Annotated in this window: 51 protein-coding genes, 3 tRNA genes, 1 other RNA gene and 1 pseudogene (2 of these 56 cut by a window edge); 31 read left to right on the top strand and 25 right to left on the bottom strand. The window is 67.6% G+C overall.

Going from position 1 to position 56266, the window contains the following annotated elements; genetic code table 11:
- The 4 genes from ACSGC5_RS04225 to ACSGC5_RS04210 form a co-directional block, all read left to right on the top strand.
- Positions 1 to 263: the 3' end of an isoprenyl transferase gene (locus ACSGC5_RS04225; protein ID WP_434969357.1), read on the top strand. The gene continues 550 nt to the left of window position 1, outside the view; 263 of the gene's 813 nt are visible here — the last part of the coding sequence; the start codon falls outside the window, past its left edge; the stop codon is at positions 261 to 263.
- Between the two features lie 137 nt (positions 264 to 400).
- On the top strand, positions 401 to 1843 hold the full coding sequence (locus ACSGC5_RS04220) for an APC family permease (RefSeq protein WP_434969356.1): 1443 nt from the start codon (positions 401 to 403) through the stop codon (positions 1841 to 1843).
- 87 nt (positions 1844 to 1930) lie between these two features.
- Positions 1931 to 3322 carry a glutamate decarboxylase gene (locus ACSGC5_RS04215; protein WP_434969355.1) on the top strand — a complete coding sequence of 464 codons (1392 nt, stop codon included), beginning with the start codon at positions 1931 to 1933 and terminating at the stop codon, positions 3320 to 3322.
- Positions 3323 to 3551: 229 nt separating this feature from the next.
- On the top strand, positions 3552 to 4022 hold the full coding sequence (locus ACSGC5_RS04210; protein ID WP_434969354.1) for a hypothetical protein: 471 nt from the start codon (positions 3552 to 3554) through the stop codon (positions 4020 to 4022).
- Between the two features lie 18 nt (positions 4023 to 4040).
- On the opposite strand, the gene ACSGC5_RS04205 is transcribed toward ACSGC5_RS04210, so the two are convergent.
- Complete coding sequence (locus tag ACSGC5_RS04205; RefSeq protein ID WP_434969353.1) at positions 4041 to 4550, bottom strand: glutathione peroxidase; 510 nt, start codon at positions 4548 to 4550, stop codon at positions 4041 to 4043.
- A 71-nt stretch (positions 4551 to 4621) separates the two neighbouring features.
- Here ACSGC5_RS04205 and dusB point away from each other — a divergent pair, with 71 nt between their 5' ends.
- The 5 genes from dusB (at position 4622) to ACSGC5_RS04180 (ending at position 10012) form a co-directional block, all read left to right on the top strand.
- Positions 4622 to 5785: a tRNA dihydrouridine synthase DusB gene (gene dusB, locus ACSGC5_RS04200; RefSeq protein ID WP_434969352.1), complete on the top strand. Its 1164-nt coding sequence runs from the start codon at positions 4622 to 4624 to the stop codon at positions 5783 to 5785.
- Complete coding sequence (locus tag ACSGC5_RS04195) at positions 5778 to 7094, top strand: deoxyguanosinetriphosphate triphosphohydrolase (RefSeq protein ID WP_434969351.1); 1317 nt, start codon at positions 5778 to 5780, stop codon at positions 7092 to 7094. Before dusB ends, ACSGC5_RS04195 begins: the two co-directional genes overlap by 8 nt.
- A gap of 7 nt (positions 7095 to 7101) precedes the next feature.
- Positions 7102 to 9000: a DNA primase gene (gene dnaG / locus ACSGC5_RS04190; RefSeq protein ID WP_434969350.1), complete on the top strand. Its 1899-nt coding sequence runs from the start codon at positions 7102 to 7104 to the stop codon at positions 8998 to 9000.
- Between the two features lie 51 nt (positions 9001 to 9051).
- Complete coding sequence (locus ACSGC5_RS04185; RefSeq protein WP_434969348.1) at positions 9052 to 9840, top strand: ATP-binding cassette domain-containing protein; 789 nt, start codon at positions 9052 to 9054, stop codon at positions 9838 to 9840.
- 96 nt (positions 9841 to 9936) lie between these two features.
- A tRNA-Asn gene (locus ACSGC5_RS04180) sits at positions 9937 to 10012 on the top strand.
- Between the two features lie 22 nt (positions 10013 to 10034).
- Here ACSGC5_RS04180 and def read toward each other — a convergent pair.
- Positions 10035 to 10601: a peptide deformylase gene (gene def, locus ACSGC5_RS04175; RefSeq protein WP_434969346.1), complete on the bottom strand. Its 567-nt coding sequence runs from the start codon at positions 10599 to 10601 to the stop codon at positions 10035 to 10037.
- 56 nt (positions 10602 to 10657) lie between these two features.
- Here def and ACSGC5_RS04170 point away from each other — a divergent pair, with 56 nt between their 5' ends.
- Positions 10658 to 11665, top strand: coding sequence for a DMT family transporter (locus ACSGC5_RS04170; protein ID WP_434969345.1), 1008 nt, complete (start codon positions 10658 to 10660; stop codon positions 11663 to 11665).
- Between the two features lie 28 nt (positions 11666 to 11693).
- Positions 11694 to 11767 (top strand) — tRNA-Ile (locus tag ACSGC5_RS04165).
- 146 nt (positions 11768 to 11913) lie between these two features.
- Here the strand turns inward: ACSGC5_RS04165 and ACSGC5_RS04160 are convergent.
- Positions 11914 to 13506 (bottom strand): SPFH domain-containing protein, encoded by a 1593-nt coding sequence (locus ACSGC5_RS04160; protein ID WP_434969344.1) that lies wholly within the window; start codon positions 13504 to 13506, stop codon positions 11914 to 11916.
- Positions 13507 to 13763: 257 nt separating this feature from the next.
- On the opposite strand from ACSGC5_RS04160, the gene ACSGC5_RS04155 reads away from it, so the two are divergent.
- On the top strand, positions 13764 to 14267 hold the full coding sequence (locus ACSGC5_RS04155; protein WP_434969343.1) for a DUF3145 domain-containing protein: 504 nt from the start codon (positions 13764 to 13766) through the stop codon (positions 14265 to 14267).
- Positions 14268 to 14419: 152 nt separating this feature from the next.
- Here ACSGC5_RS04155 and ACSGC5_RS04150 read toward each other — a convergent pair whose 3' ends face one another.
- The 6 genes from ACSGC5_RS04150 to aceE all read right to left on the bottom strand — a co-directional run bounded on the left by ACSGC5_RS04150 (position 14420) and on the right by aceE (position 22026).
- A complete protein-coding gene (locus ACSGC5_RS04150) occupies positions 14420 to 15655 on the bottom strand; it encodes a beta-ketoacyl-[acyl-carrier-protein] synthase family protein (RefSeq protein WP_434969342.1) in 1236 nt (411 codons plus the stop codon).
- A gap of 52 nt (positions 15656 to 15707) precedes the next feature.
- Complete coding sequence (locus tag ACSGC5_RS04145) at positions 15708 to 15956, bottom strand: acyl carrier protein (RefSeq protein WP_195691493.1); 249 nt, start codon at positions 15954 to 15956, stop codon at positions 15708 to 15710.
- Positions 15957 to 16049: 93 nt separating this feature from the next.
- Positions 16050 to 17051, bottom strand: a complete 1002-nt coding sequence (locus ACSGC5_RS04140) for a beta-ketoacyl-ACP synthase III (RefSeq protein WP_434969341.1) — start codon at positions 17049 to 17051, stop codon at positions 16050 to 16052.
- Positions 17048 to 17983 carry an ACP S-malonyltransferase gene (locus tag ACSGC5_RS04135; RefSeq protein WP_434969415.1) on the bottom strand — a complete coding sequence of 312 codons (936 nt, stop codon included), beginning with the start codon at positions 17981 to 17983 and terminating at the stop codon, positions 17048 to 17050. The genes ACSGC5_RS04140 and ACSGC5_RS04135 overlap by 4 nt, the downstream gene beginning before the upstream one ends.
- An 85-nt stretch (positions 17984 to 18068) precedes the next feature.
- A complete protein-coding gene (locus ACSGC5_RS04130; RefSeq protein ID WP_434969340.1) occupies positions 18069 to 19286 on the bottom strand; it encodes a PucR family transcriptional regulator in 1218 nt (405 codons plus the stop codon).
- A gap of 10 nt (positions 19287 to 19296) precedes the next feature.
- On the bottom strand, positions 19297 to 22026 hold the full coding sequence (aceE, locus tag ACSGC5_RS04125; protein ID WP_434969339.1) for a pyruvate dehydrogenase (acetyl-transferring), homodimeric type: 2730 nt from the start codon (positions 22024 to 22026) through the stop codon (positions 19297 to 19299).
- Between the two features lie 208 nt (positions 22027 to 22234).
- Between aceE and ACSGC5_RS04120 the strand changes: the two genes are divergently transcribed.
- From ACSGC5_RS04120 to rnpB, 3 genes are all read left to right on the top strand, one after another.
- Positions 22235 to 22307 (top strand) — tRNA-Val (locus tag ACSGC5_RS04120).
- Position 22308: 1 nt separating this feature from the next.
- Entirely contained in the window at positions 22309 to 23040 is a 732-nt protein-coding gene (locus ACSGC5_RS04115; RefSeq protein WP_434969338.1) for a zinc ribbon domain-containing protein, read from the top strand.
- A 55-nt stretch (positions 23041 to 23095) separates the two neighbouring features.
- Positions 23096 to 23454: RNase P RNA component class A (gene rnpB, locus ACSGC5_RS04110), an RNA gene on the top strand.
- A gap of 35 nt (positions 23455 to 23489) precedes the next feature.
- Here rnpB and ppgK read toward each other — a convergent pair.
- Complete coding sequence (gene ppgK, locus ACSGC5_RS04105) at positions 23490 to 24287, bottom strand: polyphosphate--glucose phosphotransferase (RefSeq protein ID WP_434969337.1); 798 nt, start codon at positions 24285 to 24287, stop codon at positions 23490 to 23492.
- 72 nt (positions 24288 to 24359) lie between these two features.
- Between ppgK and ACSGC5_RS04100 the strand changes: the two genes are divergently transcribed.
- The 7 genes from ACSGC5_RS04100 to ACSGC5_RS04070 all read left to right on the top strand — a co-directional run bounded on the left by ACSGC5_RS04100 (position 24360) and on the right by ACSGC5_RS04070 (position 31850).
- A complete protein-coding gene (locus tag ACSGC5_RS04100) occupies positions 24360 to 24572 on the top strand; it encodes an SPOR domain-containing protein (protein ID WP_434969335.1) in 213 nt (70 codons plus the stop codon).
- Between the two features lie 21 nt (positions 24573 to 24593).
- Positions 24594 to 25931, top strand: coding sequence for a glutamine synthetase family protein (locus ACSGC5_RS04095; protein WP_434969334.1), 1338 nt, complete (start codon positions 24594 to 24596; stop codon positions 25929 to 25931).
- Between the two features lie 17 nt (positions 25932 to 25948).
- The gene (locus ACSGC5_RS04090; protein ID WP_434969333.1) at positions 25949 to 28942 is read left to right on the top strand and encodes a bifunctional [glutamine synthetase] adenylyltransferase/[glutamine synthetase]-adenylyl-L-tyrosine phosphorylase; all 2994 of its coding nucleotides are present in this window, start codon (positions 25949 to 25951) and stop codon (positions 28940 to 28942) included.
- 283 nt (positions 28943 to 29225) lie between these two features.
- Positions 29226 to 29450 carry a helix-turn-helix transcriptional regulator gene (locus tag ACSGC5_RS04085; RefSeq protein WP_434969332.1) on the top strand — a complete coding sequence of 75 codons (225 nt, stop codon included), beginning with the start codon at positions 29226 to 29228 and terminating at the stop codon, positions 29448 to 29450.
- Positions 29450 to 30772: a tyrosine-type recombinase/integrase gene (locus ACSGC5_RS04080; RefSeq protein ID WP_434969331.1), complete on the top strand. Its 1323-nt coding sequence runs from the start codon at positions 29450 to 29452 to the stop codon at positions 30770 to 30772. Before ACSGC5_RS04085 ends, ACSGC5_RS04080 begins: the two co-directional genes overlap by 1 nt.
- A 76-nt stretch (positions 30773 to 30848) precedes the next feature.
- The gene (locus ACSGC5_RS04075; protein ID WP_434969330.1) at positions 30849 to 31205 is read left to right on the top strand and encodes a helix-turn-helix domain-containing protein; all 357 of its coding nucleotides are present in this window, start codon (positions 30849 to 30851) and stop codon (positions 31203 to 31205) included.
- A gap of 126 nt (positions 31206 to 31331) precedes the next feature.
- Positions 31332 to 31850 (top strand): hypothetical protein, encoded by a 519-nt coding sequence (locus ACSGC5_RS04070; protein WP_434969329.1) that lies wholly within the window; start codon positions 31332 to 31334, stop codon positions 31848 to 31850.
- Position 31851: 1 nt separating this feature from the next.
- Here ACSGC5_RS04070 and ACSGC5_RS04065 read toward each other — a convergent pair whose 3' ends face one another.
- The 4 genes from ACSGC5_RS04065 to ACSGC5_RS04050 form a co-directional block, all read right to left on the bottom strand.
- Positions 31852 to 36786 carry a helicase gene (locus ACSGC5_RS04065; protein ID WP_434969328.1) on the bottom strand — a complete coding sequence of 1645 codons (4935 nt, stop codon included), beginning with the start codon at positions 36784 to 36786 and terminating at the stop codon, positions 31852 to 31854.
- 71 nt (positions 36787 to 36857) lie between these two features.
- A complete protein-coding gene (locus tag ACSGC5_RS04060) occupies positions 36858 to 37382 on the bottom strand; it encodes a hypothetical protein (protein WP_434969414.1) in 525 nt (174 codons plus the stop codon).
- A 138-nt stretch (positions 37383 to 37520) separates the two neighbouring features.
- The gene (locus tag ACSGC5_RS04055; protein ID WP_434969327.1) at positions 37521 to 38129 is read right to left on the bottom strand and encodes a hypothetical protein; all 609 of its coding nucleotides are present in this window, start codon (positions 38127 to 38129) and stop codon (positions 37521 to 37523) included.
- A 9-nt stretch (positions 38130 to 38138) separates the two neighbouring features.
- Positions 38139 to 38579, bottom strand: a complete 441-nt coding sequence (locus ACSGC5_RS04050; RefSeq protein ID WP_434969326.1) for a single-stranded DNA-binding protein — start codon at positions 38577 to 38579, stop codon at positions 38139 to 38141.
- Between the two features lie 207 nt (positions 38580 to 38786).
- Here ACSGC5_RS04050 and ACSGC5_RS04045 point away from each other — a divergent pair, with 207 nt between their 5' ends.
- Positions 38787 to 39083, top strand: a complete 297-nt coding sequence (locus ACSGC5_RS04045; RefSeq protein WP_434969325.1) for a hypothetical protein — start codon at positions 38787 to 38789, stop codon at positions 39081 to 39083.
- 41 nt (positions 39084 to 39124) lie between these two features.
- Here the strand turns inward: ACSGC5_RS04045 and ACSGC5_RS04040 are convergent, their stop codons facing one another.
- Positions 39125 to 40936 carry a type IV secretory system conjugative DNA transfer family protein gene (locus ACSGC5_RS04040; RefSeq protein ID WP_434969324.1) on the bottom strand — a complete coding sequence of 604 codons (1812 nt, stop codon included), beginning with the start codon at positions 40934 to 40936 and terminating at the stop codon, positions 39125 to 39127.
- On the bottom strand, positions 40933 to 41523 hold the full coding sequence (locus ACSGC5_RS04035; RefSeq protein ID WP_434969323.1) for a hypothetical protein: 591 nt from the start codon (positions 41521 to 41523) through the stop codon (positions 40933 to 40935). Before ACSGC5_RS04035 ends, ACSGC5_RS04040 begins: the two co-directional genes overlap by 4 nt.
- 338 nt (positions 41524 to 41861) lie before the next feature.
- On the opposite strand from ACSGC5_RS04035, the gene ACSGC5_RS04030 reads away from it, so the two are divergent.
- The 5 genes from ACSGC5_RS04030 to ACSGC5_RS04010 are packed head-to-tail and all read left to right on the top strand — an operon-like array spanning position 41862 to position 46294.
- A complete protein-coding gene (locus tag ACSGC5_RS04030) occupies positions 41862 to 42851 on the top strand; it encodes a bile acid:sodium symporter (RefSeq protein ID WP_434969322.1) in 990 nt (329 codons plus the stop codon).
- A 53-nt stretch (positions 42852 to 42904) separates the two neighbouring features.
- Positions 42905 to 43264 (top strand): Cd(II)/Pb(II)-sensing metalloregulatory transcriptional regulator CmtR, encoded by a 360-nt coding sequence (gene cmtR / locus ACSGC5_RS04025; protein WP_031289545.1) that lies wholly within the window; start codon positions 42905 to 42907, stop codon positions 43262 to 43264.
- The gene (locus ACSGC5_RS04020; RefSeq protein ID WP_434969321.1) at positions 43261 to 45171 is read left to right on the top strand and encodes a heavy metal translocating P-type ATPase; all 1911 of its coding nucleotides are present in this window, start codon (positions 43261 to 43263) and stop codon (positions 45169 to 45171) included. Before cmtR ends, ACSGC5_RS04020 begins: the two co-directional genes overlap by 4 nt.
- On the top strand, positions 45171 to 45773 hold the full coding sequence (locus ACSGC5_RS04015; RefSeq protein ID WP_434969320.1) for a cadmium resistance transporter: 603 nt from the start codon (positions 45171 to 45173) through the stop codon (positions 45771 to 45773). Before ACSGC5_RS04020 ends, ACSGC5_RS04015 begins: the two co-directional genes overlap by 1 nt.
- Positions 45770 to 46294 (top strand): signal peptidase II, encoded by a 525-nt coding sequence (locus tag ACSGC5_RS04010; RefSeq protein WP_434969319.1) that lies wholly within the window; start codon positions 45770 to 45772, stop codon positions 46292 to 46294. The genes ACSGC5_RS04015 and ACSGC5_RS04010 overlap by 4 nt, the downstream gene beginning before the upstream one ends.
- Positions 46295 to 46387: 93 nt before the next feature.
- Here ACSGC5_RS04010 and ACSGC5_RS04005 read toward each other — a convergent pair whose 3' ends face one another.
- Complete coding sequence (locus tag ACSGC5_RS04005; protein ID WP_434969318.1) at positions 46388 to 47065, bottom strand: helix-turn-helix domain-containing protein; 678 nt, start codon at positions 47063 to 47065, stop codon at positions 46388 to 46390.
- 37 nt (positions 47066 to 47102) lie between these two features.
- Between ACSGC5_RS04005 and ACSGC5_RS04000 the strand changes: the two genes are divergently transcribed.
- On the top strand, positions 47103 to 47807 hold the full coding sequence (locus ACSGC5_RS04000; RefSeq protein ID WP_434969317.1) for an aquaporin: 705 nt from the start codon (positions 47103 to 47105) through the stop codon (positions 47805 to 47807).
- Positions 47804 to 49192 (top strand): FAD-dependent oxidoreductase, encoded by a 1389-nt coding sequence (locus tag ACSGC5_RS03995; RefSeq protein WP_434969316.1) that lies wholly within the window; start codon positions 47804 to 47806, stop codon positions 49190 to 49192. The genes ACSGC5_RS04000 and ACSGC5_RS03995 overlap by 4 nt, the downstream gene beginning before the upstream one ends.
- Positions 49193 to 49254: 62 nt before the next feature.
- Here ACSGC5_RS03995 and ACSGC5_RS03990 read toward each other — a convergent pair whose 3' ends face one another.
- The 5 genes and pseudogenes from ACSGC5_RS03990 to ACSGC5_RS03970 form a co-directional block, all read right to left on the bottom strand.
- The gene (locus tag ACSGC5_RS03990) at positions 49255 to 50769 is read right to left on the bottom strand and encodes an ATP-binding protein (RefSeq protein ID WP_434969315.1); all 1515 of its coding nucleotides are present in this window, start codon (positions 50767 to 50769) and stop codon (positions 49255 to 49257) included.
- Positions 50766 to 51203 (bottom strand): hypothetical protein, encoded by a 438-nt coding sequence (locus tag ACSGC5_RS03985; RefSeq protein ID WP_434969314.1) that lies wholly within the window; start codon positions 51201 to 51203, stop codon positions 50766 to 50768. Before ACSGC5_RS03985 ends, ACSGC5_RS03990 begins: the two co-directional genes overlap by 4 nt.
- Positions 51204 to 51236: 33 nt before the next feature.
- The gene (locus ACSGC5_RS03980) at positions 51237 to 52703 is read right to left on the bottom strand and encodes an SCO6880 family protein (protein WP_434969313.1); all 1467 of its coding nucleotides are present in this window, start codon (positions 52701 to 52703) and stop codon (positions 51237 to 51239) included.
- Positions 52704 to 52706: 3 nt separating this feature from the next.
- Positions 52707 to 53861, bottom strand: a complete 1155-nt coding sequence (locus ACSGC5_RS03975) for a conjugal transfer protein TrbL (protein WP_434969312.1) — start codon at positions 53859 to 53861, stop codon at positions 52707 to 52709.
- Positions 53857 to 54042: pseudogene (locus tag ACSGC5_RS03970) on the bottom strand (DUF6112 family protein); the annotation flags it as partial. The gene ACSGC5_RS03975 and the pseudogene ACSGC5_RS03970, both read right to left, overlap by 5 nt.
- 562 nt (positions 54043 to 54604) lie before the next feature.
- Here ACSGC5_RS03970 and ACSGC5_RS03965 point away from each other — a divergent pair.
- Entirely contained in the window at positions 54605 to 55537 is a 933-nt protein-coding gene (locus tag ACSGC5_RS03965; RefSeq protein ID WP_434969311.1) for a hypothetical protein, read from the top strand.
- Here the strand turns inward: ACSGC5_RS03965 and ACSGC5_RS03960 are convergent.
- The 3 genes in view from ACSGC5_RS03960 to ACSGC5_RS03950 are tightly spaced (at most 55 nt apart) and all read right to left on the bottom strand, a layout consistent with a single transcriptional unit that may run on beyond the window.
- Complete coding sequence (locus ACSGC5_RS03960; RefSeq protein ID WP_434969309.1) at positions 55530 to 55760, bottom strand: hypothetical protein; 231 nt, start codon at positions 55758 to 55760, stop codon at positions 55530 to 55532. The genes ACSGC5_RS03965 and ACSGC5_RS03960 overlap by 8 nt on opposite strands.
- 55 nt (positions 55761 to 55815) lie before the next feature.
- Positions 55816 to 56082 carry a DUF6112 family protein gene (locus tag ACSGC5_RS03955; protein ID WP_434969308.1) on the bottom strand — a complete coding sequence of 89 codons (267 nt, stop codon included), beginning with the start codon at positions 56080 to 56082 and terminating at the stop codon, positions 55816 to 55818.
- A gap of 1 nt (position 56083) precedes the next feature.
- A protein-coding gene (locus tag ACSGC5_RS03950; protein WP_434969307.1) for a M23 family metallopeptidase crosses the window boundary here: on the bottom strand, positions 56084 to 56266 show its end. Its footprint extends 987 nt past the window's final position; only the last 183 of its 1170 coding nucleotides appear in the window; its start codon lies beyond the right edge, outside the window; the stop codon is at positions 56084 to 56086.

Genomic DNA, 56266 nt, shown 5'->3' with positions numbered 1-56266 from the left:
CGTCGGCGGTAAGCGAAAAGCTCATCGCCCGGCGGCTCTATCAGCCCGACATGCCGGATGTCGATCTCTTCGTTCGCTCCAGCGGCGAGCAGCGTACCTCCAACTTCCTGCTCTGGGAGTCGGCGTACGCCGAGTACGTCTTCCTCGACACCCTCTGGCCCGACTTCTCCCGGACAGACCTCTGGCGTGCCATCGATCTCTACCTCCGCCGTGACCGCCGCTTCGGTGGGGCGGTGGACACTCCGGGCGCGCCGACCGCCTGATCTCGTGCGACTGCGCCGTGAGCCGCCATCAGTTCCGGCGAGGCGCAGGACGAAGGTCCCTGGGGGCGTGGTGGCTGGCAGGAGTAGACCGGCATGTGCCCGGCATGGCGCCGGATGCACCGAGCGGGGGAGCCAGCGTGGGCGAGACGACGCGACAGGAACCGACGAAGATGGTCGTGGCCACCGGGATGACCTGGACGACCATGGCCATCCTGATCGCCACCGCGGTGGCGAGCGTGCGCGGTCTGCCGGCCATGGCTGTCTACGGATGGGCGTCGATCTTTCTCTACGTGCTGCCGGCGATCGTGTTCATGATCCCCGTTGCGTTGGTGGCCGCCGAACTTGCGAGCGGATGGAAGGGCGGCGTCTTCGTCTGGGTCAAGGAGGCCTTCGGAGACAGGATGGGCTTCAGCGCCGTCTGGCAGCAGTGGATCCAGAACGTCGTGTGGTACCCCGCGCAACTGGCTTTCTTCGCGACCGCGCTGGCCTACGTCTTCAACCCCGCTCTGGCCAACAACGGACTGTTCACCGGACTGGTGATTCTCGTCGTGTATTGGGCGTCGACGTTCATCGCGTTCCGGGGGGTCAAGGCCTTCGCGTCCGTCAGCACGGTCGGATTCCTCGCCGGAACCGTCGTGCCCTCGCTTGCCCTGGTCGTGTTCGCCGTGCTGTTCCTGTCGGGAGGTGGCGCCTCCAGCCTGGCGCCGGTAGCCGAGGCGCAGTGGTTTCCGACGTGGACCGGATTCGCGAGCATCGTGCTGATCGTCAGCAACTTCCTGGCTTACGCCGGAATGGAGATGAACGCGGTGCACGTCAACGAGATGGACAAGCCGCGCCGCAATTTCCCGCGTGCGATCGTGCTGGCCTCGATCATCATCCTCGTGGTGTTCATCCTCCCCACCTTGGCGATCTCGGTGGGAGTGCCGGCGGACAAGATCAATCTCACGCAGGGCGTGCTACAGGCCTTCGACGTCTTCTTCCAGCAACTCGGGGTTCCGTGGCTGACCCTCGTGATGTCCCTGCTGATCGTCTTCGGCATCCTCGCCTCTGTCGTCACCTGGATCCCCGGACCGAGCAAGGGGCTGCTTCTGGTGGGACGGCAGGGCTACCTGCCGCCCGCGCTGCAGGGAACCAACCGCTACGGGATGCAGGCGCCGATCATGCTGGTCCAGGGCGTGATCGTCACGATCCTGGCGATCGTGTTCGCCGTCGTCCCGTCTGTGCAGAGCGTCTTCTGGATCTTCTCCGCGATGGCCGTGCAGCTCTACCTGATCATGTACATGGTGATGTTCCTCGCGGCGATGAGGCTGCGCCGCACTCACGCCGACGTGCCGCGCGGATTCCGGGTTCCCTGGCTTCCCGTCGTCGGGTGGGTCGGATTCGCGGCCAGCGCCGCCGCGTTCCTCATCGGGTTCGTCGAGCCCTCGAGCAGTTCGGTCGGGCCCATCGGATACGTCGCCTTCCTGGTCGGCGGCATCGTGGTCCTGGGGATCTGGCCGTTCGTGCTCTACGCGATGCGCAAGCCCTCGTGGAAGGTGCATCCCGAGGTCTCGCACGTCCACGATCCCGAGGACGAGTGAGCGTGCGGACCCATCGCGCGTTCTGACCGATGCGAACCGCCACCGGTCACTGACAGACTCGACATAACGACCCGAGGGGACTGAGACATGCTGCACAGCCGCGACACCATTCGAGAAGAGCTGTTCGACGAGGTGTTCGCCTCGGGCGAGCTGGCGACGTCGTTGCCGAAGTACCGGATGCCCGACTCCGAGCAGCTGGCACGGCACGCGTATCAGGTCGTCTCGGACGAGCTCATGCTCGACGGGAACTCGCGCCAGAACCTCGCGACCTTCTGCCAGACCTGGCTCGAGCCCGAGGTCCGTCAACTCATGGTCGAGACCCTCGACAAGAACATGATCGACAAGGACGAGTACCCGCAGACGGCGGCGATCGAGGCCCGGTGCGTGCATATCCTGGCCGACCTGTGGAACTCACCGGAGGCAGCCGACACCCTGGGCACCTCGACGACAGGTTCCAGCGAGGCGGCGATGCTCGGCGGGATGGCGCTCCTGTGGAAGTGGCGCGAGCGTCGCCGCGCGGCAGGGCTGCCCACCGACCGGCCCAACCTGATCTGCGGTCCGGTTCAGGTGTGCTGGCATAAGTTCGCGCGGTACTGGGACGTCGAACTGCGTGAGATCCCCATGGCGGGGGAGCGGCTCATCATGACCGCCGACGAGGTGATCGCCCGCGTCGACGAGAACACGATCGGGGTCGTGCCCACCCTCGGGGTCACCTTCACGGGACAGTTCGAGCCGGTCCAAGCGGTGAGCGCCGCGCTCGACGACCTGCAGGAGCGCACCGGCCTCGACATCCCGATTCACGTCGACGGAGCCAGTGGTGGATTCCTCGCTCCGTTCACTGCTCCCGACATCGTGTGGGACTTCCGGCTACCCCGGGTGAAGTCGATCAACGCGTCGGGTCACAAGTTCGGCCTCGCACCGCTCGGCGTGGGCTGGATCGTCTGGCGCGATGCCGGCGATCTTCCGAAGGACCTCATCTTCGAGGTCAACTATCTCGGCGGCAACATGCCGACGTTCGCCCTGAACTTCTCACGCCCCGGTGGCCAGATCATCGCGCAGTACTACAACTTCGTCCGTCTGGGCCGAGAAGGCTACCGCCGCGTGCAGCAGTCCTGCTACGACACGGCGATGTACCTCGCCGACGAAATCGCGAAGCTCGGGCACTTCGAGATCATCAATGACGGCAGCCCCGAGAAGGGTATCCCGGCCGTCTCGTGGAAACTCGCAGAGGGCGACCACGCGTTCACGCTCTTCGATCTGGCCGACCGCCTGCGCACCCGCGGATGGCAGGTTCCCGCCTACACGATGCCCGCGCACCGTGAGGACATGGCCGTCCAGCGCATTCTCGTCCGCGCGGGTTTCAGCCGCGACGAGGCGTCGCTGCTGATGGATGACTACCGCGACGCGATCGCGCACTTCGACAAACACCCGGTTTCCGTGCCCATGACCGAGGAAGAGGCAGGCAGCTTCCATCACTGAGGAACAGGGTAGGGCGGCTCCGACCGGTCCTCGCACGCGGGTCGAGCGCGGTCTGGCCTCGATCTGGGGCACGCGTCGGCAACGCCGCCTTCGACGAGAATCGACCGGGTTCCTCATCGGCTCCGCGCTGTTTGCCGTCGGAGCGCTGCCGGCATACGCGGGCGCGGTCGGCCCAGTGTGGGGTGCTGCGACATTCGTCGCGGGTTCGGCCTTTTTCATGGTGGGAAGCGTGACCGAGCTCGCGTTGAGCGGACGACGACCACCGACGACCCGTGGCCACGCTGCGGACGCTGCGGACTGGTGGGCGGCGGTCATCCGGTTGGTCGGCACGATCCTGTTCACCCTCAGCACCGTCGCCGCACTGATCACCGCGACAACCGCGTCGGGTTCGGATCTGGCGGGCTGGAGTCCCGACGTGTGGGGGTCGCTCGCTTTTCTCCTGTCGTCGGTACTCGCGCTGTTCGCCGCGGCGCGTCGGCACCAGCTGTGGGACCCGCTGGCGCGCACCTGGCACGGAACCACGTTCACGTTCATCGGCTCCGTCGCGTTCGTGTTCTCGGCCGTGCGTACCTCCGTCATACCTCCGTCGAATGACGCGCTTCAGCCCGCGTGGAACGGCGCGGGGACATTCGCCGGCGCGGTGTTCCTCTTCATCGCAGCGCTGCTCGCGCGCCGCTTCGTCGGCGCAGCCCCGGACTGACCCCGCACCTCCCGCGGGTCAGGACCTGGGAGTGAGCGCGTCTTCGATGACCCGGATGATGGCCGGATCGTCGGGCTTGGTCGTGGGTCGGAAGCGGTGGACGACCCCGTCCGGCGTCAGCACGAACTTCTCGAAGTTCCACAGCACCGGACCGCGCTTGCCCTCGGCATCCGGCGCCCGCTTCAGCGCTTTGTAGAGCGGCGCTGCGTGCGAGCCGTTGACCTTGACCTTTTCGGCGATCGGGAACGACACGCCCCAGGTCGTTGCGCAGTAGTCGAGGATCTCTTCCATCGTCCCCGGCTCCTGGCCCATGAACTGGTTGCAGGGGAACCCGATGACGGTGAACCCGCGATCACCGTACGTCTTCTGCAACTGCTCGAGCTGTTCATACTGTGGAGTGAGTCCGCACTTGGAGGCGACGTTGACGACCATGACGACCCCGTCGCCGTAATCGGACAGCGTTGCGGTACCGCCGTCTGCGGTGGTGAAAGGAATATCGCGGAGAGACTCCTGTTGCACGTCGGTCATACTCCTCAGGCTAGCGGCGCGCCTGACCACCGGAGCGGTTCAGTGCCGTTGAGGTCTGGGACAATGGGAGGATGCCATCCGCCCTCCACACCACGTCCGCTGCGCCGCTGCGCATCGGACCGATCACGGTAGATGCCCCCGTGGTGTTGGCGCCCATGGCGGGAATCACCAACACGGCGTTTCGCCGCCTGTGTCGCGAGTACGGTGCCGGGCTGTACGTGAGCGAGATGATCACCTCTCGCGCTCTCGTGGAGCGAAACGAGACGACCATGCGGCTCATCACGCATCACGAGTCAGAGACACCGAGGTCCATTCAGTTGTACGGAGTGGATCCGGGCACCGTCGAGGCCGCGGTGCGGGTTCTCGTCGAGGAAGACCGCGCCGACCACATCGACATGAACTTCGGATGCCCCGTGCCCAAGGTCACCCGGAAAGGCGGCGGGGCGGCGCTCCCCTGGAAGCTCGGGCTCTTCCGCGAGATCGTGACCAGAGCGGTCGCCGCCGCGGGCCCCATTCCGGTCACCGTCAAGATGCGCAAAGGCATCGATGACGACCATCTGACCTACCTCGATGCGGGACGAATCGCCGAGGATGCGGGGGTCGCCGCTGTCGCGCTCCACGCCCGCACGGCCGCTCAGTTCTATTCCGGCGAGGCTGATTGGGAGGCGATCGCGCGGCTCAAGCAGCACGTGACATCGGTCCCTGTGCTCGGGAACGGGGATATCTGGGCTGCCGACGATGCCGTCCGGATGATGGCCGAAACCGGCTGCGACGGCGTCGTGGTCGGCCGCGGGTGTCTCGGGCGACCCTGGCTGTTCGGAGAGTTGGCGCGCGCCTTCGACGTCGAGGCATCTCCACCCGTCGACGCGACGCTCGGTTTCGTCGCCCGCGCCTTCCGCCGCCATGCTGAACTCCTGGTCGAATTCTTCGAGGACGAGGGACGCGGATGCCGTGACATCCGCAAGCACGTCGCCTGGTATTTCAAGGGCTACCCGGTAGGGGGCGACCTTCGGGCGCGGCTGGCGACGGTGTCAACGATTCACGAGATCGATGGCCTTCTCGAGGAGCTGGATCTCGATGCGCCGTACCCGGGCCGTGCCGCGGAAGGACAGCGTGGGCGCGCGGGCAGCCCGAAACGGCCGGCGCTTCCCGACAGATGGCTTGAGTCCACGGAGCTCGACGGCGTCGAGTCCGACGCCCTCGCGGACGCCGAGTTGGACCACAGCGGTGGCTGACCGCGAGCGGCCGGTGCACCCGGGCTATACGGATGCGGATGCCGAGCGCTTCTACGCAGAACGGCATCGGTCGCAGCGGGACGGTTTCGCGCGCGACCGTGCGCGGGTGCTGCATTCGGCGGCGCTGCGCCGGCTCGCGGCGAAGACTCAGGTCCTGAGCCCGGCGAGCCCCGCCGACTTCGCGCGAAACCGCTTGACCCATTCGCTGGAGGTAGCCCAGGTAGGCCGCGAACTCGCCTCGGCACTGCAGCTCGCCCCCGATGTCGTCGATACCGCGTGTCTGAGCCACGACCTCGGCCACCCTCCGTTCGGTCACAACGGAGAGCGTGCGCTCAACGACTGGGCTGAGGACATCGGCGGGTTCGAGGGCAACGCGCAGACCCTGCGCATCCTGTCTCGCCTGGAACCCAAGGTCATCGATGCGACCGGTCGGAGCCACGGCCTGAACCTCACACGGGCGAGCCTCGATGCGACGTGCAAGTATCCGTGGACCTCGGAGCATCCGCTTCCGGATCCGGGGGGGCGACTCAAGTACGGCGTGTACGAGGAGGACGAGGCGGTTTTCGCGTGGATGCGCGAGGGTGCTCCCGGGCGCGTCCGCTGCATCGAGGCGGAGGTCATGGACCTCTCCGACGACATCGCGTACTCGGTGCACGACTTCGAGGACGCGATCGTCAACGGCTATCTGGATCCCGCTCGACTGGCTGATTCCGCGGAGCACTCCGCTCTCATTCACGCCATCCAGACATGGGTGGGGTACGACTTCGCTCGGGACGAACTCGAGGATGCCCTGTTCCGGTTGATGCGGATGCCCGAGTGGGTGACGACATTCTCGGGCACCCGTTCCGACCTTGCGAGACTCAAGAACCTCACGAGCGACCTCATCGGGCGCTTCGCGCGTGCCGCGGTGACAGCCACTCGCGACGCCGCCGGCGGCCCCGAACTCACGCGCTTCCACGCTCACGTGGTCGTTCCGCGGGTCATCGAAGCCGAGATGGGGGTGCTCAAGGGCATCATTGGTGCTGTGGTGGTGAGCATCGACGGGCGAAAGGCGCTCTACAAGGAGCAGCGACGCCTGCTGAAGCGTTTGGCGACCGCACTGTGGGAGAACCCTCACGAGCTCGATGCCGTCCACCGCGAGGACTTCGACCGGGCCCTCAGTGATCGCGAGCGGCGGCGAACCGTTGTCGATCAGGTCGCCAGCCTCACCGATCAGCACGCCATATCGTGGCACGGACGGCTGGTGGGCGAGGTGGATGCCGCCTCTCTCGGCATCTGGACACCGGGCGCGTCGACCCGGACTCGGTAGGGACCGTATGGCAGGACGGATTGCTCAGGCCGACATCGACGAGGTGAAGGCGAGAACCAACATCGCCGACGTGATCGGTGAACGCGTCGCCTTGAAGTCCGCGGGCGTCGGATCTCTCAAGGGACTGTGCCCCTTCCACGATGAGCGCAGCCCGAGCTTCCATGTCCGGCCGCAGGTCGGCTTCTATCACTGTTTCGGTTGTGGTGAGTCGGGAGACGTGTACTCGTTCCTGCGCAAGATGGATCACCTGAGCTTCACCGAGGCGGTGGAACGTCTTGCGGGAAGAATCGGGTACACCCTCCACTATGAAGAGGGCGGAACTGCTCCCGAGAACTCCGGACGGAGCCGCTTGTACGCGGCAAATGCTGCGGCAGCCGAGTACTTCCGTGCGCAGTTGTCCACCCCGGAAGCGGACATCGGGCGTCGATTCCTCGGTGAACGCGGATTCGATGCCGCCGCCGCCGCGCACTTCGGAGTGGGCTTCGCGCCGAAGGGGTGGTCGAACCTCTCGGATGCCCTGACGGCCCAGGGCTTCACTATCGCGGAGTTGTCGGCGGCCGGTCTGCTCTCCCAGGGGCAGCGCGGCACCTATGACCGGTTCCGAGGCCGCCTCATCTGGCCGATCCGTGATATCACGAGCCAAGTCGTCGGGTTCGGTGCCCGGCGCCTCCTGGAGGACGATCAGGGGCCCAAGTACCTGAACACTCCCGAGACCCCGATCTATCGCAAGTCGCAGGTGCTGTACGGTCTGGATCTCGCCAAGCGCGACATCTCGCGGGAGCACCGCGTCGTCGTCGTCGAGGGCTACACGGACGTGATGGCGTGTCACCTGGCCGGGATCACGACGGCGATCGCCACCTGCGGGACGGCGTTCGGTAGTGAGCACATCACTGTGCTCAGGCGTGTGATGGGTGACGACTCGAGCGGTGGCGAGGTTGTGTTCACGTTCGATCCGGATGCCGCCGGGCAGAAGGCGGCCCTTCGCGCGTTCGCCGACGAGAAGCGCTTCTCGGCGCAGACGTACGTTGCGGTCGCTCCTGACGGGCTGGATCCGTGCGACCTGCGGCTTGCTCGTGGGGATGATGCGGTCCGTGCCCTCATGTCGGCGAAATCGCCGATGTTCGAGTTCGTCATCGACCAGCGTCTCGGGCAGTACGATCTCGCGACCGTCGAAGGGCGTGCTGCCGCGCTTCGTGCGGCGGCACCGGTCGTGGCAGACATCCGGGACCCGTCCCTGCGCCCCGGATACACGCGGGTGCTCGCCCGGCGGATCGGCCTGGACATCGAGGAAGTGAGCGCCGCCGTCTCACGGGCCTCGAGATCCCGCGATGCGGGAGGTTCGAGCCCGCGTCGCGGTCGAGACGAGGCGCCAGGTTCGCCTCAGCGGCCCCCGGGGGAGAGTGCGCCCGCGGTCGCGACGCCGGTGCTTGTTCCGACGATTGCGTCTCTGCCGCGCACCCGAGACGTCGTCATCGAACGCGATGCGCTGATGGCTGCGCTCCAGTTCGGGCACCGCCTAGACGACGCAACCGTGCGTCGAGCCCTGGGCGCGCCCTTTCGGCATCCGGCGCTCGACGCCGTCCGTGCCGCCGTGGTCGATGCGCCGGACTACACCCGCGCCGGGTGGGCGGTGGCAGCCGTGGACACGATTCGGGAGCCCTACCGCGCACTGGGATCGGAACTGCTCATGGCGGCATTCCCTGCGCTGGGGGAGACGGATGCTGCAGCCTCGGCATCCGATCTCATGCGCAGGCTCATCGTGAGAGGCATCGATTCCGAGAAGGCGGACCTCGTTCGGGCAGTGCAGCGGGTGCCACCGGAATCCGACGAGGGACGCCGGATACGGCTCCACCTGCGTGAACTCGATATCGAACGTCAACGCTGGACGGGCGAGATCGAACGCTGATTCGTGCGGTCCAGACTGGATCCCAGCGGCGGCGCAAGGCAGGATGAGGGTATGTCTCCTCGCCGCCGAGCCACAGAAGCGGCGATCGTGTGCTCAGACCTGTCCATCAGTCACACCGGTCGCGGCGAAACCGACAAGCTCATCGATGGCATCACCTTCACCGTCGCGCGCGGGTCCGTCTTGGCGCTCATGGGGCCGACCGGCGCCGGAAAGTCCAGCTTGCTGTCCGTGCTCGCCGGTCGTGCCCACGATGGTGTCTCGGTGACCGGGGGAGACGCTCTCGTGGATGGGATCTCCGTCCGACGCCCGGGGCGGGCTATCCGCGAGTTGACCTACTACGCCGGCTACCTGCCACAAGCGGCGGGCGCGCACCTGCCCTCCCGGCTTACGGTGTCGGAGGTGATCGCCGAGCCGATCACCTCGAGGGAGCGACGGGTCAACCAGAAGGCGCTTGCCATCCGAGTCGCAGGTCTGCTCGACGAGTTGATGCTGCCGCTGGGCCTTGCCGGTAAATTCCCCTACGAACTGTCCGCGGGAATGCGACAGCGCGTCGCGCTCGCTCGTGCCCTCGTCGTCGATCCGCGGATCCTCGTCGCCGACGAGCCGTTCGCGAATCTCGACGTCGAGGTTCGCAAAGCGGCGCGCGAAGCGATCACCCGTCGCCGTGATGACACCGGTATGGCTGCCGTGATCTCCACGCACGATCCCGAGGCGGTCAAGGAACTCGACGCGAACGTCCTCGTGTTGCGAGGTGGGCACGTCGTCGCGTTCGGGCATGGCACGAACGATCTCATCTGGACGCCGAGCGCTGAGGCAGACCGGCGTTTCGTCGTGTCCTGAGCGTGTCGCGCCCGCGACCTCCCTATGCCACCCTGCGTCGTTGAGAGCCCGTCGGCTTTGCTAAGATAGTGGGGTTGCCCGCTGCGGCAGCCATATTCCTCGGTAGCTCAATTGGCAGAGCAATCGGCTGTTAACCGATAGGTTCTTGGTTCGAGTCCAAGCCGGGGAGCCACTCAACTTCACCCGCCCTTCGGTCAGGCGTCGAGGTCGTCGACTCCCGGCATCCACGAGTTACCCGGCGTGCCCCAGCCCTGCTTGCGGGCGATCTTCTGCGCGGTCCGCCAATCGCGATCATCGAGGCGATCGAGGTACAGCACGCCGTTCAGGTGGTCGAACTCGTGCTGCAGGATACGGGCGCGCCACCCGTCGACCTCAATGCCGACGGGCTGGCCGTCGAGATCGATCCCGGTCACCCGGGCGCGCTCAGAGCGACGCAGCGGGAACCGTTCACCCGGGAACGACAGGCAGCCCTCCGACTCCTCATCGGGATCGGGCTCACCCGGCTCCAGGGGAGCGATCCAGAGTTCAGGGTTGATGACCACGCCTCGCCACGGAGCGCCGTCGTCATCGCTGTAGCTGTAGGTGAAGATCCGCAATCCGACGCCGACCTGGGGTGCGGCCAGCCCCACGCCAGGTGCGGCATCCATCGTCTCGAACATGTCGTCGATCAGCCGGCGGATGTCGTCGGTGATCTCGTCCACCGTAGCGGCGGGGGCGTGGAGGACGGGATCGCCCATGATGCGGATCGGGAGAACAGCCATGCGACAAGCCTATTGAGACACACGGCGTCTGGCCGCCGCCGGGATAGGGTCAAGAGGTGCTCCTCCTGACCGTGTCGGCAAACGTGACCGACCAGATCACCGAGGCGTTCCGTGACCCCGCGATCCTCGCAGGGATCCCGCTCGCGCTGCTCGGCGCGGTCTTCATGTCCTTCGGTGCGCAGTACCAGTACCGGGGTGTCCAGAAGGTTGAGAAAGTCACGGGGCGCTCCGGAGGCAACGGCCTGGATCGCAACCATCTGGTGAATCTGCTGCGTCGTCCTTCCTGGCTTGCGGGCACGGTGATGCTCGGGTTGGCGATCGTATGTCAGCTCGCTGCGCTCTCGGTCGCTCCGCTGATCCTCGTGCAGCCGCTGGGCGCGATCTCCCTCGTGATCACGACGCTCCTGAATGCGCGCATCAGCGGGCACCGTCCGACTCGACAATCGATTCGCTCGATCGTTGCGGCGGTGGGAGGCATCTTCATATTCGTGACGATCGCGGCGTTCTTTGCCACCGAGCGTCCGGTGACGCAGGCGCAGCTGCTGGTCATTCTCGGCCTGCTCGCCGTCACGATCGTCGTCTTCGCCGTCCTGTGGGTCGTGCTGCGCAAGCATGGCCTGGCGCTCTTCTACATCGTCGCGTCCGGAGTGCTCTACGGATTCGTCGCGACCCTGGCCAAAGTCGTGCTCAGTCGCATCCGCGATCAGAACTTCGACTGGCTCACGCTGCTGTGTGTCGTCGCGCTGATCGCCGCCGTCGCCGTCGGCGCGTACTTCGTGCAGACCGCTTACAGTCTGGGACCGCCGGACTTGGTCATCGCGGGACTGACCGTCATCGACCCGATCGTGGCCGTCGTGATCGGACTCGTCGTGTTGCAAGAGGCCGAGACGGCGCCGCTGTGGGCGTTCATCGGATTCGGTGTGGCCGGTGCCCTCGCGATCTATGGGGTCATCAGCCTCGCGCGCAACCATCCGCAGGTCATCAGCGACAGTCTCGAGTTGCCCTTCACGCGCGGAAGCTCAAGCGACGACACACCTTCGGACGGGCCGGCGACCACGCGCTGAGCCCACTCCCGGTACGCTGATTCTCCAGGGGGCGGTGGCCAAGCTGGTCAAGGCAGCGGGCTCATAACCCGACGATCGTGGGTTCAAGTCCCACCCGCCCTACGAGGAAGACCCCGCCCTCGGGTGGGGTTTTCCTCGTTGTGGGGGTGTCGTCGCGAACGCGCCTGGTGGGTGGGCCCCGTTCGCCGGAGGCTCCGGGTCCCGCGGAGCGGGGCGCGGAGGGGCGAAAGGGACAAGTCCCACCCGCCCTACGAGGAAGACCCCGCCGGCTTCGCGGCACGCCGCGGTGCGGCGGCAGGAGCAGGCTCGGAGGCAGCAGCATCCGTCATGCCCGCCCCGAACGCGCGCCCAACTGCCTGTCCCTGGATGATGGAGGCCAGGTCGATCCCCGTCGCCGCCTGCACGCTGTCGAAAACCGACTTCATGGCGGTTGCGCTGTCGGCGCCGAGGACGTGAGACGCGCCGGCGTCGCCGGACCCGCCGCCGACGATCGAGACGTTGCCGATCGCCGAGTACCCCTTCGCGAACTCGGCCATGATCGAGGGCAGCACATCCAGGACGCGCTGCGACAGAATCGCCTCCTGGTTCGAGGCGATGGCCTCGGCCTCGGCCTCGATCGACTCGGCACGGGCCTGACCCTCAGCGCGGATGGCATCGGCCTCGGCTTCTGCCCGGAGGCGACGTGCCGTCGCCTCCGCATCCGCGAGCGCGCGTAGCGCGCTGGCCTCACCTGCTGCGCGCGCTTCGGCAGCAGCCGCCTCACCGGCAGCGCGGGCGCGATCCGCCTCGGCCTGCTGTTCGGCGATGCGGGTGCGAGCCTCCGCTTCTTTGACCTTCTCGATCGCGGCAGCTTCAGCTGCGCGCTCACGCGTGTAGAGGTCGGCCTGCGCTCGCGTCTCGGCTTCGTAGCGTTGGGCGTCGGCGACACGCTTGACGTCGGCATCCAGCTGGGCCTGCCGGTTCTCGGCCTGCTGCTGCAGCACGGCCTGTTCGGCCTGTGCGCGAGCGAGCTGCTCGGCTTGCTCCGCCTCAGCCCGAGCTCGGCCGACCCCCGCGTCCGCGTTGGCGGTGTTGGTGTCGAGGGCCGTCTGCTCGATCAGGTTCGCTTCCTGGTTGGCGATGATCTTCTGGTTGATCGCGCGGTCGGCGTTCGTCTGCGCGATCTCCGCGGCCTGACGCTTCGCCTGGATCTCTGGCGCGCCGAGGGACTGGATGTAGCCCATCGCGTCGGTGATCCCCTTGATCTGGAAGGAATCGAGGATGAGTCCCTGCTCAGCGAGCTCGTGCGAGACATCGACAGCGATCTGGTCGGAGAACTTCTTGCGCTCCCGCATGAGTTCCACGACCGACAAGGTCGCGACGATGCCACGAAGGGCGCCCTCGAGCTGCTCCGTGGTGAACTGCTCGATGGCCTTGTCCTGAGAGGCGAAGCGCTCGGCAGCTCGGCGTACGAACAACGGATCCGAGCCGATCTTGACGATCGCGACGCCGTCCACGTTGAGCGTGACGTTATCCAGCGACTGCGCCTCCGCGTTCAGCGAGACCTGGCGAGAACGCAGCGAGATGATCTCGTGACGCTGGGTAATCGGATTGACCAGTGACTTTCCGTTGACAATGACCGTCACCGGCGATTCCGACATCTCCGACCGGCTCGTGCCGTCGGCATCCATCACGGTGTACTGCACTCGCTGTTTCCGTCCCGAGATCACGAGCGCCTCGTCAGCGCGCGCGACCTTGATCCAGGCCTTAGCCAGCAGCAAGCCGATCAGCGCGATGATGATGGCTGCGACGACGGCGATGCCGACAATGATCAGAATGCCGACGAGTCCGGCTGCCTCCATGGACTTCTCCTTCGTTGTGACGGATGCGCGCAGCGACAAGACCGCGCATCGAGAGTCGCGTGTGTGGCCCCCCGGGATCAGCCTGTCAGACAGAGACGCCCCCGGGAAAGCCCCCGGCGGCGGGCGTTGATCCCGCGTGCAGCGCGAATGACAGGCTTGTCATTCGCGGCCGTGCGGGCGATAATGGGCGCGACAACAGAACAGCCACAGATCTCCTGAGGTCGTTGGGGAAGACGCACCTCAGAACGGAGATCGATATGGCTACATCAATGACGCGCGGTGTGGTGATGATTCACTCCGCGCCACGGGCGTTGTGCCCGCACCTCGAGTGGGCGGTGGGACGCGCGCTCGGGCGGGCGGTGAGTTTCGACTGGGTTGACCAGCCCGTGCTGCCTGGGGCGCGTCGAGCCGAGTACTTCTGGTCAGGCCCCGCCGGAACCGGCGCGGCGATCACCTCCGCCATGCACGGCTGGGAGCACCTGCGCTTCGAAGTGACCGAAGATCCCTCTGCGGCATCCGACGGTGCGCGCTGGATGCACACGCCTGATCTCGGCATCCATCATGCGCAGACGGATGCCGCGGGCAACGTCGTCGTGGGGGAGGACCGCATCCGGTACGCGATGGATCTCGGCGTGCGCGACATCCGAGAGATGCAGCGTGAGCTTCAGGTCGCTCTGGGCTCGGCGTGGGACGACGAGCTCGAGCCGTTCCGTCACGCCAGCGATGACGCGACCGTGGTCTGGTTGCACAAGGTGGGCTGACACACTCCGCGTGCTGGTTGCGCGCGTACCGGACGCCGGTCGACGAAGTCCCGGCCCTGGGAGAGCGTGCTGGCACCCGGTGAGGCGGAGAGGACCCCGCGGATGACGCTGCGCGGGGTCCTCTCCGAAAGGGCCTCGACCTGCGCGTGTGCTCAGACGCTGCGGAACGCCGCGACGGCGTTGTGTCCGCCGAATCCGAAGGAGTTGCTGATGGCGATGTGATCGCCCTCACCGAGCGGGACTGCCGCGCCGACACGCAGGGGAATCTCCGGGTCCTGCTCCGAGATGTTGATCGTCGGGGGAGCGAGCCGGTGGTGCAGCGCCAGTACCGTGAAGACCGCCTCGAGCGCCCCGGTGCCTCCGAGCAGGTGGCCCGTCGAGGCCTTGGTCGCAGAGACCGGGATCTCGTGCACGCGGTCTCCGAACACCGAGAGCAGCGCCTTGTACTCGGCGATGTCGCCCGTCGGTGTCGAGGTGGCGTGGGCATTGATGTGTGTGACGTCCTCCGTGGAGGCGTCGGCCTGTTCCAGCGCCTGCCGTACGGCACGAGACGCTCCGAGACCCTCGGGCTCGGGAGCGGTGATGTGGTACGAGTCGGCGGTGACGGCTCCGCCGGCGACGATGGCGTAGATCCGGGCGCCCCGCGCCCGCGCGTGCTCCTCGGTCTCCAAGACGAGGGCGGCCGCACCCTCTCCCATCACGAAGCCGTCTCGGTCGATGCTGTAGGGACGGGATGCGTGCGCGGGGTCGTCGTTGCGGCGCGAGAGAGCCTGCATCGACGAGAAGGCGGCGAGGGTGATCGGGTGGATCACCGACTCCGTGCCGCCCGCGATCACGACATCGGCAAGGCCCAGCCGAATGTGCTCGACCGCGTTGACGATGGACTCGGTGCTGGATGCGCAGGCCGAAGCGACGGTGCGTGCATACGCTCGCGCCTCCAGATGCATCGAGATCGCGGCCGCCGGCGCGTTCGGCATGAGCATCGGGACAGACATCGGCATGACCCGACGCGGACCCTTCTCACGAAGTGTGTCCCACCCGTCCAGGAGCGTCCAGAGTCCACCGATGCCGGTGGCGAAGTCGACACCCAGCCGCTCGGGATCCACCTGAGGCGCACCCGCATCCGCCCACGCTTCGCGTGCCGCGACGAGCGCATATTGCGAGGACGGATCGAGCCGCTTGGCTTCGGGTCGGGCGAGAACGGTGTCGGCAGGGACGCGTGCGGAGGCCGCGAACGTGACGGGCAGGTCGTACTGCGCGACCCATTCGTGCTCAAGGGTGCGCGCGCCGGATTCGCCGGCGAGCAATGCGGACCAGGATTCGGGCGCGGTTCCGCCGATGGGCGTGGTGGCGCCGATACCGGTGACGACGATGCGTGAACTGCTCATGGAGACCTCAGGGACGGTCCGGTGGGGGCGGTGCCCCCACCGGGGACGGACGTTACGCCTGGTTCGACGTGATGTAGGTGACCGCGTCGCCGACGGTCTTGAGGTTCTTCACCTCGTCGTCGGGGATCGTCACGCCGAACTTCTCCTCGGCGTTGACGACGATGGTCATCATCGAGATCGAGTCGATGTCGAGGTCGTCGGTGAACGACTTCTCCATGGCGACCTCGTCGGCCGAGATGCCCGTCTCGTCGGTGATGAGTTCGGCGAGTCCTGCGAGGACGTCGTCGTTCGTGAGTGCCATGGGTGTCTCCCTCTGGGTTGTTGTGGGTGGGTTGCGGTCAGTGCCGACCTCGGGCGAGGTCGTCCTGTCAGTCTAGAGTTCGGGAACGGCGCGTCACGGGAGCACGACGACCTGCGCGCCGTACACGAGACCCGCGCCAAAACCGATCTGCAGGGCGAGTCCACCGCTGAGTTCGGGGTGCTCCGACAAGAGGCGATGCGTCGCGAGCGGGATGGACGCGGCGGAAGTGTTGCCGGTCGTCTCGATGTCGCGCCCGATGATCACCGAGTCGGGAAGACCAAGCTGTTTGGCGAACTCGTCGATGATACGCATGTTCGCCTGGTGGGGCACGAACGCCGCGAGATCGGATGCCTCCACTCCCGCCGCGTTGAGTGCCTCCCGGGCGACCTTGACCATCTCCCAGACCGCCCAGCGGAACACGGTGGGTCCCTCCTGGCGGAGCGTGGGCCACGGTGCGAGACCATCGCGGAATTCGGTGAGGGTGTGATTCATGGTGACGGCGTCCGCCTTCGAGCCGTCCGAACCCCACACTGTCGGCCCGATTCCGGGGGTGTCGGAGGGGCCGACGACGGCGGCGCCGGCACCGTCACCGAGAAGGAAGGAGATGGAGCGGTCGGTCGGGTCGACGATGTCACTGAGCTTCTCCGCGCCGATCACGACCGCGTAGTGCGCTCCGCCGCCGCGGATCAGCGCGTCCGCCTGCGCCACGCCGTAGGCAAAACCGGCGCACGCCGCGTTGAGGTCGTAGGCGGCGGCATCCTTTGCGCCGATCCGTTCTGCGACGATCGCCGACACCGACGGGGTTTGTCTCGGGTTGGAGATCGTCGCGACGACCACGGCGTCGATCTGCTCGGGCCGGAGGCCTGAGGAGGCGACCGCTTCGGCGGCGGCATCCGTTGCGAGATCGATCGCGGTCGTGGTCTCGACCGCGCGCACCCGGGTCACGATGCCCGTACGTTGACGGATCCACTCGTCGCTCGAATCGATCGGCCCGACCAGCTCGTCGTTCGGGACGACCCGCTCGCCTCGGGCCGCGCCATAGGCATAGATGCGGGTATGGGCCGCGCCCTGCGGCTGGCGGAGCGTCGCGCTCATTCGGATTCTCCTTGAGTGGCTGCGGGGGCGAGCAGATCGACAGCTGCCTCGAGGTCGCCGGGAGTCTTGACCGCGACCGAGGGTACTCCCCGCAGAGCCCGCTTTGCGAGCCCGACAAGCGTGCCGCCGGGAGCGAACTCGATGATCCCGGTCACACCCACCGCGGCAAAGGCGCTCATGCACGCATCCCATCGCACGGGGGAGGCAATCTGGTCCACGACGAACGAGAGTGCCTCGGTTCCGTCGGCGACGACCGAGCCGTCGCGGTTGGTCCACAGAGTGACCGTGGGGGATGACGCGCTCACAGCGGAGACAGCTGATCGCAGAACCTCAACAGCGGGCGCCATGTAGTGGGTGTGGAAGGCGCCGGCGACCGACAGGGGGATGACGCGTGTGCCCGCCGGAGGCTCGGCGGCCAGCGCCGCGAGAGCGGATGCGGCGCCCGCGGCGACGATCTGACCTCCGCCGTTGAAATTCGCGGGAGTCAAGCCCAGCTCTGCCAGCCGCGCCTCGACGGCGGACTGGTCCCCGCCGATCACGGCGCTCATCCCGGTCTCGGTGAGCGACGCTGCGTCGGCCATCGCGCGCCCGCGGATGCCGACCAGCCGAAGCGCGTCCTCGGGCTCGATCACTCCCGCAGCCGCGAGCGCGGCGAACTCGCCGACCGAGTGCCCGGCGACGCCGTCGAACCCGCGCGGATGACGAGCCGTCAACAGTTCCCAGGACAGAAGTGACGCGGCCACGATGAGCGGCTGCGCGACCCGTGTGTCTCTGATCGCCTCGGCGTCCGCCTCGGTGCCGGCCTCGATGAGGTCGACCTCCGCCCATTGCGAGAACTGCTCGAGGCGGGGGCGTACCCCCTCGATCTCGAGCCACGGCTCGAGGAAGCCGGGTGTTTGGGAGCCCTGACCCGGGAAGACAGCGATGATCACCATCCCATCCTGCCAGTGTGTCTGGAGGGCATTCTGGAGACGATCACCGAGAAACCCGGTCATCGTTTGTCGCGGGTCTACACCCTCACGCGGAGACCCGACGGTGCAGTGCTGCCGGTCGACGCCTCACGGATTCTGCGCCCATGGACCCGAGGATGAGGGCTGTCTGCAGGATGAGCGCCTCGCGGGGCCCGGTCGCGTCCCAACCGATGACCTCGGAGACCCGCTTGAGGCGGTAGCGCACCGTGTTGGGGTGCACGAACAGCTCGCGGGCAGTCGCTTCCAGGGAACGGCCGTTGTCGAGGTAACTCCACAGCGTCGTGACCAGATCCGTGGAGTGCGCCTGAAGCGGACGATAGATGCGCTCGATCAGGGTCTGCTTGGCCAGAGGATCACCGGCGAGCGCGCGTTCAGGAAGCAAGTCGTCCGCTTCGACGGGGCGGGGCGCGTGGCGCCAGGCGCGCGCCACCGCGAATCCTGCGAGCGCCGCGCGCGCACTCAGGCTTGCGTCCACGAGCGCCGGCACGGCGGGCCCGAGCACGAGGTAGCCCGGACCGAACCCGGGCTCGAGCCGGCGGGCGATCTCGGGGAAGGGCAGGTCCGGTTCCGGCTCCTCCGAGCGGGGTGAAGGTTCGGACCTCCCGATCACCAGCACGAGCCGAGATCCCTGCACGCCGATGAGAACGTCGACGCCGAGCTTGCGCGCGGTGCGCCGCAGCTGATCGACATCGAACTGCGGCGGTGTCGTTCCCACCAGCACAGCGACCTCGCCGTGACCATGCCAGCCGAGAGCCGCGATGCGGCTGGGCAGCTCCTCGTCGGTCTCGCCGGTGAGGATCGAGTCGACCACGAGCGCCTCCAGGCGCGCATCCCACAGCCCGCGGGCTTCGGCCGCGCGGGCGTAGACGTCTGCGGCCGCGAAGGCGACTTCACGGGAATAGAGCAGGATCGCTTCGCGCAGGCTCTCGCTCTTGCTCGCGATCCGCTCCTCCGTGACCGTGACAGAGACGCGGATGAGCTGCAGCGTCTGTTGCAGGCTCACGCTTCGCAACAACTCCCGCGGTGCCGCAGCGAAGATGTCCGCCGCGATCCACGGGGTCGATTCGGGGTCGTCGTACCACTGGATGAATGAGGTGATCCCCGCCTGTGCCACCAGTCCCACCGCCGATCTGCGCGCCGGCGGCATCTCGGAGTACCAGGGCAGACTCTGCTCAAGTCGCTGGATGGTTGCCGTGGCGAGATCACCCGAGATGCGTCGTAGCCACGCGAGGGTCTCGGCTTTGTCGGTGGGGTGAGCTGTCATGGCCGGGGCGTCAGCTCTCCCCGCCTGCGTTCCCGCTCGTTCCCGCGGACACATCGTGCAGGCGATACTTCTCGATCGCCTGGGCAGCGAGCGATCGATCGACCGCGCCGTCCTCTGCCAACGACTGGAGCGCGCGCACCACAATCGACGGGCCGTCGATCTTGAAGAAGCGACGCGCCGCCGGACGCGTGTCCGAGAAGCCGAAGCCGTCCGCGCCCAACGTCGCGAACCGGCCCGGTACCCACGGGCGGATCTGATCTTGCACGGCGTGCATGAAGTCGCTCACCGCGACGACCGGTCCCTGCGCGTCCCGCAGCTTCTGCGTGATGTAGGCGGTGCGCGGCTCCTGGTCGGGGTGCAGGAAGTTGTGCTCATCGGCGGCCAGGCCGTCGCGACGCAACTCCGACCAAGACGTGACCGACCATACGTCAGCCTGAACACCCCAGTCGTCGCGCAGCAGCTGCTGCGCCTCCAGTGCCCACGGCACCCCCACTCCCGATGCCAGAAGCTGGGTGCGCGGACCGTCGCCTTCCGCAGTCGCGATCCGGTGAATACCGCGCACGATCCCCTCGACATCGACGCCCTCGGGCTCCGCGGGCTGGACCAGCGGCTCGTTGTAGACCGTGAGGTAGTACATGACGTCGGGGTCCGGGTGGTGGCCTCCGTACATCCGCTCCAGGCCGGACTGCACGATGTGGGCGATCTCGTACCCGAACGCGGGATCGTAGGACACGGTCGCGGGGTTCGTCGACGCCAGAAGCTGCGAGTGCCCGTCCGCGTGCTGCAGTCCCTCGCCCGTCAGTGTCGTGCGACCCGCCGTCGCACCGATCACGAAGCCGCGCGCCATCTGGTCGCCGGCGGCCCACTGTGCATCACCGGTGCGCTGGAAGCCGAACATCGAATAGAAGACGTAGACGGGGATGAGGGGCTCGCCGTGCGTCGCATACGAGGTTCCGGTCGCCGTGAACGCGGCAACCGCGCCGGCTTCGTTGATCCCGACGTGCATGATCTGCCCCTGCGGGCTTTCTTTGTACGCCAACAGCAGATCACGGTCGACCGACGTGTAGTTCTGGCCGTGGGGGTTGTAGATCTTCTGCGTCGGGAAGAAGGCGTCGATCCCGAAGGTTCTCGCCTCGTCCGGGATGATCGGCACGATGCGGTTGCCGAAGCCCTTGGCGCGCAGCAGATCCTTCAGCAGGCGGACGAACGCCATCGTCGTGGCGACCTCCTGCGTACCCGATCCCTTCTTCGGCAGCGCGTACACGTCGTCGCCGGGCAGGGTGATCGCCGTGTGCGAGGTGCGGCGCTGCGGGAGGAAACCTCCCAGTGCCCGACGGCGCTCCATCATGTACTGGATCGTCTCGTCCTGGGGGCCGGGGTTGTAGTACGGCGGCAGGTAGGGGTTCTCTTCGAGCTGGGCATCCGAAATCGGAATGCGCATCGAGTCGCGGAAGTGCTTCAGGTCCTCGAGCGTCATCTTCTTCATCTGGTGCGTCGCATTGCGCCCCTCGAAGTGGTGACCGAGACCGTAGCCCTTGATCGTCTTGGCGATGATGACCGTCGGCTGACCCTTGTGTTCGATCGCGGCCTTGTACGCGGCGTACACCTTGCGGTAATCCAGACCGCCTCGGCGCAGTCGGCCCCAGATCTCTTCATCGGACCAGTCCTTCACGAGCGCGGCCGTGCGCTCGTCGCGCCCGAAGAAGTGCTCGCGGATGAAGGCGCCGTCTTCGGCGCGGTAGGTCTGGAAGTCACCATCCGGCGTCGTGTTCATGAGGTGCACGAGGGCGCCGTCGGTGTCCTTCGCGAGCAGCTCGTCCCATCCGCTACCCCAGACCACCTTGATGACATTCCAGCCGGCGCCGCGGAAGAAGCTCTCGAGCTCCTGGATGATCTTGCCGTTGCCGCGCACCGGGCCGTCGAGGCGCTGGAGGTTCGCGTTGATCACGAACGTCAGGTTGTCGAGGCCTTCGTTTGCCGCCACCTGCAGCTGGCCCCGGCTTTCGACCTCGTCCATTTCGCCGTCACCGAGGAATGCCCAGACATGGCTGTCGCTGACATCCTTGATCCCGCGGTTGGTGAGGTACTTGTTCGCCATTGCCTGGTAGATCGCGTTGATGGGGCCGAGTCCCATCGACACGGTCGGGAACTGCCAGTAGTCAGGCATGAGACGGGGGTGCGGATACGACGGCAGGCCGTTGGGTGCCGCGGACTTCTCCTGCCGGAACCCATCGAGCTGCGCCTCCGTGAGGCGCCCCTCGAGGAAAGATCGTGCATAGATTCCCGGCGACGCGTGCCCCTGGATGAAGACCTGGTCGCCGCCGGAGGGGTGATCGGGTCCGCGGAAGAAGTGGTTGAACCCGACCTCATACAGTGAGGCCGACGACGCGTAGGTGGAGATGTGACCGCCCACGCTGATGCCGGGGCGCTGCGCGCGGTGCACCGTGATGGCGGCGTTCCACCGGATCCAGCGACGGTAGCGCCGCTCGAGCTCCTCATCGCCGGGGAACTCGGGCTCGGCATCCGGCGAAATGGTGTTGATGTAGTCCGTGGTCGGAACCTGCGGGACATTCAACTGAAGCTCGTGCGAGGTCTGCAACAGGCTGAGCATGATCTCCCGGCCGCGCCCGTGGCCCTTGGCCGAGACGAGCTGCTGCAGGGACTCCTGCCATTCCGCGGTCTCTTCGGGGTCGCTGTCGAGCGGGCCCTGCGAGTACGGATCCTGATCGTTGACGGTCACGTGAAACCTTTCTTCGACGGGCAGGGTGTGCCACGAACTGGCGGCCGTGCGTTGCAGGGTGAGCACCGCAGGGTCTGGTTCGACACGTGTCGGTACGGCGAACCACGACCCAGCCTAGCGATTCCCGCATCCGGTTGGAGCGGTGGGGCAACGGTGCCGCAGACGCCGAAACGGTGGATGGCGTGTCTGCACCGTAGACTCCCATCGAGGGCCTTTAGCTCAGCTGGTAGAGCGCCACGTTTACACCGTGGATGTCGTCGGTTCGATCCCGGCAGGGCCCACATGAACGCGAGCCCCGACGATCAGCGTCGTCTTCTTGAGATCGCCGCTCTCGACACACGCATCCGCGTCGCTGCCGCTGCGGCGCGTTCACCGGAGCAGGCCGCGAGAGTCTCGGAGCTGATGCAGGCACGCACCGAGCTCAATCAGGAGCTCGTCCGTGCTCGCGGCGACGTCGACGACGTCCGCGCGGAGCAGCGGCGATTGGATGACGACCTCAAGGTCGTCGAAGCCCGCATCGCGCGCGACGCGGCGCGTCTTGCGGACTCGGCCAACGCGAAAGAAGCGCAGAGTCTGGAGCACGAGCTTGCGGCCCTCGCGCGGCGCAAGAGCGACTTGGAAGACGCTGATCTTGACGCGATGGAGCGCGCCGAAGCAGCGGAAGAAGTCGTCGCGCAGCTCGAAGCGCGGCTTCGGGATATCAATGAGGAAGGCGCTGACCTCAGCGCCGCCGCGAAGTCGGCCGTTGCCGCGGCCCAGGCCGACCAAGCGGCAGCGGCGCGAGACCGGGACGCTGTTGCCGCGACCGTTCCTGCCGACCTTCTCGGGCTCTACGACAAGCTCGCGCAGCGAAGCGCCGGCGCTGCGCTCCTGCGCCGACAGACCTGCGAAGGCTGCCACATGGTGCTCGCGGGGAGCGACCTCAGCGCGCTGCGCACCGCTGCACCGGACGCTGTCGTGACGTGCCCCGAGTGCGGCTGCATCCTTGTCCGCACGGAGGAATCCGGTCTCTAGCCGGAGCACGGCGTGTCATGCGGCGATGCTCGCCGCGTAGACTCGGCGGTGCGAATGGGTCGGCCGGACGGTCGCGTCGCGGTGAGGCCGCGCCGAGGAACGTCCGGGCTCCACAGAGCAGGGCGGTGGGTAACACCCACCCGGAGCAATCCGCGAGACAGTGCCACAGAAAGCAGACCGCCGGGCCCGTCCCGGTAAGGGTGAAAGGGTGGTGTAAGAGACCACCGGAGTCGTGGTGACACGACCCGCACGGTAAACCTCGTCCGGAGCAAGGCCAGACAGGGGATGACGACGCTGCTCGCCGAGTCCCCGGGTAGGCCGCTAGAGCGGCGCGGCAACGCGTCGCCGAGAGAGATGACCGTCGACGGAGCGTCAGCTCCCGAACAGAACCCGGCGTACAGGCCGGCCCATTCGCCCTCCGGCTCGCGTGATCGCGCGAGCCGGGTTCCTCAGCTGGCCGAGGTCGTCTCGGCCAGCTGAGGCATCGCGCCCAGCGAGAGCGCGGCGGCGCCGATGATGCCGGAGTTGTTGCGGTGCACCGCGGGAACGATGGGCGTGTTCAGCGTCAGCAGCGGCAGGAACTCGTCCGGATGCTTGGACACTCCGCCGCCGACGACGAACAGGTCGGGGGAGAAGAGGAACTCCAGGTGGCTGTAGTACCACTGGAGCCGTTTGGCCCACTTTTCCCACGTGAGGTCCTCACGCTCTTTCGCGGAGTAGGCGGCGTAGTACTCCGCATCCTTGTCTTTGCCCGGCCGCGCGAGGTGCCCGAGCTCGGAGTTGGGAATGAGCACGCCGTTGTAGATCATCGCCGAGCCGATTCCCGTGCCGAGCGTTGTGAGCAGGACGAGTCCGCTGACGCCCTTGGCTGCCCCGTAGCGGACCTCCGCCACCCCGGCGACATCCGCGTCGTTGGCGAAATGGATGTCGCGACCCAGCCCGTCCTCGAAGAACTTCTCCGCTTCGAAACCGATCCACTTGTCCGACACGTTCGCCGCTGACAGGGTCTTGCCGTTCTTGACGATCGCGGGGAAGGCGACCCCGAGCGGGATGTCGGAATCGGCGACCTCGAGTGTGTCGAGAACCTGCCTGACGGCCTCCAGGACCGCGGGCGGCTCAGCGCCGACGGGCGTCGGAACCTTGATGCGATCGGTGACCAGTTCACCCGCTTCGAGGTCGACGACACCTCCCTTGATTCCCGTGCCGCCGATGTCGATGCCCACTGCTCGGGTCAGCTCAGATGCCATGCGATCAGCCTACCCATCCGCGCGCTCTCGATCAGTAGGATCGAGTCAACGGAACGCACCGAGGGAGCAGACGTGGCCGCTGATGCCGAGAAGTACTGGTACAACCTGACCACCGGTCAGGTGGAGAAGGGCTTCGAGTCGCCCGCGGTTGACCGCGCGGGCCCGTTCGACACGGCCGAAGAGGCAGCTCGAGCACCCGAGATCATGAAGGAGCGGTCGCGCGCCTGGGCCGACGACGAGGCTCGCGAGGATTCCTGGGGCACCGGCGGCAACGCCGCCCACTGACGTTCCTACGAGAGGACAGCCATGGACAAGCAGCGGGACTTCGTCCTTCGCACGATCGAGGAGCGCGGCGTCAAGTTCGTGCGTCTCTGGTTCACCGACGTCATCGGCACTCTGAAGTCAGTGGCTGTCGCTCCCGCCGAGGTCGAGGGTGCCTTCACTGAGGGGCTGGGCTTCGACGGTTCGGCGATCGAAGGACTCACTCGTTCCTACGAGTCCGATCTGCTCGCGCACCCCGACCCCACGACGTTCCAAACGTTGCCGTGGCGCGGCGAGATCGACCCGACCGCGCGCATGTTCTGTGACATCACGACGCCTGATGGACAGCCTGCCGTCGCCGACCCGCGCCACGTCCTCAAGCGGACATTGGCCAAAGCCGCGGACGCCGGTTTCACGTTCTACACCCACCCCGAGATCGAGTTCTACCTCCTGAAGTCCTCGTCCTATGGGCCCGAGGGGCCAGAGCCGGTCGACTCCGCGGGGTACTTCGACAATGTTCCCGGCGGCACCGCCCATGACTTCCGACGCCGCTCCGTGCGGATGCTGGAGGATCTGGGGATCTCCGTTGAGTACAGCCACCACGAGGGCGGCCCCGGCCAGAACGAGATCGACCTTCGCTACGCCGACGCGCTCGCGACCGCGGACAACATCATGACGTTCCGCACCGTCATCAAGGAGGTGGCGATCGAACAGGGCGTGTACGCGACCTTCATGCCCAAGCCTCTGAGCGGCAAGCCCGGAAGCGGCATGCACACGCACATGTCCTTGTTCGAGGGCGACGTCAACGCGTTCTACGAGGAGGGCGCGCAGTACCAACTCTCGAAAGTCGGGAGACAGTTCATCGCGGGGCTCCTGCGGCATGCGAACGAGATCAGCGCGGTGACCAACCAGTTCGTGAACTCCTACAAGAGGCTGTGGGGAGGCGACGAGGCACCGAGCTTCATCTGCTGGGGCCACAACAACCGTTCCGCGCTCGTGCGCGTTCCGCTGTACAAACCCAATAAGGGCCAGTCGTCCCGGGTCGAGTATCGCGCGCTCGATTCGGCGGCCAATCCGTACCTGGCGTATGCGCTCCTTCTCGCGGCAGGCCTGAAGGGGATCGAAGAGGGATACGAGCTCCCGGCCGAGGCCGAGGACAACGTGTGGTCCCTCACCGACTCCGAGCGACGCGCACTCGGCTATGCGCCGCTGCCGGCGAGCCTGGACCACGCGCTCGAGTACATGGAAGACTCCGAACTGGTCGCGGAAACGCTCGGTGAGCAGGTGTTCAACTACGTCCTGCTCAACAAGCGTCGCGAATGGCAGGAGTACCGCTCGCAGGTGACTCCGTATGAGCTGAAGAGCAATCTCGAGATGCTCTGACCGCTCGGGGACCGTTGATGGCATCCACCGAACGGACCACGGGACTGACCGATCTGGCCCGTGCGGGCTTCAGCGAGCTCGCCCAGGCCGATGCCGGGCTCACGGAGCTCGCCGAGACTCTGGGCCGGGCCCGCGCCGATATCGGTGCGCCGGCGTCGCGCGCCGCTGATCCGGATGCCGCGCTGCACGCGCTCCTCCGTGTGGCGCGCCGCGACAGCGAGGCGCTGCGCGGCGCCGCGGCCGACGAGCGACGCTGGTCGGACCTCTGGTTGTTGCTCGGGGCATCGCGCGGTTTCGGGGAGTTCTACGCGCGGCATCCGGGAGAGATCGCGGCGCTCGATGGCGGGGCCGTCCGTCTTCCGACAGACGCGGAGCTCACTGACACGCTGCTGAACGCTGTCGGCGCCGAGGCGGGCTTTGCCGATGACGGCTCCGAGCAGGCGTGGGTCAGACTCCGTGTGGCGTACCGCACCCAGGTGGCGCGCATCGCACTGTTCGATCTGTCGCACACGGCGCCCGAATCGGTGTTGGAAGCGGTTGCGGCCGCGCTGGCCGATGCGGCAGGGGCCGCGCTGGAGGCCTCCCTGTGCATCGCTCGCACGCGGATCTCGACGGGCGGACCGGCGGGCCAGTTCTCTCGCGAGCAGGTCGACGCTACCCAGCTGGCGATCATCGGAATGGGCAAGTGCGGTGCTCGCGAGCTCAACTACGTCTCCGACGTCGATGTGATCTTCGTCGCCGGAACGGATGACGAGTCCCTCGTCTCCGAGAGTCGCGCCGTCGATATCGGCACTCGCCTGGCTGTGCAGACGATGCGGGGTATCTCGGGTGTCGAGGTCGAACCTCCGCTGTGGGAGGTGGATCCGAACCTCCGGCCGGAGGGCAAGCAGGGGGCGCTCGTGCGGACGCTCGATTCGCACGTGGCGTACTACGAGCGGTGGGCCAAGAGCTGGGAGTTCCAGGCGCTGCTGAAGGCCCGTCCGATCGCGGGCAACCCCTCCCTGGGTGAGGCGTATGTGGCAGAGGTTCAGCCGCGGGTGTGGGCCAGCGCCGCGCGCGAGAACTTCGTCGACAGCGTCCAACGGATGCGCGAGCGGGTGACATACCACATCCCGCCGGACGAGGTCTCTCAGCAGATCAAGCTCGGGCCCGGCGGCATCCGCGATGTCGAGTTCACGGTTCAACTCCTGCAGCTCGTGCATGGCCTGAGCGACGAGGCGATTCGGCAACGGGGGACACTGCCGGCAATCGATGCGCTGGTCGCCGAGGGCTACATCGGGCGCGCCGACGCCGCCGCGTTTGCACGCGACTACCGGCTGCTTCGGCTGATGGAGCATCGACTCCAGTTGCGCCGGCTGTCGCGCACACACCTCATGCCCACCGATCCCGACGAGCTGCGGGTGCTCGCTCGCGCAACGGGTCTGGCCGACACCGGCGCGGCCCTCCTCGATCAGTGGGAGACCATCAAGCGCGAAGTGCGCGATATCCACGTGCGGCTCTTCTACCGGCCGCTGCTGTCGGCGGTCGCGGCACTTCCCGCCGAGGAACGCAGCCTGTCGGAGGATCAGGCTCACGATCGGCTCGCCGCGATCGGGTTCTCGGACCCCCCGGGTGCTCTGCGCCACATCCGCGCACTCACGACCGGCCTCAGTCGTAAGGCCACGATCCAGCGTCACCTCATGCCCGTCATGATCCGATGGTTCGCCGACGGTGTCGACCCCGACTACGGACTGATCTCCTTCCGTCGCCTGAGCGAGCGCCTCGGTGACACGCCCTGGTTCCTGCGCATGCTCCGCGACTCGACGGGGGCGGCCGAACGTCTCACGCGTGTCCTTTCCGGTTCGCGGTACGTGGGTGAACTCGTCGAGTGGATACCGGAGTCGGCTGCATGGCTGGATGACGAGGACCACCTTCGCCCGCGCTCGGGTCTGGCGCTGCAGGAGGAGGCTCGCGCCATTCAGACGCGCCACTCCTCGATCGAGGACGCGGCACGAGCGGTTCGCGCTCTGCGTCGCCGGGAGGTGCTGCGCACAGCGATGGGCGGCATCCTGGGCATTTTGTCGATTGCGGAGATCGCGGACGCGCTGACGACGATCACGGAGGTCACCATCCAGGCCACTCTGCGCGCCGTGCGGCGCGAGGTGGTTCCCCCCGAGGACGACGCACTCGATTTCTCCGTGATCGCGATGGGGCGCTTCGGGGGTGCGGAGCTCGGGTTCGGGTCGGATGCCGATGTGCTCTACGTCTACCGTGCCAACGGTGTGGAAGAGAGCCGCGCGGCCCAGCTTGCGAACGCTCTGGTGGCGGGATTGCGGCAGCACTCCGAGGATCAGCGTCTCCCACTGGATCTGGATGCCGATCTGCGACCGGAGGGACGCAACGGGCCGATCGTCCGGTCGCTGGATGCCTACGCGGCCTACTACCGGCGATGGTCGCTGTCGTGGGAGGCGCAAGCTCTCCTGCGCTCCCGAGGAGTGGCCGGCAGTGTGAAGCTGATCGGCGCGTTCACCGACCTCGCCGACTCCGTGCGATACCCCGTGTCAGCGGACGCCGCCGGTCTGCGTGAGATCAAGCGCATCAAGGCGCGTGTCGAGAACGAACGACTGCCACAGGGGGTCGATCCCGCCCGGCATCTCAAGCTGGGCCCGGGCTCACTCAGCGACGTCGAGTGGCTTGTCCAGCTTCTCCAACTCCAGCACGCCCATGCCATACCCGAACTGCGGACCACGTCCACGCTTCGCGCGTTGGACGCCCTGGCGACACACTCGCTGCTTCCCAGCAGCGCCGTCGAGCGTCTGCGGCAGGCGTGGGTTCTGGCGAGCCGACTGCGCTCTGCCAACACGTTGCTTTCGGGTCAGACCAGCGATGTGCTGCCCGCGGATCGCCGCAAGCTGGACGGACTCGCGCGCTTGCTCGAATACCCGCCGCATTCTGCGTCCCAGGTCGAAGAGGACTACTTGGGTGCCACTCGTCGGGCGCGGCGCGTCTTCGAGAAGTACTTCTACGGCTGAGCGGCTTCCGCGACACCGTAGACGCGGAATGGCCCGCATCCGAGGGGATGCGGGCCATTCGCGTGGTCTGATCTCAGACGCCGAAGTACAGCTCGGCTTGAGGATCTGAGAACCGGAGGGGGTTCCGCAGGCTCACACTTCCCTGCAAACACAGGGAAGTGCAATGGTGAGCATGAGTGGGGTCGCTGCTGCGGCTGTCCGAGAACCCGTCCGTTTACTCGATACTTGGCCGTCCTACGGGGGTCGCTGGAGGTCTGCGGGTGGTGCCGCCTACCTCATTGATATGAGCGACGACCGCCCCCGCCTCTGGACTCCGCAGGAGCTTGCGGAGTACACGGGCATCCCGATCAGGACGCTCGCTGACTGGCGGACAGAGCGTGCGCGCAGCCGAGGTCTCGGGTTGCCGTTCGTCGCACTCTCGTCGCACAACGTTCGCTACCGCGATGAGGATGTAGAGGCGTTCATCGCGGGGCGGATCGTGGCCCCGACGGAAAGTGCGGGCGACTGATGGCTCGGCCGAAGCGCGCGCTCGGCGAACTTGGCAAGGTGACCTACACCGTTGAGCCGAACGGCCTGGTCATCGCGCGGGCGCGGGTCTATGACGGCAACGGGCAAGAGCGTCGTCCCAGCGGCAGCGGAGCGACTGAGGCTGAGGCTCTGACCGCGTTGCAGGAAGCGGCTGATGTCGTTGTCGGTCGAGTCCTGGCGCGACGAACACAGCTCATGACCGTCGCTGAGCTGGCGACGACGTGGCTGAAGACGGCGTACCACGACGATGATCCTCGGGTGCTGCGTCAGCGCCGCGAGCAGACCGTCGATGGCTACGCCTCGGTGGTGCGCGCGCATGTCATCCCGCGCGCTGGGGTCATCCCCATCGCCGACATCACTGCCGACCGTGCTGATGGGCTGCTTATGGACATCGCACGGGAGAAGTCGGTGACGACCGCGAACAAGGTTCGGAACGTGATGTCGCTGATGTTCGACTGGGCGATCCAGCAGGGGCATTTCTCGGCTGCCGGGTCGATCCAGAACACACGGTACGGGGCGGTCGTCGTGGCGAACCCGATCCGTGCGACCAGACGAGCGGACGAGCCGGACACGGTGTACTTCGAACTCGACGCGGTGCAGGTCAAGTACATCCTCCACCTCATCCGCGAGGTGTGGCCCGAGCGGCACCGGAAGCGGTATCCAGTGGGCCGACGGCCCAACTACAAGCTGCTCGCCGACTACATCCTCATCACGCTCGGCACCTCAGAGCGGACAGCGGAACCGATTGCAATCCGGTTCCAGGACGTGCGGTTCGAGGCGGTGGAACAACCGGATGGAAGCCTCACGATGGAGGCGCTCGTCTGGGTCGGCGGGACGATGGTTCGCACCAAGTCCCGCGGCCTGTTCCGCCAGGACTCACCCAAGGCGGAGCGGCAGAAGCGTTGGGTTCGCGTGCCGAAGTTCGCGGCGAAGGTACTGAGCGAACTCGTGGCGAGCCACGTTCCCGACCCCGAACGCAATCCAGACGACGTGCTGTTCACGTCCGAGCGCGGCCGTCCGCGCGACCCCAGCGCCGTTGGCGAGTTGCTCAGGATGTTCCGCCGCGAGTTCGAGCCGGAACTGCTGGCTATCGGGGTCGACGCCGAGCATCTCACCTTCCGCAGTCTGCGCAAGGCGGTCGCTGCGGCGGTGTCGGACATGGCAGGCGTCGAGGTCGCACGCGACCTGCTCGGGCACAGCAGCACCGACATCACGGAAGGGCACTACGCGAAGCGTCCCGACCTCATCGTCGAGGTCGCGGCTGACGCGCTCGACGAGGCGTTCGCGGGCATCGACGCATGAACTGTAAGGCTCAAGAAGGGGATGCCGTATGAACACTTGTATTGTCCAGAGTGTGCAGGCGGGGTAGGATGGGGTCATGACCATGACGAGCTTGACGATCAACCCGGAGGATGTGCGCTCCAGCGCCGGGGCGCGCCCGGCTTGGCTGAAGCAGGTCGCCGCGTATGTACAGCAGGCGGCAGCCGATGGGGAGACGGTGACGCTGACGGCGAAGCGCCGCATGATGACCCCCGAGCAGGTCGCCGACGCGATGGGCGTGTCTCGTCCCACCATCTCGCGGAAGATCAAGGCGGGGGAGATTCGCGCGGTCAAGGTCGGCAATCGCAATCGCATCCCCTACGAGGAGTTCGAGCGGTACTGGCGCAAGACGATGGGCGACCTCGTGGAGCTGACGCGCGATGAACTCCGTGACGACCTCTTCGGCGATCAGTGAGCTGACGCGCGTTCTCCTGGACGCGAACATCATCGCTAAGCCCATCACTCGGACTCTGCTGGTCGTCGGCGGGGTGCCGAGCGGCCTCCGCGCCTCTGGAGCCGGGCTGCCGAGCGGGAGGCCCAGGTGCACATGCGCCCGAGGGCGTTGCCGCCGTCGAGTGTCCGGGAGCGATTCGACGTCTTGCTCGGGCCGACCGGCACGGGTGCGGAACGCTTCGGAGGCACGAAGGGCGCGGATCGGCAGATCCTTGCCGATGCTGCGGCCGGGGGCGCGCGGTTCCTGGTCACCGAGGATGTGGACGACTACGGGCTGGACGATCTTGCTAGCGTCGGCATTTCGGCGGCGAACCCCGATCTGTTCCTCGCCGCGCGGCTCACCCGCGATGCGTACTCGACGGTGATCGACCTGTTCGTCGAGCGTCAGCTCAACCCGCCGACCACGCCCGCGCAGTTCCATGCCGCCATCGCCAGGGATCATCCTCGCCTGTTCGCCGCACACGCGGACCTCTACGAGGTCGAGCCCGAGCAAGGCATCCACGGCGAACCGGAGGTGATCTTTCGCGGTGCGCGCTGCCTGCGTTGCGAGCAGATCATCGCCGACCCCGCCACGATCATCGACGGGCGCGGCCCGGAGTGTCGCTGAGCTACAGCCGCGGGGCGTTGCCCGGCGGCGCGGCAGGGGGCGTCGCGGGGACGAACGGGGCCGCGGGCTCACGACCCGCACCCTCCCGCGACCCGAGGTTCGGTTCGTAGGAGCGCACTGCTTCGACGGTCAGCTCGACCCGCTCGGACTCTGGCGCGGCGGGCTCGCGTGCCGGTTCGTCCTGCATCGCGGCGAGCTGGGACTCGACGCGGGCGAGGTCTTCCTCGGCATCGGCGAGAGCCTGAGTGTGGCGGAACGGCTGGCCGAGGCGCTGCTGGGTGTCGGCGACGGTCTGCTCGGCTTCTTCCAGGTCTTCGCGGGCCTGGTCGAGGAGTGCGGGGATGCCGCTGACACGGTTCTCGATGCGCTGCACGAGCCCGAGCCCGGCTTCCAGGAACGACTCCTTCGGCATCGTGAATCCCGAGCGGGGCACCTCGGGCAGGGAGACGGTCACATCGAGGGCGGCGAGCCCGGAGCGGGCCTCGACGTGGATGTCGAAGCCTGAGATGCGGCCGATGATCCCGAAGTCCTTGTGCCCGTACCCGGGCAGCCACTTCAGCCCGGAGTCGCCCATCCACGCGGCGAGGGCGTGCGCGGCTTCGGAGCGGGAGTCGTAGTCGCGTGCGCCGAGCGTGATGCGGAACCTGTCGCCGCTCGTGTCGATCATCCGTGGGGCAGCGGCTTCCAGTCCGCGGATGTCCGCGGCGGCGCGCTCGGCGGCTGACCGGGCGCGGTTGCCGGTGTGGACGAGCATGTCCTCGTTGCGTTCGTGAGCGCGCTGCAAGCGGCGGAGCCGGTTCACCTCGTTGAGGATGACGGAGTGCTCCAGCAGGAGCGGGTTGCCGGAGGCGATGGCTTTGGCTTCGGCTGCGGACAGCGCGGAGGTGTCGATCTCCTCGATCTCTCGGGCGTTGATCTTGCCGCGCAGGAGTTGCGCGAACGACGCGGCCTTCCGCTCGACGGTCTGCCACATGTAGGAGTCGAAGGAACGCTCGGTGACGTAGCGGACGATCGCCACTTCCTCGTTCTGGTTGCCCTGCCGCATGATGCGCCCGTCGCGCTGCGCGATGTCGGAGGGCCGCCACGGGCAGTCCAGGTGGTGCAGTGCGATGGCGCGGGCCTGGACGTTCGTGCCGACGCCCATCTTCTCCGTCGATCCGAAGAGCACGGCGACGTGGCCGGCGCGGGCCGCGGCGAACAGGCGGGCCTTCTCCAAATCGGTCTTCGCCTCGTGCATGTACCTGACCTGCTCGGCGGGGATACCGCGCTGCACGAGCTGCTGCCGCAACTCGTCGTAGGCGTTCCACCTGTCCTGGTTCGGGGTGCCGATATCGGAGAACACGAGTTGGAGCGACCCGCGCACCGTGGAGGGCTGCCCGGTCAGCGTGTCGAGGTACTCGTTGTCTCGGGTGCGCTCCCAGATGCGGTGGATCGCGTCGGCGGCGACGTCGACCTTGCTCGGCCCGGACGGGTCGCGGGGGACGACCATGCGGATGTCGAGCGCGGCCTTGCGCCCGTCGGTGGCGATCAGGAGCATGTTGTCCTCGTCGGGCCGCACCTGGCGGGTGGCGACCTTCTCGGCGCGCTCGGCGAGGGAGGCGACGTACTGCTCCAGCTCGACGGTCGGCTGCACCGGCACGGTGGAGGGCGCGCGGCTGCCGTCGTCGCGCTGCACGAGCGCGGGCACGGGCAGGTCGAGGTCGTCGGCGGTCTTCACGTCGGCGAACACCGACCACATACGCAGCAGCTCCTGCCCGTTCTGGAACCGGGCGAAGCGGGTCTTCATTCGGAAGGTGCTGCCGGTCGGCGAGATCTCCATTTGCGTGACCAGCTCGCCGAACGTCGCCGCCCACGCATCGAACGCGCCGACACCCGCCGACTCCAGCACGTCGGGCCGCAGGTATCGCTGCATGACATAGGTTTCGGTGATCGAGTTCGAGATGGGTGTCGCCGTCGCCGCGGTCACAACCCGCTCGCGTCCTGCCGAGCGAAGATATTCGAGCTTCATGTGCAGGTCGCTCGCGCGATCCGAGCCCTCGATGGCGGCGTCGCGGATGTTCGACTCCGTGGCGAGGTTCTTGTACATGTGCATCTCGTCGACGATGACGTAGTCGATGCCGGTGTCCTCGAAGCAGACGCCGCGGTCGCGGTCGGTATCGGTGCGCTCCTTCAGCTTGTTCTCCATCGCCAGGAGCTTGCGCTGGATGCGCTTGACGCTCATCCGCTGCTCGCCGGTAGCCTCGCCCAGCACTCGCCGCACGTCCTCGACCTGCCCGCGGATGTACTGTGCCTGCGTCTCGGCGCGCAGCGGAATCTTGGCGAACGCGCCCTGGGTGACGATGATCGCGTCCCACTCGTTCGCGGCAGCGCGGGCGACGAACAGCCGCCGCTTGTCTGCCGTGAGATCGAGGCTCGACGCCGCGAGCACACGGGCGCGCGGGTAGATCTGCAGCCACTCGCGCCCGAACTGCTCCAGCATGTGATTGGGCACGACCACGACGGGCTTGCTGATGAGTCCCATCCGGCGCATCTCCATTGCGCCCATGATCATTTCCGCGGTCTTGCCCGCGCCGACCTCGTGGAACAGACCCGCGGCGGGCTCGGACACCATGCGCGCGACCGCGGCCCGCTGGTGCGTGCGCGGCTCGAAGTTCGACGCCAGGCCGGGCAACGACAAATACGCCCCGGCATCCGTGTAGTCGCGGAGCACGATGGAGTTGAAGCGCCGGTTGTACTCGTCCACGAGTGCCTGCGCGCGGGCCGGGTCTTCCCACACCCAATCGCTGAACCGCTCCTGGAGTGCGTCGGCCTTCTCCTGAGCGGCGGCGGTTTCGACGGGGTTGAGCACGCGGCGCACCTTGCCGTCGATGTCCTTCTCCTCGTCGTAGACGAGCATCGTCCGCTGCTCCATGACGGCCTGGGCGATGTCCGGCGCGGGGCGGCGCGGTGTGCCCCACTCCGAGGTGGAGGGCAGCCCCTGCCGTCCGCCGCGGATCTCCCACATGCCTGGCAGCGGGTTCTCCACGCGAACGTCGGGCGCGCGCAGGGTGCTCCGCAGGAACTGCTCGTGCACGTCGGCGCTGATCCAGACCGCGCCGAGCTTCGCGTGGATGTCCTGGATGCCCAGCGGCGCGGGCAACACCTCAGCGAGCGCATCGACGTTGACCTGGAACTCCGGGTTGTCCTCGGCGCGGAGCCGTGCCGCTTCGAGCTTGACCCGCACGTCGCCCGACAGATACTCCGGCGCGTGGATGAGCTGGTTCGTGACTGGATCGGCGAACACGAGCGTTCCCAGCGCCTCGCGCGCCTCGCGGTCGTTCATGCCGAGCAGGTCGGCGACGAGAGTGATGTCGATGCGGCCAGTGCGGTCGAGGCTGACCGCGATGGCATCGGCCGGGTTGTCGACACCCTGCACCTCGGCGCGCGGCACCACCACGCGGTGACTCATGATCGCGGCAGGCGACGCGGACTGATCCTCGTCGTCGAACTGTTCGAGTGCGAGCACCAGGGGACCGAACGGATCGGAGCGCAGCAGGCGGATCGCGGTCGGCACGATGCGGGCGAAGGTCTCCTCGCCATCCTCGTTCGTGCGCCCGGTGGGGCGCAGCGTGTAGCGGTTCAGCGCCCCGTAGGTGCCGACGTACTTCAGGTAGTCGCGACGTAGCGTCGTGCGGGTGAGCACGATGTCAGGCGTGTCGTCCACGCTCGCAGCCTCCGCGGTCAGCAGGCGGGATGCCCCGTCGCGCAGACGCAGCAGGACGCGCAGCTCGCGCTCGGCGGACTTCGGCACCGCGAGCGGCTCCAGCCCGCCTGAGACCACGGTGCGGAAGCCGCCGCTCTCGCTCGCCACGATGCTGCCGTCCCACAACTCCGGCGCCGACGGCGTGAACGCGGCCCGGCGCGCCTGCTGCTCGGCGGTCCGCTCCGTGATCGTCAGCCCGGCACGGCGAGCGGAGAACACGAGCTGGTCGACGGCGACGGCGAGCTCCGCCTCCAGGTCCGCCAGGTCGGTCGTGATGGTGAGCGTGGCCGCGTCGTACATCCCGTGGCCGACGCCGACCTCCCCGAGCATCTGCTCCGGGTGCTCATCGAAGTAGCGGTTGATCCGCATCGGCACGTCGTCGATGGGCACCTGCGCGACCGTCTCCCAGGCGTCGTCGCGCATCTGCTCGCCGTCCGGTCGCCGCCGGAACACGAGCAGGTCGGTGACGACCTCCGTCCCTGCGGCTCGGCGGTGCGCCCCGGTGGGCAGGCGGATCGCGCCCACGAGGTCGGCCAGCTCGTTCATCTCCCGCCGCGCCCCGGGGTTCTGTGCGTCCATCGTGTAGTGGGAGGTCAGCACCGCGACGAGGCCGCCCGGCCGGGTCAGGCGTAGCGACTTGATGATGAAGTGGTTGTGCATCGATTGCCGGGTCGCGTTGTGAAGCGGATCGTGCAGGGTGAGGTTGCTGAACGGCACGTTGCCGATGGCGGCGTCGAAGTGTCCTTCGGGCAGTCGCGTGTCGGCGAAGGACTCGGCACGGACGGTCGCGTGCGGGTACAGCTCGGCGCAGATCGCCGCCGTCAGGGGGTCGAGTTCCACTCCGGTCATCTGTGCCGACTCCGGCGCGAGGCCGATGAACGTGCCCGCCCCGGAGCCGGGCTCGAGGACCGCACCTCCGCGGAACCCCAGCCCGTCCAGCAGTCGCCACACCTGCCGGGCGATCATCGGGTCGGTGTAATGCGCGTTGATGGTCGTCCGCCCCGCAGCCTCCCACTCGTCGTCGCTCAGCAGCTCGCGCAGCTCGGCGCGCTCGGCGTCCCACTCGGGCTTCAGGTCATCGAACACCTCGGGGATCGCGCCCCAGCTCGACCAGCGGGCGAGCACGCGCTGCCCCTCCGGGGATGCAGCGCGACCCGTGGAGTTCAGATCGTGGATGAGCTGGATGGCTTCCACGTTCGCCCGATAGCGTGCCTTCGCGCCCGACGGCCCGAGGTCGTCCTGCGAGGCGGGGATGAAGCGGGGCGCTACCGCAGCTCGCGGAAGAAGCGGATCGTCGCCGCCTCGGCGAGCGCCGCCTGATTCGCCCGCATGTACTCCCGCGGGGGCTCCGTCGCCACGAGCTCCAGCAGGAACTCGACGCTGAGCGCCCACTTCTTCGCCAGTTCCTCCAGCTCCACGGAGGAGGGCATCGAATCCGGGCAGTCCTGCATCCGCTCCGCCCAGAGGATCAGGTTCTCGTCGGAGGGTCGGGTCTGCTCCCATTCCTCCCGCGCCTGATCCAGCGGCAGGCTCGGATCGGTGAGCCACGCCAGTTGCGACATCACGACCTCCTCCGCCTGCCTCCGGGCCGCTGTCAGCCGGGCGACCTTCTGCAAGAAAGTCTCTCCCTGCCGGTCGCTTCCCGCCAGCATTGACGCGAGGTTCGTCACCTGCGCCTGCATCTCCAGGCCCATCGCCTCGAAGAACGCCGCGGGATCGTTCAGTTCCGCCACCCGGCTCGGGGCCGTCGCCTGCCAATGCGACAGCGCGATCTGCCCGTACTTGTTCATCACCTGCCCCAGCCTCCCGAGCGGCGGTGAGCGCGGCGTCGGCCGCAGGGTCGTCGAGCCCCCACAGATCGAACTCCAGTTGCCCCGGCCAGGGCTTCCGGGATCGCTGCCACGCCATTCGCCGTCACCGCCCGCGCCCTACTGCTCCGCCGCGAGGTGGGCGTAGAACTCGTCCTCGATGGCCTGCCTGCGCGCCACGTCCTCCTTGACGAACTGCGTGAAGTCGGCGTCCCGGTTGGGGATCACCGTCTCCACGGGAGCGGGGCGCTCGTCCTCGCCCGGCCACACCGCCTGCCGCGTCGGGCGATCCGTGTTGAGCTTCGTGCCGCACGCGGTCACCGCGTCCCGAAGCTGCGGCATGAAGGCCCAGAAATCTCGCCACCAGCCGAACGGTGCCGAGCCGTGCTGCTTCTTGTCGTAGGCATTCAGGTAGTGCTGGCGCAGCGCCGACAGCGGCCACACCAGCTCCGGGTGCCGGTGCCAGTACGGCGGCACGACATTCACGCTCAGCCCGAACTCGTGGCGCACCCAGTTCACGAAGGCGTTCAGCTCCAACCACTCCACCTGCGCCTCGGCCGCGGTCAGGATGTTCCAGTTCACCGGGCGCGGCGGCTCGGGCGTATCCTCCGTCTCGGGGTCCGCCTCCTTGGCCGGCCTCGGCGAAGGGGTCACCGGCTCCGGCTCTTCGGGCGGGGGCACGTCGAAGTCGGGATCGTCTGGCGGGAACAGCGTCGTCTCGGTGGTCATGACGCGGCCTCACAGCGTCATCGGACGGGGCGACGGCTGCTGCGGAAGGGTCGGGTCGGGCGCTTCGATGGTCGTGCTCTCGACCTGCTGCGACCGCGAGCGGCCACGGTCGACGGCGTAGCTCGTGCGGGCGGCGTCGGGGCCGATGTGCGTGGCGATGAACTCCTCGCCGCTGACCGTCTCGCCGTTCTTCTCGTAGCTGAACTTCTGGACGTGGCCGCTGGCGACGAAGTTGTCGCCGCGCGCGAACTTCTCGTAGGCGTGCTCCGCGCTGCGCCGAAACATCTTGAACGGGTAGAACTTCGTCTCGCCCTGGGCGAACGAGCCGTCCGGGTTGCGCTCGAACTGCTCCTGACCGATCCAGGCGAACAGCCGCGCCTCACCGTCCTCGTTGAAGGACAACTGCGGGTCGCTGGCGAAGAAGCCCCACAGGGATTCTTTGGTTCGCATCGGGATGCTCCTAACTTCTCCTGCCGAGAGAGGATTGCTACCCGATAGGTGCGCAGGCTCGACCGTCCGCGCGCCCGGCTACTGTGATGACAGTGCTGAGAGGCGAGCGTCGCCTGGGCAGAGAATGCGAGAGGTAGGTCGTCCAGTGTCGTTCGTGACCACTCGACCCGCGAAGAGTTCGAGGATGAAGACGAGTACCTGCGTTCGATGAAGCAGGAGGACTCGTACCAGTTCTCATACGACTATGAGTACGTCGCCGACAGATTCGGCGACGGTGATGACGACGTGAAGCTGGAGAACGCGAGGCTCAACGTCTCGCTGTCTTGGGACGACTCCTCGGCTCCGGGATACGTCGTCTCGTGCACCGTCGATTCGCCGACCCCGATTCCAAACGACTGGACGGGCGACGCCGACCAGATCTTCAGTGACTTGTGGCATGCCGTCACCGCGGACCTGAGTTCCCTTGGTATCGGCTCGGAGCTGCACAAAGACTGGCCGATCTAGCGTCCGCGGTGGGCGCCGATCTGGCGGTCACGCGAAGTTGGTCAGTCGCCGATGACTGTTGCCTCACCTATCCCAGCGGTGCCCGGCTGCATGAGCGCCTCGACCTCGGCGCGCTGGGCGAGCAGCATCTCGGCATCCGGTCGGTTGAGCCAGTAGCGCATGGTCGTGATGATCGGCGGCGCGGAGCGCAGCAGCACGAGTGAAGTGCCCTGGGGCAGGGTGCGGATGTCTTCGACCTTCATGACCGGCACGCGACGGATCGAGCGTTGACTCGAGCGCAAGCCGCGTTCGCCGATGGTCACGGAGTCAGTCGTCTCGTCGCGTTCACCGATCAGTGTGGAGATGTCCTGGAGGTGCCGTGTGTCCGTCCCGCCGCCGAGCACGATCTTGGTGATGCTCGCGTCCCACATCGCGGTCGCGGCGTCGTCGCCCCAACGACCTCGCGCCTGGGCGAGCGACTGGAACACGGGCATCACCGTGAGACCCGTACCGCCGCCCTCTGCCATGAGGACCGGGAGCGAAGGCAGAGGCGCGAGGTTCCCGATCTCGTCGAGCGCGAGCAGCACGGGCGGGTCGAGTCGCGCGCCCGGCGAGCGCGCGGCGATGCGCCGGGCCGTCTCTACGAGGTCTTCGATGAACGCCGCGACGAGCGACGAGGACGCCCCGGCCCCGGCACCTGTCGCCAGGAGGTAGAGCGTGCCGGAGTCGCGCAGGAACGCCTCGGGGTCGAACTGCTCGTCCTCGCTGGGGCTGACCGCTTCCAGCACCCGCGGATCGGCGAGGGAGGCGAGTGAGAGCGAGACGCCCTGCCAGATTGAGTCGCGCGTGCGCGGGTCGGATTGCAGCATCCCGTCGAGTGACTCGGCCCATCCCGTCGCGGCCTCGGGGTGCGAGGCGAGAATGGAGACGGCATCCGCCGCAGCCGCGGGGTCGAGCGTCCAGCGGAACAGCTCGGCGGGTTGCCGGTGATCGAGCGCCGCAGCGTGCAGAAGCGCCTGAAGCGCCGTGCGGGTCTTGCCTTCCCAGAATCCGCCGTTCTCGACGGAGGGGCCGGAGAGCCCGGTTCCCGCGGCGAGACCTGTGCCGCGGATCATTGCCGTCAGGGGCACCTCGCACCCGCGGATCGGCGACCATCGCAGACCCGCAGGCACACCCTCGCCGAGATGCTGGGGATCGAACACGGAGACCGGGCCGCCGCGCGCCTGGCGAGCGCGGAGCGTCGCCGTGAGGTTGTCCGGCCGGGTCGAGGTCGTGATGACCGCACCGTGCGCGTCGAGGATGGTGTTGATGACGATGTTCGCGCCCTTCCCGGATCTCGGCGGGCCGATGAGCAGGATCGAGTCCTCGACGGATGTCCACACGCGCTTACCGCGCGAGGTGCCAAGGAGGTAGCCGACCTCCTCGGGCTTCGGGTCGGTGAGCGAGGGGCGCAGCGTCTTCGCGCGACGCAGAAGGTCACGTTCGGATGCGGCGCGCTGCACGTCGCGCGCATCAGCGATTCCCTCGATCCGGTTCGGGTCGGCCTTGGTCCGCTTGCCCAGCTCGCGCACCCATCGCCAGATGAACCACACAGTGGTGCCGACGGCGGCGAGCAGGAGTGCGGCGGTGATCCAGTAGGCGACGGGGCTGAGCGACGCGGAGCCGAGTGCCGAGCCGGGGTCGCCGGCATGGAAGACCACTCCGACTCCCGCTTCGAGACCCGCCGCGGGCTGGGGTGCGCCCGTGACGAACGCAGCGATGTTCCCGGCGAAGCGGAGCGCACCGGCCAGCAGCATCGCACCGATGAGCGCGCCGAGGGCGAGGTTCGTCAGTTCGTCGCCGAACACCCCGGCTCGAGGTGACGAGCTGGTCATGCCGGGTGTCCGACGATGCAGGTGCCCGAGACGCGACCGAGCAGGATGACCTCGCGCGTGGGGCTCAGATCGAGCAGACCCGGCTCGATCTGAGCCCTTGCCGCTCCCTCGCTGCTTGCGCCGGTGTGCCGGACGATGACCGCCACGGCAACCTCCTCGCCGGGGACGAATCCCTCGCCGTTCTGGAGTGCGAGCGGGTGCGAAGGCTCCGTTGCATCCTGCGCAGAGTCGCCATCCTCAACCGAGGCCGGCGGTTCCGCGGGCGGGGACTGGTCGAGGGACGCGGGGTGGAGCGCAGCGGTCACGATGTCCGTGTAAACGGTGCCATCGAGTTCGTGCACGACGACGCGCGCGGGCGAGTGACGCTGCTCGACGACCTCGCTGATGATCTGCGCGAAGGAGTGCCGCTGCCACGACGGGGCGAAGGGCGGCGGGTCGAACGGCTCCCCGTCGACCACGACGCGCAGCGTCGCGTCCGGCTGCACCGTCATCGTCACGACCGGCAGCACGGGCGGGACGGCAGTAGCGACCTCCTGCCCGCCACTCTCCCGGCGAGCGCGGCGACGCCGCGAAAGGGTAGTGGTCATCTCACGCAGCCCCAACTGCCGTGAGTTCGTGCGGATGGTCTAGTCCGTGATGGCTCATGCACACTAGGTGCGCCTCACGTGTCGGCTGGTCGATGAATCTCAGCGAAACGTCGGGAATCGTGCCCGTTCGTCACGAATCGTGGCGTGCGTTCGCGAATCCTGAACTCGCACCGCGAGGAACGCCCGGCTCCTCGGTCAGCGTCGCCGCATTCATACGGCGGAGGTCTCAGTGTCGCAGCAGCCGGGCACCGGCTAATCACGTCCGCTCGTGAAGCAAGAGTCAGCATGCGCTGACCATACAGCCAGCAGTGACCTATTGGAACTGGAAGGATGAAGTCATGCGAGCGGGCGTGGTGTGGATGGAGCGGTATCAGGTGCCGCTCTATCTGACTGCCCTCGTGCTCGGCGCGGCTGCCGGCCTGCTTGCCCCCGCGGTCAGTCATCCGGCGGAGGTCGCGATCAACCCGGTGCTCGGGTTGCTGCTCTACGCCACTTTCCTCGGGGTGCCGTTTGCGAGGATCGGGCAGGCGTTCCGCGACTGGCGTTTCCTCGCCACCATCCTCGTCGTCAACTTTGTCCTCGTGCCCGTGGTGGTGTTCCTGCTGTCGCGGATCGTCGCCTACGACCAGGTGCTGCTGGTCGGCGTGCTGTTCGTGCTGCTAACCCCGTGCGTGGATTACGTGATCGTGTTCACCGGCATCGCGGGCGGTGCGAAGGACAGGTTACTCGCGGCCGCCCCGATCCTGATGCTGGGTCAGATGCTCCTGCTGCCGCTCTACCTGCTGCTGTTCGTCGGTCCCGAGTTCGTCCAGGTCATCGACCTCGCCCCATTCGTCGAAGCGTTCCTGCTGCTCATCGTCCTGCCGCTGGTTGCGGCCGGGCTCACCCAGCTCGCCGCCGCCCGCACGCGCTGGGGAGTGGTGGTGCAGGAGGTCGTGCTGGGGGCGATGGTGCCGCTGATGATGCTCACCCTCGCCGTCGTCGTCGCCTCCCAGATCACCGGCGTCGGACAGCAACTCGGCGCGCTGCTGCTCGCCATTCCCGTCTATGTCCTGTTCGCGGCGGTCATGGTTCCCCTCGGCGCGGTGGCCGGGAGGGTGGCCCGGCTGGATGTGCCGGCGCGCAGGGCGATCGTGTTCAGCGGTGTGACCCGCAACTCCCTCGTTGTCCTCCCGCTCGTCCTCGCTCTGCCTGCCGCGTTCGACCTTGCCCCACTCGTCGTAGTCACGCAGACCCTCGTTGAGCTCATCGTGATGGTCGTCTTCGTCCGGCTCATCCCGCGGCTCCTCCGGGCCCGCATCGTGCGCGAGCGGCACCAGAGCGGATGAACACAAGAGTCGACAACTTGCCCATAGGTCACCGGTGACTGTATAGTCACCGCATGCTGACTATTGCTTCGCGACTTGATGTGATGAACCGGCTGGGCCGGGCCATGGCGGATCCGACGCGTTCCCGGATACTCATGACGCTGCTTGAGCACCCGAGCTACCCTGCTGTGCTCTCGCGAGAGCTGGAGTTGACGCGTTCGAATGTGTCCAACCACCTCACGTGTCTCCGTGATTGCGGGATCGTCGTTGCTGAACCTGAGGGTAGGCAGACCCGCTATGAGATCGCGGACCCGCACCTCGCGGCTGCGTTGACGTCTCTGATCGACGTCACGCTCGCGGTGGATGAGGATGCGCCGTGCGTGGATTCTGCGTGCACGGTGCCCGGATGCTGCGATACGGGGGTAGACGCGTGAGCGCGGTGACGGGGTCGCAAGTCGACGAGGTGGAGATCGACGACGATGATGACCATGATGGGCCGTGGTGGAAGGATCGCGAGATCCTGCTGCCGGTCTTCTCCGGTGTCGCGTTCCTGACGGGTCTGATTCTCGAGTGGTCCGGCCTCGAGATCCCGGCGTTGGTGCTGTTCTGGGCCGGACTGCTGGCCGGGGCGTCGACGTTCACTCCTGGCGCGATCCGGAAGCTGTTCAAGGGCAAGCTCGGCATCGGCCTGCTGATGACGATCAGCGCGATCGGCGCGGTCATCCTCGGCTACGTGGAGGAGGCCGCGGCGCTGGCGTTCTTGTACTCGATCGCTGAGGCGCTCGAGGACAAGGCGATGGATCGCGCCCGGGGCGGGCTGCGGGCGCTGCTGAAGCTCGTGCCGGAGACCGCGACTGTGCTGCAGGGCGGCGTGTCTGTGCAGGTGCAGGCGAAGGAGTTGACGGTCGGGCAGGTCATGGTGGTCCGTCCGGGTGAGCGGATCGCGACCGACGGGATCGTCCGTTCGGGGCGGTCCAGCCTGGATACCTCGGCGATCACCGGGGAGTCGATCCCCGTCGAGGTTGAGCCCGGTGATGCGGTGTCGGCCGGTGCGATCAACAGCGCCGGCGTTCTGGAGGTGGAGACGACGGCGGCGGGTACAGACAACTCGCTCACCACCATTGTCGAGTTGGTGGAGCAGGCGCAGACCGAGAAGGGCGAGCGTGCGCGTCTCGCCGACCGGATCGCACGCCCACTCGTCCCAGGTGTGCTGATCCTCGCCGCGCTTGTCGCGATCATCGGGTCGCTGCTGGGTGACCCGGAGGTGTGGATCACCCGTGCGCTCGTCGTGCTGGTCGCTGCCTCTCCGTGTGCGCTGGCGATCTCGGTTCCGTTGACGGTCGTCGCCGCGATCGGCGCGGCGAGCAAGTTCGGCGTGATCATCAAGTCCGGTGCTGTCTTCGAGCGCTTCGGCACGGTCCGGCACGTCGCCGTCGACAAGACCGGCACCCTCACCCGCAACGAGCCCGCGGTCACTGCCGTCCTTACCGCGGACGGCGTGACCGAGACCCAGGCGCTGGCGTGGGCGGCGGCGCTGGAGCAGCACAGCACGCATCCCCTCGCCGCTGCGATCAGCGCCGCGGCCCCGGGGACTCCGGCAGCTGCGGACGTGACCGAGCAGGCCGGGCATGGCATCGACGGCACCGTCGACGGATTGAGGATCACCGTCGGCAGTCCCCGCTGGCTGGACGCCGGCGACCTCGGTGACCAGGTCGCGGGTCTGGAAGAGCAGGGCATGACCGTCGTGATCGTGCACCGCGACGGGGTGCCGGTCGCGGCGATCGGCGTCCGTGACGAACTGCGCCCGGAAGTCCCTGAAGTCGTCCGGACCCTCGATGGTCAGGGCCTCGGCCTGACGATGCTCACCGGCGACAACGCCCGCACTGCTCGCGCTTTGGCGGCGCAGGCCGGGATCAGTGACGTGCGTGCGGAGTTGCGCCCGGAGGACAAAGCGACCGCGATCGGCGACCTGTCGCAGGCGGGATCCGTCGCGATGATCGGCGACGGCATCAACGACGCCCCTGCCCTCGCGTCCGCGGACATCGGCATCGCGATGGGTGCGACGGGTTCCGACGCGGCGATCGAGTCCGCCGATGTCGCCTTCACCGGCCACGACCTGCGTCTCATCCCGCGCGCGTTCGAACACGCGCGGCGGGGACGGCGGATCATCAACCAGAACATCATCCTGTCGCTGCTGATCATCACCGCGCTCCTCCCGCTCGCCCTCTTCGGGGTCCTGGGGCTCGCGGCCGTCGTCCTGGTCCACGAGGTCGCGGAGGTCATCGTGATCCTCAACGGCCTGCGCGCCGCGCGCACCCGCACGCCACGGGTGGAGAGCTGATGCTCGCAACCATCGGCTCCGCGATCGGCCTGTTCGCGGCGACCAACATCGACGATATCGTCGTGCTCACCGTGCTGTTCCTCGCATCCCGACGCGGGAAGCCCCGGCCATGGCAGATCGTCGCCGGTCAGTACCTCGGGTTCATCACCCTCGTCGTGATCAGCGTGATCGCCGCACTCGGTCTCACCATCGTTCCGGACGAATGGGTCGGCTTCCTCGGCCTCATCCCGCTCGGCATCGGCATCTGGACGCTCATTCGTGGCCTGCGCCGCAACGGTGACGACGATGACGACAAGATCACCGCGGTCGGACTATGGGGCGTCGCCGGGATCACCATCGCCAACGGCGCGGACAACATCTCCCTCTACACGCCGATCTTCCGCACCAGCACACCCGGTGACGTTGCGATCATGATCGTCGTTTTCCTGATCCTCGTCGCCGTCTGGTGTGCAGCCGGACGCCTGATCGGCACCCACAAGGCCGTTACCGAAACGCTGGAACGTGTCGAGCACTGGCTCGTACCCGTCGTGTTCATCGGCCTGGGCCTGTTCATCCTGATCGAGTCCGGCGTCCTCGTCCGCCTCTTCGAGGTTCTCGCATGACCCAGGACGCGAACACCGACGTCGAGCCCGCGTCGAGAGTTCAGCCGCAGAGAGGGCGCTGGCGGATTACGGTCTGGGCGCTCTTGATCGGCCTGGTCGCGATCCTGGTCGATCAGGGAACAAAAGCATGGGCCGAGGCCACTCTGTCGGAGTACGAGCGCATCCCGCTGATCGGCGACCTGCTGGGCCTGCAACTCGCCTACAACCCTGGCGCAGCGTTCTCCTTCGGCGAGGGCTCCACCTGGGTATTCGCATTGGCGGCTGTCGCCGCCACGGTCACCGCGATCGTGTTCGCGTTCCGAGTCCGACGCCCTGGATGGGCGATCGTGATCGGGGCGCTCGGCGGGGCCGCCGCTTCACATGCCGGCGACCGACTCTTCCGCCAACCAGGATTCGCCCGGGGGCACGTCGTGGACTTCCTCGCCTACGGCAACTGGTTCATCGGGAACGTCGCCGACATCGTCATCGTCACCGCCGCGATCGCCGCGGCAGTCCTCCTGCTCCGCAAAGACGAGAGCTGACGCGGTCTCCTGAGCACCCACACTGCGCGCTGCAGATTAAAAGCTGATGCTTGCGGCCATCGGCCCAGCGATCGCCCTGGCACGGTAGCGTCGTCATCCCTTCGTCGTGGTCAGCCTCGGGGCGAGTCTCTGGATTCGCGCGGCGAGGTCCTCGAAGGCTGTATCGAACGCGGCATCAGACCCGTCGCGCACCGGGTCGGGCACCGACCAATGCACCCTTCCCGCGCCGGCGAGTTCCTCGTGGGCGGTGTCGCAGACCGTGACCACGAAATCGTCCGCATTGAGCACGCCTTCCAGTGCGCGCGGTCGCGCGGCGCGGAGGGTGAGGCCGTGCCGGTTCGCGGCGGTGATCGCGCCGGGCTCGATCACGTCCGCCGGGTGCGTGCCGGCCGAGGCGACCGGGACGTCGCTGGCGTCGTGCCATAGGGCGGCGGCGAGCTGGGAGCGGGCGGAGTTGCCGGTGCAGACGAACAACACCCGCCGCACCCCGAGCGCCGCCGACGGGGTCAGCCCAGAGAACGCGTCGGGGGCAAGGTGCAGGTAGGTGCGGCGCCGGTCGGCCTCCGACCGAGTGCGCACCAGCAGCCCAGCGTGCTCAAGCTGGTTCAGGTGATGCGCGAGCAGGCTGGACGAGATCCCCAGCTCGGCTTGCAACTCGACCGGGGCGACATCGCCCAGGGTCAGTAGGTCCATGATCCGCAGCCGCACCGGATCGGCCAGCGCCGCATACCGCGCCACCCGCCCCGCAAGGTCAGTTCGCTCAATGTTCATTACCTCAATAGTGACTGAGCAATGTATCGTCGTTAAGGTGAACCACGAAAAGAGCACGACACCGACGCCCGCCCCGCTGTGGCGGCGCGCGGTCGCGGAGTTCCTCGGTGCCGGTCTGCTGGTGACCGTCGTGGTCGGTTCCGGCATCGCCGCCCAGCGCCTGTCGCCGGGCGATGTCGGGCTGCAGTTGCTGGAGAACTCGCTGGCGACCGCGCTCGGCCTGGCCGTGCTCATCCTGATCTTCCAGCCCGTCAGCGGGGCTCACCTCAACCCGGTCGTCACCCTCGCCGACCGGCTCCTCGGCACCCGCCACCGTCCGACCGAGATCACCGCATACCTCGTCGCCCAGATCACCGGAGGGATCGGCGGCGCGGTCCTGGCAGACCTGATGTTCGACACCCCGACGACGATCGCCACGACGGATCGGCTCTCGGCAGGGCATCTGCTCGGCGAGATCGTCGCCACCGCCGGCCTCGTCCTGCTGATCTTCGCCCTGGCCCGCACCGGCCGCAGCGCCCTGGCTGCCCCCGCGGTCGGCGCCTACATCGGGGCCGCTTACTGGTTCACCTCCTCGACCTCATTCGCCAACCCCGCGGTGACGATCGGCCGGATCTTCACCGACACCTTCGCCGGCATCGCCCCGACCGCCGCCGTGTGGTTCCTCGCCGCACAGCTCGTCGGCGCCGCCATGGGCGCCGTCCTTGTTCTCCTGCTCTTCCCGAATCGAAGGGCCCACCAATGACCCACCTGATCGCCATCGGCGGCTCCGACGCCGGCATCTCCGCCGCCCTCCGCGCCCGCGAACTCGACCCGACCACCGACGTGACTGTCGTGGTCGCGGACGAGTACCCGAATTTCTCCATCTGCGGCATCCCCTACTACTTCACCGGCGAGGTCCAGCCGTGGCAGTCCCTCGCGCACCGCACTGCCGCAGACCTGGAAGCGACCGGGATGAGTCTGCGGTTGAACACCTATGCGACGGGCATCGACGTCAACGGGCAGAGGCTCACCGTCCGCAACCCGGACGGGTCGTCGGAGGGGATCGCCTACGACGAGCTGATCGTCGGCACCGGTGCGCTCCCGTCCCACGCAGACATCGCCGGCCTCGACACGCTCGGCCCGGCGGACGGGGTGCATGTCATCCACTCGATGGGCGACACCTTCGCCCTCGACCACGACCTCACCACCCGGCAACCGGCCTCGGCGATCATCGTCGGCGCCGGCTACGTCGGCCTCGAGATGGCCGAAGCGTTCATCACCCGCGGGATGACCGTCACCCAGCTCCAGCGCGGCTCCGAAGTGCTCTCCACCCTCGACCCTGAACTCGGTGCCCTCGTCCACGAGGAGCTCACGACTCATGGCGTCGAGGTCGTCACCGGATCGACCGTCACCGGGATCGAGAAGACCCCGGCCGGCCTCGCCGTCACCGGCACCCGCGACGGCCAGCCGTTCACGCAGACCACGGACCTCGTCCTCGTCGTGGTCGGTGTCCGGCCGAACACAGAGCTGCTCGAACGGGCCGGGGCAAGCCTCGGCGCGGGCCGCGCGGTCGTCGTCGACGAGCACATGCGCACCGGGCTTCCGCATGTCTGGGCTGCAGGCGACGGCATCATCACGCACCACCGCCTCCTCGGGCAGACCTACCTGCCATTGGGCACCACGAGCCACAAACAGGGCCGCATCGCTGGAGAAAACGCCCTCGGCGGCAACCGCGCCTTCGCCGGATCGGTCGGCACCCAGGTCGTCAAGGTCTTCGACCTGATCGCGGCCCGCACCGGCCTGCGCGACCACGAGGCGATCACCGCCGGATACACGCCCTCGACCATCGACGCGGCTGCGGACGACCACAAGCGGTACTACCCCGGTGCGCACCCCATCCACTTCCGTATCACCGGCGACACCGGCGACGGACGCCTACTCGGCGCGCAACTCGTCGGCAGGCGCGGCACCGAGGTCGCCAAGCGCATCGACACCTTCGCCACCGCCCTTTACGCCGGACTCACCATCGAGCAGTTCGACGACCTCGACCTCTCCTACACCCCGCCCCTCGGCTCCCCGTGGGACGCCGTCCAAGTCGCGACCCAGGCATGGGAGGCCTCGCAGCGCCGCAGCCTCACCCCCGCATAGACACGAGCGCGACAACCGCGGGAACTCCCCAAGTGCGCTGAAACCGGACGTGAGTTCCAGCCTCAACCGGCTTCAGGATTCCTGAACTTACGGGAGTCACCTCTCGCCTTCTGACCTGTCTCGTACATCGCAAGTTCGGCAGGGTGGAGCTGGTGCTGGACGACGAACGAGCGGTTCTTGATCCGCCAGAGCCCCTGCCCGGTGCCGAGACCGGGGAGCAGCCCTTGCTCGGTGCCGGTGAGCCCGAGGGCCTGGGCGGTCGCGCCGAGCTGATCGCTCTCCTGCCGGTAGATCACCCTCGTCTCCGCGTTGGCGAGGAGCGACGAGGCGAGTGCGCGCATCGCCGAGCCCTGGTCGCCTACGTTGTCGAGGTCGCTGAGCTTGTGGAAGATGAGCAGGTTGGCGATGCCGTAGTGCCGCGCGAGCCGCCACTGTGCGTCCATCCGGCGCAGCAGCGCCGGATGCGACATGAGCCGCCACGCCTCGTCGTACACGACCCACCTCGGGCCGCCCGCCGGGTCGAGCAGCGCCGATTCCATCCACGCCGACGAACACGTCATGAGCACGGAGATGAGCGTCGAGTTCTCCGCAACCCGCGACAGGTCTAGCGACACCATCGGCAGCGACGGGTCGAAGCGCACGGTGCTCGGGCCGTCGAACAGTCCCGCCAAGTCACCGGCTACGAGTCTCCGCAGCGCGTGTCCGACGAGTCGGCCGTCCTCGGCGAGCCTGCCATCGTCGTTCTCAGCGTTCGGAGCGAGGATGCGGTCGACCACCATCGGAAGGATCGGCACCTCGGCCGAGCGCACCGCATCGGCGAGCGCGATGTCGACGGCTGTGTGCTCCAGTGGGGTGAGGCCGCGGTCGAGGACGGTCTCGGCGAGTGCGCCGATCAGGTCGCGTCGTCGGGAGGTGACCTGGCTCTGCCACTCGGCATCGCTGAGGCCCGAAGGCCGGTGCCCTTCATCGAGGGGATTCAGCCGCGTAGACATCCCGTGCCCCAGCATGATCGCCCGACCGCCGACCGCCTCAGCGACGGCCGTGTGCTCGCCTTTCGGATCGCCGGGGACGTACACCCTCCGACCGAATGGGATTGACCGTGTATAGAGACTCTTGGCGAGCGAGGACTTGCCGGAGCCGACGATCCCCGCGAGCACGATGTTCGGTGCGGTGATGACGCCCTGCGCGTAGAGCACCCACGGGTCGTAGACGAATGAAGCCCCGCTGTAGAGATCCTGGCCGACGAACACGCCAGCGGAGCCGAGCCCGCCCTCGGCGAGGAACGGATACGCCCCTGCCAGCGTCGCGCTTGTGTCCTGGTGGCGCGGCAGCCGAAAACGGCCGGGCGTGCGGAGTGCCGCGGGCCGCGTCTCGCCGGACGGTGGCAGGTAAGTTGTCGCCCGCCTTGCCTCGCGTTCGGCCTCCCATGTCGCCCGCGCCCGCTCCTGCTGGGCCTTGCGGTCGGCAGTCTCGATCTTGCTCGCCGCCCGCCGTCGCGCCTTCCGCGCGGCGCGGCGCTCGCCCGCCGGGTCGAGCAGGACCGCGGTGTGCAGGCGCTCGCGGTCGCCGGGGCTCATAGTGATAGTCCTCGCCGGGAGCTGATCGGGGGTGCCTCGAACGGGTCGCGGGAGAACGGGTCCAACTCAGGTCGACTGGCGACAGGTGCCGGGTGCCACGCGATGTAGCTCGAATGCTGCGACGCCTGATCGACGGCGGTCTCGGCTGACTGGACGAGTTCTGCGGCCCTACGCAGTGCGTTGGCGGCGGCCCAAGCCTCGTCAACCCCGGCCTCGTGGTCGCCGTTGTCGAGGAACGCCTTGTCCTGGTGCAGGACATGCGCCGCCGCAACCTGCTCCAGCACTTGCTCCAGGGAGCGCAGCGTCCCTAGCAGCTCGCCGACCACCTCATAGGTGTCCTCGGGGTCGGCGAAGGCCCGGCTCGCATGAGCGAGTGCCCGCACCGCCTGGCGGGTCTCCGTGGCGTCCTGCACGGGGTTGCTGAAGGTTGGCATGGCTACTCCTTCCGGGGTCGAGGGCTGGGTGCGTCACACGTCCCGACAGAGCGGGATCGCGGCGACGGCGAATGCGGTGGCCTGCTGGCCGACGAGTCTGCGCGTTTCACAGGACGCCTGGACCGCGGCTTGCTCGATGGCGGCGACGGCGGCATCCAGCTCATCGACCGTGGGCGCGGAGACGGAGATGAGGCCCGTGTAGCGGAGCACGCCGTGCCCCGCGGTGAGGTCGGACTCCTGCTGGAGCACGTCCTGGTACTCAGCCGTGCGCGAGGCGTCCTCGACCTGCCCGATCTTCGCACGTTGGGTCGCGTCGGAGAGCAGACCGACCTTCTTCTTCCGCAGGTCTCGGGCCGCAACATCGGCGCGAACCGGCGTGCAGATGAGCGAGAACGTGCGCTGCACGCCGGAGGTCAGCAGCAGCGGCGCGAGGAATCCGGGGTAGACCTGCGAACGTGGCCACTCGGAGAGCCAGAGCACGGTGTGGTGGGCCGAATCGGTACGCACCCGATCCCAACTCTCGGCGACCGCGACTGGCCCGGCAGTTGCGAGGGAGCGGCCGATGTCGGCGTGCCGCTCCAGCGCGGGCGCGGCAGCCGGGTCGTAAGCGGAGCGCAGGATAACAGCGACTTCGCCGGGCGCGAGCCAGCCGGTCGTGGCGAGGTCCGCAGCTCGCAGCGCCGTAACGAGCGTGGTCATCTCCTGACGCAACACGGCGGCAGCTCCACGGATGCCGCCGCCCGCTGAGCGGATCTGGCGTCCCGAGGCGTTCATATCGAGCGCAATCGAGATGGTCGTCGCATGGCGCTCGCCGGTCGGCCCAGCACGCTCGATCAGCTCCCGGTAGGTGGTCGCAGGCCAGGATTCATCGTCGGTGCCGTGCCTGGCCCACCATTCGGCGAGCCCCGTGCCTGAGTCCGGCAGCGTCCGCTCGCAGACCTGGAGCCGGGCGATCCGGCCTGAGCGGCACGCGGTAGCGAGCACCCGACCCCAGCCGTTGATCCGCCGCTGCTGCTCGCCCGGATCGAGCAGCACGAACGCCGGGTGCGTCACCCCCAGCACCGCGGTCAGGGTCTGAGCGTGGGGGTCGTGCACCATCGCCGCGCCCGTCTCGGGATCGACCCATTCGCGCAGCGCGGTCGCATCGCCGGGGAGCGCGAGCGTGCCGACGGGACGCGGCTTGATGACGCGGCGGCGGAAGATCAACTGCCCAGCGGTGCTCCGCCACATCCAGCGCGACACGATGGGCAGCCAGTCCACGAGCTTGCGCCCGCCCACGGGGACGACCGCGAGCAGCAGACAGCTGAGCCAGATCGGGGATGTCCAGACCAGCCCCATGCCACCGCCCGTGTAGATCGTGGCGACGACCGTGACCACGCCGATGCCCAGCACGATCAACTGCGAGATCGACAGTCCGAGCAGGATGCCACGGTGCGCGAGTCGGGAGAACTGCACGGGGGAGAGCTGCTGCTCGGGAGCCGGAGGGTGCCGGGTGGCCATGTTCTACCCCTTCCTCGGTGCCACGGGTATCGGCGGCGTTGATGTCTCTGCGTGCCCGGCTGCTGCGCCGCCGACCGCGGCACCGACTTTCGGCCCAGTTGTCGCTGCGGCTTTGACAACTTGCGCCCCGACGACGGCGGCGGCCGCAGGCCCGGCCGCTGCTGCCCCGGCACCTGCCGCGCCTCCCGACGCCGCCGCCCCGCCACCGGAAGCGGCCGCCCCGCCACCTGCGCCCGCAGCGCCGCCTGCTGCGCCACTTGCAGCGGGAGCTGTGCTCGGCGCGGGAGGAGTCCCGCCTCTCGCGCCGCTTTGCCCTCCGAGGACGGACTTTGCCGCGTTCGGCTGAGCCTTGACCGGCAGCGGGACGGGTCGGTTGAGCGCCGACTTCGCTTCCTGCTCGCTCGACATCGCGTGGTACATGTCGAAGCCCACGAACGAGATGAACTTGTACGTCAGGTACGGCGCGAACGCGGCGATGAACATCAGCACGACGCCCGAGATCGGGTCACTGATCGAGGCGAGGTCGAGGTCGATGGGCGCGCTGATCTGCGCAATGGCGACGAGGAACACGACGACGATGACGAGCTTCGAGAAGATGAGCGCCACGACGAACGCCGCCCAGCGTCCGAACCAACCCTTCGCGGCATCCCAGGTGAACCCGGCGAGTGCGATGGGCGCGAAGACGATGGCGACCAGCAGCAGCGCCTTACGGATGAGCAGCGTGAACCATACGATGCCCGCACCCGCGATGCCGAGCCCGGCAAGGAAGATCGTGATGATCGCACCGACGCCGGGCGAGGCGATGTTGATCGTCGTCAGCCCAGCGGCGAGCAGGGCCATGCGGTCGCCGATGCCTTCCATCGTGTTGCCAGTCGCCTGCACGATGCCGATGGTGAGCTGATCGGTGACCTCCAACAGGGTCGCGGTGAGGGTGATGGCGACGAACGATCCGAGCACCGACTTGGCGAGTCCCACGCCCGCGCGCGACAGTGCCATCGGATCTCGATGCACGAGCCCGGTGATGAGTTGGAGGCAGAAGAAGACGAGCATGACGAAGATCGCCACCCCGAACAGCACGTTGTAGACCGAGACGTACTGGCTTCCAGTGACGTCGACGAGCGTTGTCGAGTCGAACACCGCCCACACGCTCTCGTACACCGACCTTCCCCCGACCGGCGAGGTGCGGGTTCGAGCTGTTGGCCCCGTAGCCCCAGACCACGGTCGAGATGATGAGGGCGAGGACAGCGAGAATGAGCCCCACCGTCATGGCCGCGCCGACGATGACGCGGAGTTGTTCGATGCCGGGCAACCCGTCGGTATTGGGGTCGATGTCGATCACTTGTGCGCTCCTTGGGACTGGCTAGAGAAGGTCTCTCGCAGTTAGGAGTTAGGTGGGCACGTTGCACCGGACGCTCGATGTCGGCGGGTCGTGGCACGATGACGGCATGAGGACACGACCGCGCGAGGGGCTCAACCTATAGCCCTGGTTCGTCCTTCGCCGAGGGGCAGCGGGCCGGGGCACTGAGCACCCTCGGAGGCCCCGCAGTGTCTCGTACCGACGCCCATGTTCCGCTTCGTATCCGTGTCGCCCGTGGTGACATCGGTCATGCGGAAATCCACGACCACGCCGACGGCGTATGCGATCTGCCGTCGCCCTTTGCGCCCGACGCGCTTTGGCGCGGCCCCGGTCACTGCCACTGGGAGCATCGCTGGGACGGCCATGCCGTCTGCTCCTGCCAGATGTGCCACGGCGGGGAGGGAAACCGGCGCGAACGTCGCCGGGAGCGTCAGCGGGCGCGCTGTGAATTGCGCGCGGCGGCACGTCTGTGGGCGATGGGGCAGTCACTGAGCGACGGATAGGTCGCGCTGCAACGTCGGTAGTCGTCCGTACACTCGGCAACATGACCACCATTGCGGCGCTGCCAACCGGAACTCGTGCACGGCGTCTGCGCCTGCTCGCGGGCGTCATCGAGTTGGCAGGCGGAAAAGTCCGTGAGTTTGTCGCCACTGACCGCATCGCTGAAGCCGTCGGAGCCGAGCTTGCCTTGAGCCGTGAAGATGTCGTCAACGAACTCGAGTTGCTTGACGGCGAACGTCTGCTCACGGCGCACCGTTCGCTGGCCGGGCTGAACGGCGTGTTCGTGACGCCCGAAGGGAAGTCCGCGGCGGAGAGCTTCGATCAGGCGCGGCGTGATGTGATTCTTCGACGCCGCCAACTCCAGGACGACTACTTGCGCTGGCTGTATGACGAGATCGAGGTCAACGGGCGCGGGCCGACGCCTGATGACTTCCTGCGCGGCGGCGCGCACTTTCATGGCGTCGTGTACACAGCAGACGAGTTGATGAAGGCGGGCGCGCGGCTCAAGCAGGAGGCGTACATCGACGGGCCGGAAGCATGGCAGTATGCAGCCCCGCTGCGTCCGCGGCTGACCGCGAAGGGTCGTCACACCGTCGAGCAGGGACGCTCGGTTCACGACCCGGTGCATCCGACGCCGACGCAGCATTTCGAGACGCATGTCCAAGGCCCGGCGAACGTCTCGATTGCTAGCTCCCAGGTGAACCAGGCGCTCACGGTCAGCGACCCCGCATGGGGTGACAAGGTGTCGGCCGTGCTCGATGCTGTGACGCAAGCGATCGGGGCGTTGACGGCAGACGAGTCGGAACAGGTCGCGCAGATGGTTGACGAGGCCCGGCAGGGAGTGTCGGCACAGGAGCCGACGCGCACGAAACAGGCGCTAGTCGCGCTCGGCGGGTTCTTGAAGGACGTGTCATCCGGCGCCCTTGGCGGCATCCTGTCGACGCAGGTGCTCGCGCTCGTCGCGCTCTTTAGCTGATGACCCATCTGAAGGGTGCGCCCGTTGAGACGGCTTCCGCGTACTCCTGAAGCTTGGCCTCGGGAAGGTCCACCTTCGGTCCATGCGTTGCGAAGTCGGCGACGATCACATCTACCGGGAGCCCGGCATGGGTCTCTCGAAACTGTTTGTCCGCGGCCTCAATGGACTCAGCTACCTCAGCAAGCAGCTTCTTGTAGGCGCGCGAGTCGAACTCGATCTTCATGTGCTGAACGCTACGGCGGACCAGCGACATTGAGCCGGAGTCACCGCCCGGCGCGTCAGATGCTCGCGCCGACACCAAGCAGGAAGTTGACCCAGGTGGCGCCGAGGCCGGCGAGGGCGGCAGCGCCGATGGAGACGAGGAGTCCGGTGCGCGCACGGACGGCCGACGAGATGTTGCCGTTCGCCGACGAGATCGCCCACACTGCGGCGCAGATCACGAGCATGAGTACGGCGAAGATGAGCGCGATGGTCAGCAGCGCGCCGACGATGGCGCGCAACTCGGCCTGACCGCCGACCGCTCCGAAGTCCGGGAACACGTCCATGTCACGCAGCACCTTCGGCTGAGCAGAGCGCCGCGGTGCTCGCGGCGTCGAGGTTCTGCACACCGTGCGCGGCAAGCCACGGTTCCGCGTCGACGGCCGAGCTGTTCGCGCCGCCGGGGCGGATCTCGAAGTGCAGGTGGGCTCCGGTGGACTTCCCATTCGAGCCGACGTTGCCGATGTGCTG

Origin of the sequence: Microbacterium sp. bgisy207 (assembly GCF_965345035.1) — a bacterium.
Lineage (GTDB): Bacteria > Actinomycetota > Actinomycetes > Actinomycetales > Microbacteriaceae > Microbacterium.
The sequence above is the reverse complement of the archived record's forward strand: the minus strand, read 5'-3'. Positions and strand labels throughout refer to the sequence as shown.

What these genes read in the sequence shown, in the direction of transcription:
- ACSGC5_RS04185 (WP_434969348.1), top strand. Translation starts at nt 9,052, where the DNA reads ATGTCTCCTCGCCGCCGAGCCACAGAAGCGGCGATCGTGTGCTCAGAC.
- ACSGC5_RS03980 (WP_434969313.1), bottom strand. Translation starts at nt 52,703, where the DNA reads ATGGCCACCCGGCACCCTCCGGCTCCCGAGCAGCAGCTCTCCCCCGTG.
- ACSGC5_RS04090 (WP_434969333.1), top strand. Translation starts at nt 25,949, where the DNA reads ATGGCATCCACCGAACGGACCACGGGACTGACCGATCTGGCCCGTGCG.
- ppgK (WP_434969337.1), bottom strand. Translation starts at nt 24,287, where the DNA reads ATGGCATCTGAGCTGACCCGAGCAGTGGGCATCGACATCGGCGGCACG.
- ACSGC5_RS04005 (WP_434969318.1), bottom strand. Translation starts at nt 47,065, where the DNA reads ATGAACATTGAGCGAACTGACCTTGCGGGGCGGGTGGCGCGGTATGCG.
- ACSGC5_RS04075 (WP_434969330.1), top strand. Translation starts at nt 30,849, where the DNA reads ATGACCATGACGAGCTTGACGATCAACCCGGAGGATGTGCGCTCCAGC.
- ACSGC5_RS03990 (WP_434969315.1), bottom strand. Translation starts at nt 50,769, where the DNA reads ATGAGCCCCGGCGACCGCGAGCGCCTGCACACCGCGGTCCTGCTCGAC.
- dusB (WP_434969352.1), top strand. Translation starts at nt 4,622, where the DNA reads ATGCCATCCGCCCTCCACACCACGTCCGCTGCGCCGCTGCGCATCGGA.
- ACSGC5_RS04085 (WP_434969332.1), top strand. Translation starts at nt 29,226, where the DNA reads ATGAGCGACGACCGCCCCCGCCTCTGGACTCCGCAGGAGCTTGCGGAG.
- ACSGC5_RS03955 (WP_434969308.1), bottom strand. Translation starts at nt 56,082, where the DNA reads ATGGACGTGTTCCCGGACTTCGGAGCGGTCGGCGGTCAGGCCGAGTTG.
- ACSGC5_RS04010 (WP_434969319.1), top strand. Translation starts at nt 45,770, where the DNA reads ATGACCCAGGACGCGAACACCGACGTCGAGCCCGCGTCGAGAGTTCAG.
- ACSGC5_RS04080 (WP_434969331.1), top strand. Translation starts at nt 29,450, where the DNA reads ATGGCTCGGCCGAAGCGCGCGCTCGGCGAACTTGGCAAGGTGACCTAC.
- ACSGC5_RS04115 (WP_434969338.1), top strand. Translation starts at nt 22,309, where the DNA reads ATGAACGCGAGCCCCGACGATCAGCGTCGTCTTCTTGAGATCGCCGCT.
- ACSGC5_RS04205 (WP_434969353.1), bottom strand. Translation starts at nt 4,550, where the DNA reads ATGACCGACGTGCAACAGGAGTCTCTCCGCGATATTCCTTTCACCACC.
- ACSGC5_RS04160 (WP_434969344.1), bottom strand. Translation starts at nt 13,506, where the DNA reads ATGGAGGCAGCCGGACTCGTCGGCATTCTGATCATTGTCGGCATCGCC.
- ACSGC5_RS03960 (WP_434969309.1), bottom strand. Translation starts at nt 55,760, where the DNA reads ATGAAGATCGAGTTCGACTCGCGCGCCTACAAGAAGCTGCTTGCTGAG.
- cmtR (WP_031289545.1), top strand. Translation starts at nt 42,905, where the DNA reads ATGCTGACTATTGCTTCGCGACTTGATGTGATGAACCGGCTGGGCCGG.
- ACSGC5_RS03985 (WP_434969314.1), bottom strand. Translation starts at nt 51,203, where the DNA reads ATGCCAACCTTCAGCAACCCCGTGCAGGACGCCACGGAGACCCGCCAG.
- ACSGC5_RS04050 (WP_434969326.1), bottom strand. Translation starts at nt 38,579, where the DNA reads ATGCGAACCAAAGAATCCCTGTGGGGCTTCTTCGCCAGCGACCCGCAG.
- ACSGC5_RS04215 (WP_434969355.1), top strand. Translation starts at nt 1,931, where the DNA reads ATGCTGCACAGCCGCGACACCATTCGAGAAGAGCTGTTCGACGAGGTG.
- ACSGC5_RS04060 (WP_434969414.1), bottom strand. Translation starts at nt 37,382, where the DNA reads ATGAACAAGTACGGGCAGATCGCGCTGTCGCATTGGCAGGCGACGGCC.
- ACSGC5_RS04015 (WP_434969320.1), top strand. Translation starts at nt 45,171, where the DNA reads ATGCTCGCAACCATCGGCTCCGCGATCGGCCTGTTCGCGGCGACCAAC.
- ACSGC5_RS04040 (WP_434969324.1), bottom strand. Translation starts at nt 40,936, where the DNA reads ATGACCAGCTCGTCACCTCGAGCCGGGGTGTTCGGCGACGAACTGACG.
- ACSGC5_RS04140 (WP_434969341.1), bottom strand. Translation starts at nt 17,051, where the DNA reads ATGAGCGCGACGCTCCGCCAGCCGCAGGGCGCGGCCCATACCCGCATC.
- ACSGC5_RS04145 (WP_195691493.1), bottom strand. Translation starts at nt 15,956, where the DNA reads ATGGCACTCACGAACGACGACGTCCTCGCAGGACTCGCCGAACTCATC.
- ACSGC5_RS04045 (WP_434969325.1), top strand. Translation starts at nt 38,787, where the DNA reads ATGAAGCAGGAGGACTCGTACCAGTTCTCATACGACTATGAGTACGTC.
- ACSGC5_RS03965 (WP_434969311.1), top strand. Translation starts at nt 54,605, where the DNA reads ATGACCACCATTGCGGCGCTGCCAACCGGAACTCGTGCACGGCGTCTG.
- ACSGC5_RS04095 (WP_434969334.1), top strand. Translation starts at nt 24,594, where the DNA reads ATGGACAAGCAGCGGGACTTCGTCCTTCGCACGATCGAGGAGCGCGGC.
- ACSGC5_RS04030 (WP_434969322.1), top strand. Translation starts at nt 41,862, where the DNA reads ATGCGAGCGGGCGTGGTGTGGATGGAGCGGTATCAGGTGCCGCTCTAT.
- dnaG (WP_434969350.1), top strand. Translation starts at nt 7,102, where the DNA reads ATGGCAGGACGGATTGCTCAGGCCGACATCGACGAGGTGAAGGCGAGA.
- ACSGC5_RS04130 (WP_434969340.1), bottom strand. Translation starts at nt 19,286, where the DNA reads ATGACAGCTCACCCCACCGACAAAGCCGAGACCCTCGCGTGGCTACGA.
- ACSGC5_RS04155 (WP_434969343.1), top strand. Translation starts at nt 13,764, where the DNA reads ATGGCTACATCAATGACGCGCGGTGTGGTGATGATTCACTCCGCGCCA.
- ACSGC5_RS04150 (WP_434969342.1), bottom strand. Translation starts at nt 15,655, where the DNA reads ATGAGCAGTTCACGCATCGTCGTCACCGGTATCGGCGCCACCACGCCC.
- ACSGC5_RS03995 (WP_434969316.1), top strand. Translation starts at nt 47,804, where the DNA reads ATGACCCACCTGATCGCCATCGGCGGCTCCGACGCCGGCATCTCCGCC.
- ACSGC5_RS04035 (WP_434969323.1), bottom strand. Translation starts at nt 41,523, where the DNA reads ATGACCACTACCCTTTCGCGGCGTCGCCGCGCTCGCCGGGAGAGTGGC.
- ACSGC5_RS04055 (WP_434969327.1), bottom strand. Translation starts at nt 38,129, where the DNA reads ATGACCACCGAGACGACGCTGTTCCCGCCAGACGATCCCGACTTCGAC.
- def (WP_434969346.1), bottom strand. Translation starts at nt 10,601, where the DNA reads ATGGCTGTTCTCCCGATCCGCATCATGGGCGATCCCGTCCTCCACGCC.